Here is a 55,970-nt window from a genome sequence, read left to right as displayed (position 1 = left end):
CGCTTTCGATTGACCAACTCGCTTGAAGAACATGATTGGATTCCGCCCTTTCGGCGTTATTTCAATGCGTGTTGCATGCCGTGGTCCCAAACTTGATCCCCACTTTTGAGCGACATGCCCTAATCGACGGCAGCAGCCATAAACCATAACCGCCTTGCCCGGCAACGCTATCGCCGGCCAATCGCACATTTTTGTGGCAGCCGGACGCTGCTTGAAAATCAGTGCAATTTCACCAACAGGTGTTGCATTCGTGCAACACCTCTATCTGCCAGGATCCGAAAAAAGTTAAGTAAATCAGATCATCCAAGGCGCGTAGAGCGGCGCATTGACGGCATTCATCTCGGCGCTGCGGCCGCGCTCGCGCCGTGTCGTCTCGACGATCTCGAATGCCGTGCGATCCGACAGCAGGCGGCGCAGCGCGGCGGCGTTCATCCTGTGGCCGCCGCGATAGGAGCGGAAGCAGCCGATGAAACGGGCGCCGGCCAGCGCCAGGTCGCCCATGGCGTCAAGCGTCTTGTGGCGGACGAATTCGTTGGGATAGCGCAGGCCGCCCATGTTGATGACGCGATTGTCGTCACCGATCACCAGCGAATTCTCCAGCGAGGAGCCGAGCGCATAGCCGGCGGCCCACAGCCGCTCGACATCCTTCATGAAGCCGAAGGTGCGGGCGCGCGCGAGGTCGCGGCGGAAAATATCGGCGTTGAGGTCGGACGCGAACAACTGCCGGCCGATTGCCGGGCTTTCGAAGTCGATCTCGATCTCGAAACGGGTGCCGTCGTAAGGCTTGAACTCCGCCCACGAGGCGCCGTTCTCGATGCGAACCGGCTTGATGACCCTGATATAACGGCGCTTGACCGACAGCGTCTCGACGCCGGCCTGGTCGATGGCTTCGACGAACGCCATGGCGCTGCCGTCGAAGATGGGAACCTCGGACCCGTCGATCTCGATGGCGACATTGTCGATGCCGAGCCCGAACAGCGCCGCCATGATGTGCTCTACCGTGGCGATGTGCTCGCCAGCGGGATCACCAAGCATGGTGCACAGGTCTGTGGCGCCGACTTCGGAAACCAGGGCGCGAACCTCGCGGCCCTGCACTGCGCCGTTGAAAAGCTGGAACACGATGCCGGTATCGGCATCTGCCGGCACGAAGCTGATGGAAACTTCCTTGCCGCTGTGGACGCCGGTGCCGGTAAGCGACGCGCGCGTCTTCACTGTCGTCTGATAGTCGTGCAAGACAATCCCCATAAGCCCGTAATGCCTAAGGTCCGCTTCTCCAGCCCGAGGGCGCGGCTCTTGTTGAAATCGGCAGGCAGGGCGACTTCCCCCGAAATCCTGACAAACCGACTATGGTGGCCGGAAGATAATGTCGCGGGTGGGAGACTCCAAATCACGGTTTCTTACTCTTTGTAACCGCGAGCCGGATCCAGTTGAGCTTGATAAGCCATTGAAATCTCATGATTTTAAACGTTAACAGGCAAGCAATTTCTTGCTTGCCTGTTAACAATTCTTAAAGCCCGTTTACCGATCAGTTGGCCTGGCGGCGCAGGAACGCCGGAATCTCCAGCTGATCATCGTCCTGAGTCGCCCTCACCTGCGGCGTCAGGCGGCCCTGCTCGTCGAGCTGACCGCGGCGCGGTGCGTAGAGCTGCGCATCCTGGCTGGCAAGACGGCGCACCTCAGGCGCTGCCTGGCGCAGCTTGGGTTCGCGCGGCTGCGCCGGCTGCAGCCGTGCAGGCTCTTCCTCGCGACGGGTCAGGCCGTTGGTCAGGCGCTTCAGCAGGCCCATCGGTCCGCTGCTGTTCTCGTGGTCGGCCGGGCGGTTCTTGGCATCCACCTCGGCCTTGACGACCGGCGGAAAGTCCTCGACGCGCGGCATCCGCTGCGGCGCCATCGCAACCGGTTGAGGCGCTTCACGCAGCATTTCGCGCGGCTGCGGGGCCGGCTGTGCCACGGGCTGCGGCATCGGCTGTGCTGGCGGTGCCTGGAAGATCTTGCTCTGCGGGCGGAAATCCTCCGCATGGGCAACGGGAGCCGGACGAGCCTGCGCCATCGCGGCTGCATTTGCTTCCGCCAACTGGATGGCTTCGGCGACCGGGTCGACGGCGCGCGGTTCGTAAGCTGCCTGCTGGACCGGCGCGGGGCGGCTTTCCACAGCGGCAACGGCCGGGCGGCTGACCGGCTTCTGCGGAGCGGTGCGGATCGAGATCGGCGCTGCGGCGATTTCCGCCGCCGACTTGTCGATGCCGGTGGCAACCACCGAGACACGGATGACGCCTTCGAGTTCTTCGTCGAAGGTGGCGCCGAGGATGATGTTGGCATCCTGGTCGACTTCCTCGCGGATGCGGGTCGCCGCTTCGTCGACCTCGAACAGGGTCAGGTCGCGGCCGCCGGTGATCGAGATCAGCAGGCCCTTGGCGCCCTTCATCGAGGTCTCGTCGAGCAGCGGGTTGGCAATGGCAGCCTCAGCGGCGGCCATCGCGCGGCCCTCGCCCGAAGCCTCGCCGGTGCCCATCATCGCCTTGCCCATCTCGCGCATGACCGAGCGCACGTCGGCGAAGTCGAGGTTGATCAGGCCTTCCTTGACCATCAGGTCGGTGATGCAGGCAACACCGGAATAGAGAACCTGGTCGGCCATGGCGAAGGCGTCGGCGAAGGTCGTCTTGTCATTGGCCAGCCGGAACAAGTTCTGGTTGGGGATGACGATCAGCGTATCGACGCATTTCTGCAGCTCTTCGATGCCAAAATCCGCGGTCTTCATGCGGCGCTGGCCTTCGAAATGGAACGGCTTGGTGACGACGCCGACGGTGAGGATGCCCTTTTCGCGTGCGGCACGCGCCACGACTGGAGCCGCACCCGTGCCGGTGCCGCCGCCCATGCCGGCGGTGACGAAGCACATATGGGTGTTGGACAGATGATCGATGATCTCGTCGATGCATTCCTCCGCCGCCGCGCGGCCGACTTCCGGCTGCGATCCGGCGCCAAGGCCTTCGGTGACATGCGCGCCGAGCTGGATCAGTCGATCGGCCTTCGACATGGTCAGCGCCTGAGCGTCGGTATTGGCCACCACGAACTCGACACCGCGCAGACCGGCGGTGATCATGTTGTTGACGGCATTGCCGCCGCCGCCGCCAACACCGAACACGGTGATCCGCGGCTTAAGCTCGGTGATGTCCGGCTTCTGCAGATTGATCGTCATTGTCTCCGTCCTTTGCCTTTCACGCCGCTTCGCCGCCGCGGCCGCCTATGGGGCTGTCCCCGTCAATTAGAAACTGTCTCTCAACCACTGACTCATGCGATGCAGTTTTCCACCCGTTCCGGTCATTCTGAGACCGGAAATTCCTTTCGCCGGATGGCTCTCGAAGCTCGCCATCTGCGGATAGATCAGAAGCCCCACCGCAGCCGAGAAGGCCGGTCCCTTTGCCGCTTCCGGCAGGCCGGCCACGCCAAGCGGGCGGCCGATGCGCACATTGCGTCCGAGGATCCGGCGCGCCGCCTCCGGCAGGCCGGCAAGCTGGCTGGCGCCGCCGGTCAAGACGACCCGCTTGCCCACCGCATTGCCGTAGCCGGACTTGTTCAGCCGGTCGCGCAGCAGTTCGAGCGTCTCGTCGATGCGGGCGCGCACGATGCGCGTCATCACCGAGCGCGGGATCTGCAACGGCACGTCGCCGTCGTCGCCGATCGGTTGGATCGAGACCAGGTCCCGGTCGTCGGCGCTGCCCGGCAATGCCGAGCCATGCATCACCTTCAGTCGCTCGGCGGCGTCGAGTGAGGTCGACAGGCCCTTGGCCATGTCCAGCGTGACATGGTTGCCGCCGATTGCGATGGCGTCGCCATGGACGAACTTGCCGTCCGAAAACACCGAGATCGTCGTCGTGCCGCCGCCCATGTCGATGCAGGCGGCGCCCATTTCCAGCTCGTCGTCGACCAGGGCGGCCAGCCCGCTGGCATAGGGCGTCGCCACCATGCGCTCGACCGACAGGTGCGACCGGTTGATGGAAAGCTCCAGGTTGCGCATCGGCGCGGCGTCGCCCGTCAGCACATGCATGTCGACGCCAAGTGCGTCGCCGACCATGCCGCGCGGATCGCGCACGCCGCGCTCGGCATCGAGCGAAAAGCCGACCGGGAGCGAATGGATCACCTCGCGCTCGGCCTTCAGTGCTTGCTTGGCGCCGGCGCCGAGAACGCGCTTGATATCGGCCTCGTCGGCCTCGTGGCCGCCAAGGTTGATGGTGGCCGAGAAGGCTTCGCTCTTCAGCCGGCCGGCGGTCATGTTGACGATCAGCGAATCGACCGTCAGCCCAGCCATGCGCTCGGCCGCATCGACGGAAAGACGAATGGCATGCTCGGCGCGATCGAGATCGACGACGACACCCGACTTCACGCCCTGCGACTTCTGATGGCCGATGCCGATCACCTGGATCCGGTGCGAGCGGCCGCGCAACAGCTTGCCGTCATCGCTCGGCTTCAGCTTGGCCACCATGCAGCAGACCTTGCTCGAACCGACATCCAGCACCGTCAAGGTGCCGGACCGGCGCGACGCGGCGTCGCCATGACCGCCAAGCCAGCTCATATTTTCGTCTCCGGCTTGCGCTTCAGGCTTTTGGGTTTTTCGTTGAGGGCGGCTTCGCGCTGCGTCGCCGCCTCGGGTGTCAACTGCACGACCAGCCTGTCCGTCAGGCGCATGTCGACGGCGGCGATATCGCGCGACAACAGCCCCTTGTCCTGGTCCATCTTGACGAGCTCGGCGATCGCCTGATCCTCGCCATCCTCGGGAAGCTTGACGGTGATGCCGTTGTCCAGCTTCAGGTCCCAGCGCCGCTCGCCAACGCGGACATAGCCTTTGATCCGGCTCGCCAGTTCGGGGTATTTATCGACCTTGACCAGGAAGTCCGGCGCCTTGGCCGGCGCACCGACGCCGATCAGCAAAGGCAGAAGCACCTGCTTGCCGCCAGAGAACGGCGCGATCACGGCGCCATTCTTCTCGATAACCGAGAGCTCATCGCCCTGCTGCCAGAGCGCGAAGGGCTCGCGCTCTTCGACGCGCACTTCCAGCGTGTGCGGATAGACCTTGCGCACCGCGGCGACCTCGATCCAGGGCAAGGTAGCAATGCGCTCGCGCGCGGCCTCGGCATCGAAACCGATCAGCGAGGTCCAGCCGTCGAGCTCGAGCCTGTCGAGAATGTCGATCTCGGAGGTCTGGCGATTGCCGACCACCCTGACCTGATCGACAGCAAAGCCGGTGCGGGCAGTGACGCTTTGGACGATGCCGTCGACATGGCCGCCGAGATAGGCGCCATAGGCACTGCTCGAGACAAGCAGCACGGCAGACATCATGGCCGCGGAGAAGCGCGGCGCCTGGAATTCACCCACGCCCAGGCGCGCAAGAACACGCACCGGGCGGCGAAGCACACGCGGCAGCACGAAATGGCCTGATGACAACGGCAAGCCGAACAGCGCCGGCCCGGCCGCGCCCTTCCCCTTGCCTTGTCCCCATTTCAACGCAGACACGAAGCGTCCTCCACCATCCAACTCAACAAATCGCCAAACGAGTGCCCGGCCTGGGCGGCGATTTCAGGCACCAAGGACGTCGGCGTCATACCCGGCTGGGTGTTGACCTCGAGCCAGACAACCTCGCCGTTTTCGGAATGCCGATCGTCATAACGGAAGTCCGATCGGGAAACGCCCCGACAGCCGATCGCTTGATGAGCCTTGAGCGCCAGTGTTTGTATTTTTTGGTAAATATTCGGTGAAACTTTTGCGGGGCATTCGTGCTTTGATCCCCCTGCGACATATTTTGAATCATAGTCGTAGAAGGAATGGCCGGTCGGGATGATCTCGCAGACCCCCAGAGCGACATCGCCCATTACGGCGCAGGTCAGCTCGCGGCCATGGATGTAGCGTTCGACCATGACGGTATCGCCATACTTCCATTCGGACGAGCCGATGACCTGCGGCGGATGCGACTGCCCCTCATGCACGATAACGACGCCGAAGCTCGACCCCTCATTGACGGGCTTGACCACGTAGGGCGGCTTCATCGGGTGCTTGTTCTGGATGGCGAAGCGGCTGGCGACCTTCGATTCGGCGACAGGGACACCGACCGATTTGGCAACCCGCTTGGCCTGCTCCTTGTTCATGGCCAGCGCCGACGCGAGCACGCCGGAATGCGTATAGGGGACACCGAGATATTCGAGGATACCCTGGATGGTACCATCCTCGCCAAACGGACCATGCAGCGCATTGAAGGCGACATCCGGCCGGAGTTCGGCAAGCACCGAGCCGACATCGCGCCCGACATCGACGCGCGTGACCTGGTAGCCTTCCTTCTCGAGCTCATCGGCACAAGCCTTTCCCGAGGACAGGGACACGGGCCGCTCGGACGAGAAACCTCCCAGCAGGACGGCCACATGCTTGCTTTTCATTCCCCCGTCATCCCCTCTCACCGCGGACCAAAAACCAAGATTTCCGCAACATTGAGTCCGAGTCTCCCGGCAGGCTGCCCCCCCAGACGGAAAACGCTGAACGCGTCGAACGACTCAAATCAGGAAACGCTTTGGAGCAGAGAATCAGAGAGTTGATTCACTGGCAAGTACTTACGATTCCGAGAGATTCACTTTCTGAGAAAATGGATGCGAAAACCGCCCGGTTGAGTCTTTGCGGCAACGGTCGCGAGCCATTTTCGGCCCCATTGAAGTTCATGCATCACGTGAACTTCAACACCCACTATAGAAGTTGCCCGAGAAACTCCTGCACGGCATGCCCCGGCCGGAAATTGCCGATGCGCTTGATTTCCCATTGCAGCCGGATGCCCGAATTCTCCAGCACCCGCGTTCGCACCGTCTCGCCGAGATATTCGAGGTCGTAGCCGGTCGCGGTTCCCGTGTTGATCATGAAGTTGCAATGCAGCGGCGACATCTGCGCACCGCCGATCATCAGGCCGCGGCAGCCCGCCTTGTCGATCTCCTTCCAGGCTGACGTGCTTTCGGGATTTTTGAAGGTCGAGCCGCCGGTCTTTTCGCGGATCGGCTGCACGGTCTCGCGATGGTTCTGCACCGCGTCCATCGCCGCCTTGATCGCTGCCTTGTCCTCGGCAAACCCCTCGAACAAAGCCGAGGTGAAGATCAGCCCGGAAGGTGCAGCCGAATGGCGGTAGGCGTAGCCCATGTCGGCATTGCTCAGCGTTTGCACATTGCCCTTGCGGTCGAGCGCACGCACCTCAACGACGCGTTCGCGCGTCTCGACGCCGTTGGCGCCGGCGTTCATCCGCAGCGCGCCGCCGATGGCGCCCGGAATGCCGTGATAGAAATGAAAGCCACCAATACCACCTTCGAGCGCCACGGCGGCAACGCGCTTGTCGGGCGTGGCCGCGCCCGCCTTGATCGTGGTCGGCGAAACAATTTCTGCCTCACCAAACCCTTTGGCCGAAAGCCGGATGACAAAACCCGGAATGCCGCCGTCACGAACCAGAAGGTTCGAGCCGACGCCGACGACGGTCAGCGGTATTTCCTCGGGAACGGCTTTGAGGAACGCGGCCAGGTCGTCCTCGTCGGCCGGCTGGAACAGCACTTCGGCCAGCCCACCGGCGCGGAACCAGGTGATCTTGTCCATCTCGGCATTCGGCGTGAGGCGGCCACGCAGGCCGGCAAGCCGATCACCAAGTCTGTCGATCAGGGCCTGGCCATACATCATGAGACCGTCCCGCCAAGCTCCTTGGGCAACGCATAAGCCCATTGGGTGATGTTGCCGGCGCCGAGGAAGACGACGAAGTCCCCGGGCTTGGCCAGATCGCGGATGATCGGCGCGATTGCTGCCGGACCTTCGATGTAGCGTGCGTCGCGATGGCCGCCGGCGCGGATGCGCGACACCAGCGCATCCGAGGTCACGCCTTCGATCGGTTCTTCGCCGGCCGCGTAGACCGGCGCCACGATCACCGTGTCGGCGTCGTTGAAACAGGTGGAAAACTCGTTGAACAGGTCGTGCAGCCGGGTGAAGCGATGCGGCTGGGCAATGGCGATGACGCGGCCCTTGGTGGCGCTGCGCGCCGCCTTCAGCACAGCCGAGATCTCGACCGGATGATGGCCGTAATCGTCGAACACATCGACGCCGTTCCATGAACCGGTATGGGTGAAGCGGCGTTTGACGCCGGCGAAGGACGACAGGCCCTTCTTGATCGCCTCGGCGGACAGGCCAAGCTCATGCGCGACAGCGATCGCCGCCGTCGCGTTGGAGACGTTGTGGCGGCCGGGCATCGGCAGGCGCAGGCCGGCGATCGTCGCCTGGCCACCGCTCTTGCGGTTGCGGATCACCACGTCGAACTCCGAAATGGCACCCGCCATGCGGTGGTTGGTGAAGCGCACGTCGGCCTGCGCGTTCTCGCCATAGGTGATGACGCGGCGGTCCTCGATGCGGCCGACCAGGGCCTGCACTTCCGGGTGGTCGGTGCACATCACGCCGAAGCCGTAGAACGGCACGTTCTCGACGAACTGGCGGAACGCCTCGCGCACCTTGTCGAAGCTGCCATAGTGGTCGAGGTGCTCGGGATCGATGTTGGTGACGACGGCGATTTCGGCCGGCAGCTTGAGGAATGTGCCGTCGCTCTCGTCGGCCTCGACCACCATCCATTCGCCATCGCCCATGCGCGCATTGGTGCCATAGGCATTGATGATGCCGCCATTGATGACCGTCGGATCGAGCCCACCGGCTTCGAGCAACGTCGCCACCATCGAGGTCGTCGTCGTCTTGCCATGCGTGCCGCCAATCGCCACCGCCTGGCGAAAACGCATCAGCTCGGCCAGCATCTCGGCGCGGCGCACGATCGGCAGCAGCTTCTCGCGCGCGGCCTTCAGTTCGGGGTTTGTTTTCTTGATCGCCGTCGAGACGACGACAACCTCGGCATCGCCGAGATTTTCGGCCTGGTGGCCGACGAAGCATTCGATGCCCTTGTCGCGCAGCCGCTGCACATTGGCGCTGTCGGCCTGATCGGACCCCTGCACCTTGTAGCCGAGATTGTGCAGCACTTCGGCGATGCCGCTCATGCCGATGCCGCCAATACCGATGAAATGCACAAGGCCGATGGTCTGCGGCATCTTCATACGTGCGTCCCCTTCTTGAAGTCTGAAACGGTTTTTTGGGACGCAATAGCCTCTGTAAGATCGGCGAGCAACCGTGCCGCGTCGGGCCGGCCGGCCGATTTCGCTCCCGCCGCCATGGCCGCCAGCCGCTCGGGGCTGTCCATCAGCCCACCGATGAGGGCCGCGATGCGCTCGGGCGAAAGCGAGGATTGCGGGTGCACTTCGCCACCGCCAGCGGCGGCAAGGGCCGCCGCGTTCGCCGCCTGGTCGTGGTCGAGCGCATAGGGATATGGCACCAGCAGCGCCGGCCGGCCGATGACGGCGATCTCCGAAACGGTCGAGGCGCCGGAGCGCGACACCACCAGATGCGCCGCCGCTATGCGTTGCGCCATGTCGGTGAAGAAGGGCGAGACTTCGGCGGCGACGCCAAGTGCGGCATAGGCCGCCTTCACCCGCGCCACGTCATCGGCGCGCGCCTGCTGCGTGATCAGCAACCGCTTGCGTTGCGTATCGGAAAGCAGCGCGACGGCCGCCGGCACCGCGTCCGAAAAGAACTGCGCACCCTGGCTCCCGCCGAACACCAACAGCCTGAACGGCTGCTCCCCGGTCGATGCCGCATAAGGCGTCTTGGCCGCTTCCAGCACGGGAGGCCGGACCGGATTGCCTGTCGTCACCGTCTTGGCGCCGGTGGCACTGGCGTCCTGTGGCAGGAAGCCGCCGGCGATGGCGTCGACACGCCCGGCCAGCGCCCGGTTGGCGCGCCCCATCACTGCGTTCTGCTCATGGATCAGCGTCGGCACCTTGCGCCGTGTCGCCGCATAGAGCGGCGGCAAGGTCGGGTAGCCACCAAAGCCGACGACCGCATCCGGCTTGATCCTGGCGATGACCGCGGAGGCCTGGCGCACACCGCGCCAGATTTTCCAGAAGGCACCAAGCAGGGCGATGGGATTCTTCGAGCCCATTGTCGCCGACTGGATCGGATGGATGGCGGCCGCCGGGAAATGGGCGGCGAACCGCTCGGCGCGGTCGTCGGTGGCCAGATGCACCGTCCAGCCGCGCTCGTTCAGCTCATGCGCCAGCGCCTCGGCCGGAAACAGATGCCCGCCGGTTCCACCTGCCGCGAGAAGGATGACGCCTCTCGCCATATCACTCCGCCGGCAAGGCGCGTTGCGGCAAGGCAAAGCCCATCTGCTTGCGCTTTTCGGGCCGCTTGCGCGTCAGCGCCAGCACCATGCCCATCGAGATGGCGATGGCGATCTGCGAGGAGCCACCATAGGAGATGAATGGCAGCGTCATGCCCTTGGCCGGCACGAGCTGCAGGTTGACGCACATGTTGATGACGGCCTGCAGGCCGAACACCGTGACGAGGCCGCCGACCGCATAGCGGGTGAAGTCGTCATGTTCCTTCAGCGCCGTGTTGAGGCCGCGCAGCACGATGAAGGCGAAGATCGACATGATGAAGAAGCACATGATCAACCCGAATTCCTCGCCGGCGACCGAAAAGACGAAGTCGGCATGGCTGTCCGGGATGACCCGCTTGACGGTGCCCTCGCCCGGCCCGACGCCGAACCAGCCGCCATTGATCAGCGCCTCGCGGCCCATGTCGACTTGGAACGTGTCGCCTTCGCCGGTGAGGAACTTGTCGATGCGCAAGGCGACGTGCGGAAACACCGAATAGGCGGCAAATACGCCGCCGACGCCCGCGCCACCAAGCGCGATGATCCACAGCCATGGGAGCCCGGCCATGAAGAACATCACACCCCAGGTGCCGGTCACCAGCATCGTCTGGCCGAGGTCCGGTTGCGCCACCAGCAGTGAGACGACCAGCGCCAGCAGCAGCATGGCAAACAGATTGCCCGGAATGTCGGGCTGGCGCTTGTGCTCGGCAAACAGCCAGGCGCACATGATGACGAAGGCGGGCTTGAGGAATTCCGACGGCTGGATCGACAGGCCGGCCAGCGACACCCAACGGCGCGCGCCTTTCACTTCGACGCCGATGTAGAGCACCGCCACCATCAGCACCAGCATCAGGCACAGCATGATCAACGCCATGCGCCGGATCTGCCGGGATTCGAGGAAGGACACCGCCAGCATCACGCCGAGCGCCGGAACGGTAAAGATGATCTGCCTGGTGGCGAAATGGAAGCTGTCGAGGCCGATGCGTTCGGCCACCGCCGGGCTGGCGGCAAAGGACAGCACGATGCCGAGCCCCATCAGCGACAGGAACGCCGCCAGGAACCAGCGATCGATCGTCCACCACCAGGTCGCAACCGGACTTTTATCGAGACGGCTCTGCATTATCGTGCCCCTCCGATGGGTTTCACACCCTCGATAGCATTCGCAGCTTGCCTGAAGGCTTCGCCGCGGACTTCGAAATTCTTGAACTGGTCGAAACTGGCGCAGGCCGGCGACAACAGAACCACCACTTCGCTCGCATCGTCTTGAGCCGCATCATGCGCGGCATGTTCGACCGCAGCGGCCAGCGTGCCCGATATTTCGTAGGGCACGGCCTCGCCCAGTGTCGCCGAAAAGGCGGGCGCCGCCTCGCCGATCAGATAGGCCTTGGCGATGCGCGGGAAGAAGCCGCGCAGCGGCTCAATGCCGCCCTCCTTGGGCAGGCCGCCGGCGATCCAGTAGATGCGCGGAAAGCTCGACAAAGCCGGTGCCGCCGCGTCGGCATTGGTCGCCTTGGAATCGTTGACGAACAGCACATGATCCTTGCGGCCGACCTGCTCCATGCGGTGTGCAAGGCCGGGAAAACTTTCCAGTCCGGATTGGATTTCGCCGAGGTCCAGCCCGACCTTGAGGCAAGCAGCGACCGCCGCCAACGCGTTCTGCGCATTGTGCTGGCCGCGCAGCGAGCCGATGCCTTCGAGGAAAGCGACGCGGCTGTAGCGACCGTTCACCGCCTCCATCAGGTTGCCGCCGTCGGCGAAATAGCCGTCGGTCAGCGGCAGCCGCTTGGAAATACGGATGACATGCCGCCCCGCCCGCTCCAGCCGCTCGGCAATCTGAGCGCACCAGGAATCGTCGATGCCGATGATCGCAGTCTCGCTGCCGGCCACCAGCCGTTCCTTGATCGAGGCGTAGTGCTGCATGGTGCCGTGCCGATCGAGATGGTCCGGCGTCAAATTGAGCAGGATGCCGGCCGTCGGGTTGATCGAGGGCGCGAGATCGATCTGGTACGACGAGCATTCGACGACATAATGCCGATTGGGCTCGGGCGGATCGAGCGTCATCACCGCGCGGCCGATATTGCCGCCCATCTGCGTGTCGCGACCCGCCGCTTTGAGGATATGCGCGGTCAATGCGGTCGTCGTCGACTTGCCGTTGGTGCCGGTGATGGCGATGAACGGCGCTGCCGGCGCGGCGAGCATCCGTTCGCGGCAGAAAAGCTCGATGTCGCCAATGATCTCGACGCCGGCACCACGCGCCAGTTCCACCGTCCAATGCGGCTTGGGATGCGTCAGCGGCACGCCCGGCGACAGCACGAAAGCCGAGAACTTCGCCCAGTCGGCGCCGCGCAAATCGCTGGTTGCGATGCCGTCCGCCGCCGCCTTGGCAACGCTGTCGGGGTTGTCGTCCCAGGCCAGCACGTCCGCCCCGCCGGCGATCAGCGCGCGCGCCGTCGCGATCCCCGAGCCACCGAGCCCGAAGAGCGAAACGCGCTTGCCTGCGAAGGATGCGGCGGGGATCAAGCGGCCTCCTATCTCAGCTTCAGGGTGGACAGGCCGACCAGCGCCAGGATGACGGCGATGATCCAGAATCGGATCACCACCTGGCTTTCGGTCCAGCCGAGCTTTTCGAAATGATGGTGGATCGGCGCCATCAGGAACACCCGCTTGCCGGTCATCTTGAAGTAGCCGACCTGGATGATGACCGACAGGATTTCGACGACGAACAATCCGCCGACGATGACCAGCACGATTTCGTGCTTGGTGGCGACGGCAACCGTGCCGATCAGGCCACCCATGGCCAGCGAGCCGGTGTCGCCCATGAAGATCGCCGCCGGCGGCGCGTTGAACCAGAGGAAGCCGAGGCCGGCGCCGATGACCGCGCCGAGCACGACCGCCAGTTCGCCGGTGCCGGGCACGAAATGGATCTGCAGATATTCTGCGAACACGGCGTTGCCGGACAGATAGGCGATGACGCCGAAGGACGCCGCCGCGATCATGATCGGCACGATCGCCAGCCCGTCGAGGCCGTCGGTCAGGTTCACCGCATTGCCGGCGCCGACGATGACGAAGCAGGAGAACGGGATGAAGAACCAGCCGAGATTGATGATGAATTCCTTGGCGAAGGGGAATGTCAGCGACGACGAGAACGGCGCCTGGCCGTTATGCATGATCACCCAGGCGGCGATGCCGGCAATGACGAATTCGAGCGCCAGCCGTGCCTTGCCGGAAAAGCCGAGATGCGACTGTTTGGTCACCTTCAGATAGTCGTCGTAGAAGCCGATCGAGCCGAAGCCCAGCGTCACCAGCAGCACCACCCAGACATAGATGCTCGACAGGTTTGCCCACAGCAGCGACGACCCGATGATGCCCGACAGGATCATCAGCCCGCCCATGGTCGGGGTGCCGGCCTTCTTGAAATGCGTCTGGGGGCCGTCGGCGCGGATCGGCTGGCCCTTGCCTTGCCGCAACCGCAGCGAATTGATGATGGTCGGTCCGAAGATGAAGACGATGAGTGCCGACGTGATCAGCGCCCCGCCGGTGCGGAAGGTGATGTAGCGGAAGACATTGAAGACCGAGATCTTGTCCGCAAAATCGACGAGCAGTGTGAACATGCGCTTATCGTCCCCCGACCTAGGTCTGTTTGCTTGTCGTTTGAGCCGGGAACTTGCCCAGCAGCGCATCGACCAGTTTTGCAAAACCGATGCCCTTCGACGATTTGATCATCACCACGTCGCCCGGTTTCAGCGCGGCAAGCAGCACCGGCTTCAGTTCCTCGACGCCGGCGCGGTATTCCGTCTCGATTTCGCCTGGCAGCCTCTCGGCCAGCGCCCGCATTTCCGGCCCGCCGAGAAAGACCGTCTGCGTCCCGGTGCCGACGATGAGATCGGCAAGGGCGGCATGCAGCTTGGCCGAATGGTCGCCGAGTTCCAGCATGTCGCCTAGCACGGCGATGCGGCGGCCCTCGCCTGTCACCGGCGTCGCATTGAGCAGCGCCATGGCGGCGCCCATCGACGCCGGGTTGGCGTTGTAACTCTCGTCGATCAGCGTGATCGGCCCGCCGGGGTGGCGCAGCACATGGCGCTTGCCACGGCCGCGCTCGGCCGAAAGATCGGCCAGCGCCAGCGCCGCTCTGTCGAGATCGGCGCCGACCAGATGCGCCGCACCCAGCACCGCCAGCACGTTCTGCACCATGTGGCGGCCGGGCGCACCGACCCGGGCCGTCACCTCGTGGCCGCCGATCCTGGCGGTGATGTCGGAATGGTCGGCATGGAGATCGCATTTGATCAGCCTGAAGGTCGAGCGCGCATTCTCGCCGAAGCCGTACACGTGCTCGACTCCGGCGGCATGCGCCATCTTGTCCAGAAGCTTCCAGCGCCCATCGTCGCGATTGAGGACGGCTGCGCCGTCAGGCTCCAGGCCTTCGAATATCTCGGCCTTGGCCCTGGCGATCTCATCGAGATTGCGGAAGAAGCCAAGATGCGCCGCCGCGATCATGGTGACGATGGCGACATGCGGCCTCACCATCTTGACCAGTGGCCGGATTTCGTCGGGATGGTTCATGCCGATTTCGAACACGGCATAGTCGCAATCGACCGGCATCCGCGCCAGCGTCAGCGGCACCCCCCAGTGATTGTTGAAGGACTGCGCCGAGGCATGCACCTTGCCGACCGCCGACAGCACGTGGCGCAGCGCTTCCTTTGTGGTGGTCTTGCCGGCCGAACCGGTCACAGCGATGATCTTGGCCTCGGAACGAGCGCGCGCAGCGACACCAAGCTTCTCAAGTGCCACCAGCACGTCTTCGACGACGATGATCGGTGCCGTCAGCCGACCGAGCGACGGCAGCTTGCCTTCCGCCACCACCAGCACGCCGGCGCCGGCCTTGATGGCGGCAGTGGCGAAGTCATGACCATCCATCACCTCGCCCTTGATGGCGAAGAAGGCGTCGCCCGGTTGCAGGCTGCGGCTGTCGATCGAAATACCGGATATGCCTTCCGGCATCGGCCCGAGCGGCCGCCCGTCCATGCCGGCAACCAGTGCCTCGGAGGTCCACAGCAAGCTCATGCGGCACGCTCCCGCAGCGCCGCGCGGACTTCCTCATGATCTGAGAAATGCAGCGTTTCAGTGCCGATCGTCTGGCCTTCCTCGTGGCCCTTGCCGGCCACGATCAGCGTGTCGCCGGCATGCAGCATAGCGACCGCCTCGTGTATCGCCTGGCGCCGGTCACCGATTTCGATGGCGTCTGGCGCGGCGGCAAGAATAGCGGCGCGGATCGTTTCCGGCACTTCCGAGCGCGGATTGTCGTCGGTGACGATGACCACATCGGCGAGCCGCGTCGCGATCTCGCCCATGATCGGCCGCTTGCCGCGATCGCGGTCGCCGCCACAGCCGAACACGACGATGACGCGACCGGTGGTGAACGGGCGCACCGAGGCCAGCACGTTTTCCAGCGCATCGGGCTTGTGAGCGTAGTCGACATAGACCGGCGCGCCGTTGGTGGTGGTGCCAACAAGGTCGAGCCGGCCCGGCGCGCCCTTCAGTTTCTCCAATGCCAGCAAGGCTTTGGCGACAGGTGTTCCAGTGGAAATGGCAAGCCCCGCGGAAACCAGCGCGTTCGATATCTGGAAATCGCCGGCGAGCGGCAGGTCGACCTCGTAGAGCACGCCGCCAGCCTCGACCTCGGCGCGCTGGCGATGGCGCTCGTGCTCGACTCGCTTCAGCTTGAGGAAATCGCCATGGCGGCCAACCGTCAGCACGTCGAGCCCGGCAGCCTGCGCCGCCTGGATCGTCGGCGCCGACCACGGATCGTCGGCGAAAATGACGGCCGGCGCGCCTTTCGGCAGCAACGTGTCGAACAGGCGCAATTTGGCGCGGTGGTAGTCCTCGACGGTCGGATGATAGTCCATATGGTCGCGGCCGAGATTGGTGAAGCCGCCTGCCGCCAGCTTGACGCCGTCGAGGCGGCGCTGGTCGAGCCCATGGCTGGAGGCTTCCATCGATGCGTGGGTGACGCCGGCATCCGCCAATTCCTTGAGCAGCTGGTGCAAGGCGACCGGATCGGGTGTCGTCAACGAGCCATACTCGTTGCGACCCGGCGCCACCACGCCGGTGGTGCCGATCGAAGCGGCGGCATAGCCGGCCTGCTCCCAGATCTGCCTGGTGAAGGCGGCGACCGATGTCTTGCCGCTGGTGCCGGTCACCGCGACCATGGTCTCAGGCTGCTTGCCGAAATAGCGGGCCGCGCTTAGCGCCAGCGCCAGGCGCGGATCATCGACCGCCAGCACTGGAACCGGCAACCCGGCGATGGCGCTGCCTGCTACGATTGCGGCGGCGCCACGCCGGGCAGCGTCGGCGGCATAGGTGGCGCCATCCGCCTTGGTACCGGCGAGCGCGAAGAAGACGACGCCCGGCTTTACCTGGCGGGAATCCGACGAAATCCCGGTAACCTCCAGATCGGCGGAAGCTGTTCCTTCGACTGGCAGGATACCGGCTAGATCTCTGAGCTTCATCGAGTCCCGTTCACCACAACAAAATAGCGCGCAGTTGCCGGCGCGCCCAAGAATCACTGATAGGAAACCAGCGTTGCACCATTTTCATGGCTGAAATCTGGCTTCACGCCAAGCATGGCCGCTGAACGCTTGATGATATTACCGGCGATAACCCCCGCATTCGCGGCCGCGACGTCGGTCATGCCGGGCTTTTCCGGGTGCGGGGCGTCGGCGATCGTAAACACGAGGTATTGCGGATCGTCCATCGGGAAAGCGGCGACGAAGGTATTGAAGTTCAATTCCTTCGAGTAGCGGCCATTGATGACCTTCTCGGCTGTTCCGGTCTTGCCACCAACGCGGTAGCCGGGGACCCTGGCGTTTCTGGCCGAGCCCTTCTCGGCGTTGAGCGTATAGAGGTAGCGCATGCCATCGACCGTCTTTTCGCTGACCACCTTCTTGGCCACCGCCATCGCTTCTTCCTGAGTGCGGACCAGGAAGGTAGGATTCATTAGGAAGCCACCATTCATCAGCGCCGCGCAGCCGACAGCCGCTTGCAGCGGCGTCGTCGACACGCCATGGCCGAACGCGATGGTGAACGAATTGACCTGTTTCCAGACCTTCGGTTCAGTCGGACGGGCGACTTCCGGCAGTTCGGTCTGCATCTTGTCCAAGATTCCAAGGCGATGCAGGAATTCGCGGTGCCCCTCGATGCCGACCATCTCGGCCTCCCTGGCCGACCCGATGTTGGACGAATAGAGGAACACCTCCGGCAATGACAGCACACGGTTCTTGCCGTGGAAATCGTGAATGGCCTGATGGCCGACCCGGATCGGATGCGAAGCGTCGAAGCGGCTCGCCATCGTCGCCTTGCCGGAATCGAGCGCCATGGCCGAGGTGAAGCTCTTGAAGGTCGAGCCCATCTCATAGAGCCCCGCCGACATCCGATTCAGCCGGTCCTTTTCCTGTGCATTGTAAGGATTGTTCGGATCGAAATCCGGCACCGAGGCCATCGCCACCACTTCGCCGGTCTTGACGTTGAGCACAACGGCGCCAGCGCCCATGGCGCGATAGCGCTCCAGGCCGGCGGCGATCTCGTCGCGCACCACATGCTGGACGCGCAGATCGATCGAAAGCCTCACCGGCTTCAGATCCTTGGCCACCGCCAGGCCCGATGCCTGCAAGTCGCTCAAGCCCTGCTCATCGACATATTTCTCCATGCCGGAGATGCCCTGGTTGTCGATGTTGGTGAGCCCGACAACGTAGGACGAGGTCTCGCCGCTCGGATAGAAGCGGCGCTTTTCGGTGCGGAAGCCGAAACCGGGAATACCGAGCTGCATGATGTCGGACTGCTGCTTGGGCGTCAGCTGCCGCTGCAGCCAGACGAAGCCGGCGCCGCTTTTGAGCTTGTGGTAGGTCTGCTCGTAGTCGATCTCGGGCAGCACCGTCGACAACTTCTCGATCGCCTCGTCGGCATCGACGATGCGCCGCGGTTCGGCAAACAGCGAGGCCGTCTTGATGTCCGTCGCCAGCACTTCGCCGTTGCGATCGACAATGTCGGGCCGCGATGCCGTCACCCGGCTCTGCGGGCCGCCCGACATGTCGGGGGTCTGGAAGCCGAGATAGACCAGCCGCCCGGAAATGGTCGCGAAGATGCCGAAGAACACCGCCATCGTCATCACGATACGCGTCCTGCCCTTGCCGCCGGTCGCCTTGCGGGCGCCCTCGACCACGATCGATCCGCCTTCACCGGCCTTGGTGCTGCGCTTCAGCAGTTTGCCGATCATTGGGCGATGCCTCCGGTCACAACGGGATCCTTGCCGTCCGGGGACGCCATGTCGGAATTGTCGGCCATGCCGCCCTCGCGTCCTTTGAGGATGTCCTGAATGTCCAGGGCTTTGGCCGGCAGGTCGCCGATACCGACGATCTGGCGGGCGCTGACCGGCTGGAGTTCGAGCTGCGACTTGTAGAGGTCGGCCAGCTTCTGCAGCCGCGACGGCTGGGTGAGCAGGCTCCAGTCGGCCTTGAGCAGGTCGATCGTGTCCTCCTCATAGCGGATCTGCTCATGGATCTTCTGCACCGCTGCCAATTGTTCCTCGGCCTCGCGCTTGGTCTTGTAGGTTAGGGCCGCCGCCGAAACCATGACGGCGATCAGGACGATGTCGCTGGTACGAAACACGTGCTTACCTCTCTCCCGGCCGGTCGATGCCGGGAAGTTTTGGAAGGCCGAAAATCGAAAAGTCGCTGTTGCGGGCCGGTGCCTCGGTGCGGATGGCCGCGCGAAGCCGGGCCGAACGGGCGCGCGGATTGACCGCGACCTCGGCATCGCCGGCAGTCACGCCGCCGCCCGCCTTGCGGAAGGTCGCGGTGCGCGCCTGCGCCTCTGGCATATGGCGCGAGCCGGTCACGGCGTCGGCGCGATCGGCGATGAAGCGCTTGACGATGCGGTCTTCCAGCGAATGGAACGTCACCACGGCGAGCCTCCCGCCCGGCTTCAGCGCGCGTTCGGCGGCCAACAAGGCCTTCGCCAGTTCGCCAAGCTCGTCATTGACGAAGATGCGCAACGCCTGGAAGACGCGCGTGGCCGGATGGATCTTGTCCTTTGGTGCGCGGCCGACATGTGTCTCGATGGCGTCGGCCAGTTCCAGCGTGCGCTCGAATGGCCGCTTTTCGCGGCGAGCCTCGATCATGCGGGCAATACGGCCGGCGTGACGCTCCTCGCCGAGGAAGCCGAAGATGCGCGCGAGATCGCCCGGCTTGAAGGAATTGACGACATCGGCGGCGCTCAGGCCCGCTTGCGCCATGCGCATGTCGAGCGGCCCGTCGGCACGGAACGAGAACCCGCGTTCGGCCTGGTCGAGCTGCATCGAGGACACTCCGATGTCGAGCACGACACCGTCGGCGCTCTCGACATGCTCGTCCAGCGTCGAGAACGGCGCCTGCACCAACCTCAATCGGCCGCCGGATTGCGCCTCGAGATCGCGCCCGGCGGCGATGGCATCCGGATCGCGGTCGATCGCCACGACGGAAGCGCCCGTCGCCAGAATGGCCTTGGTGTAGCCGCCGGCGCCGAACGTGCCGTCGATGATGATGTCGCCCTCCGCTGGCGCCAGCGCTTCGAGCACTTCGCCAAGGAGGACCGGAATGTGGCGGGCCGATCCGCCAACGGCGTGAAGGTCATCGCCGTGGCCCACCGTCATTCCAGTCGCTCCCCAGGCTTCGTCCCCTGCCGAAGCTGCAAAAGCCGGGCACGCGCCTGCGCCCCATAGGCAGCTAGCCGTCCCGGCTCCCAGATCTGAAAGAAATTGCCGCGCCCGACAAAGGCCACCTCCGCCGAAATGCCGGTATGCTCGCGAATGAAATCGCTCATCGTGATGCGGCCGTCCTGGTCGAGCTTCAGGAAGGTACCATCGCCATGGCAGAAGAACGACATGTCGTCCGCTGTCTGCAGGAAGGGATCTTCGAGTGCGATGCGCTCTTCGTAGCGGTCGAGCAGGTCGAGCCCGCCGACATCCATCGCCGGCTGGTCGAGGCAGCGCAACCCATAGAGTTCCGAATAGCCGCGCTTCTGCACGACGGCACGGAAATGCGCCGGAACGGAAACTCGCCCCTTCGCATCGATCCTGCTCACCGTGTTTGACAGAAACCGGTCCATTGAACGTCACAGCCGCTTGCGCCGCCGCACCCCTCTCCATCTTGCCGCACGCGCCGCCGCAGCGCGCTCCCTGCCCCGTGTCAGCCTCGTCCATAAGGGCAAAAACCGGCAAACGCACAGCCGCCGCGGCTGCCCGATTGGCGTACGCTTTACCCTGACGCGGAACGAAGGCTTGAGTATCGAAATGGGATATCATGGGGCACTATGGGCGTCAACGGGAATGGCTTCACAAACACGCGCGCCGCGACCAATGAGAGCAGCCTTGACGGCACGTCTCGTCTTTATGGTCCATTAAGCCTAACGAAGCGTTTAGACCCGCCTGGCCCAACCGGACGCGCCTTGCCGCGAGCCACCGCCCGGCATAGCGTCTCGCCGCATCTCGTCGGTCACCAAGAGGGTCTGAGAATCGATGTCTGAAACAGCGAACGCACGCGCTGCGGCACTTCCCCATCTTCGCGACAGGGGGTTCGCCAAGGGTGATCCGATCCCGCTGCCGCTGACCATGGCCGCGATCTATCACACGCCCGGCGACGCCAACGGTTTCGATGAGTATGGCCGCTTCAGCAACCCGACCTGGGATGCGGTCGAGCACATGCTGGCGCATCTGGAAGGTGCGCCCTGCGTCGCCTTTCCGTCCGGGATGGCTGCAATCTGTTCGTTGTTTTTCGGCCTGCTTAAAGCCGGCGACCGTATCCTGCTGCCTGCGGACGGCTACCACACGACAAGGGCCCTGGCCGACCGCTTCCTGAAGCCGTTTGGCGTCACCTACGATATGAGGCCGACATCGACCTTCCTCGACGGTGGCTTCGAAGGTTACCGCCTTGCCTTCGTCGAAACGCCAGCCAACCCGGGACTGGACATCTGCGATATCGCGGCCGTCGCAAAAGCCGCTCAAATGGCCGGCGCGCTCCTTGCCGTCGACAACACGACGATGACGCCCTTCGGACAGCGCCCGCTCGACCATGGCGCAGATATCGTCGTTGCCGCCGACACCAAGGCACCCAATGGCCATTCCGACGTTCTGTTCGGCCATGTCGCCAGCCGCAATGCCGATATCATCGCCGCCGTGACCGGCTGGCGAGAAATCTCCGGCAGCATTCCCGGACCGTTCGAGGCATGGCTGGTGCATCGCGGCCTCGAAACGCTGGATGTGCGCTTCGACCGCATGTGCTCTTCGGCGGAAGTGATCGCACGGCGGCTGAAGGGCCACCCGGCAATCAGCGGCCTGCGTTTTCCCGGACTGGAGAGCGACCCGTCGCACAACCTTGCCCGAGCCCAGATGGAGCGCTTCGGCTTTCTCATCTCCTTCGAGCTTGCCTCTGAAGACAAGGCCGAGGATTTCATCAACAACTGCGATCTGATGCAGGCCGCAACATCCTTTGGCGGCGTCCATAGCTCCGCCGAACGCCGATCTAAGAGAGGCGATGCGGTTGCCGCCGGTTTCGTTCGCCTCTCGGTCGGTTGTGAGCCGGTGGAAGAGCTCTGGAAGGCGATCGAGGCGTCGCTGGACAAGATCAGCGGCTGACCGGGGCGATCACGAACCGAGGTCATCGGCTTCGATCCTGCGTTTGCCGTGCAGCACCCGGATGATTTCGATCGCCCCCGCCACCGACCCGGTACAGAGTGAGGTAGTCGCCGACCACCAAATGACGGATGCTGGGCGAGATATCGTCGCGCGGCGCGCCTGAGAAGGGATAGGTAGCCAGTTGCTGCCACCGTGCCTCGATGCGATCGAGTAACCGGTCGGCCGCAACCTCGCTATCGCGTGCAATATGAAGCCAGATTGCGATCAGGTCGTCTTCCGTGCGTGCGTTCCGAACGATGGGCAGCAAATTCATGCTGCGTCGTCAGATCGCAAGCGTCTCCGCGCCTCAGCCTTGATTTCATCCATCGATGCAAATCGTCCCGGCCCGCTGTCGATCCCCTCCTGGACCAGCTTGCGCAACTCCTCGACCGTGTAGCCATGCAGATCGCGCCGGTCCTTCCATTGCCTGAGCGCATCGCGGATCACCTCGCTCGCCGAAGCGTATTCGCCGGCTGCGACCACATCGTCCACCGCCTGCGCCAGTTCCGGCGAAAGCGTAATGCTGCGTTTATCGACCTGTCCCATGATAGGCTCCTGATGCCATTCTGGCCTGTGGTACGATTTAATCGCACCAACTTCAAGCAACTGGTAGGCTCCCGCTGCGACGGCAAGTAGCTGAATAGCTTGAATCGGCAGGCGCGCCCGAGGGCGCAACCTGCTGATCTCAAAGACTTCTTTTCGATGTCGTGGAGAGAATTGCCAGCTGGCCTGTAAGCCGGGTTCTGTATGGCCCTCGCCCCTTGCGAGGCGAGAACGTGGCGGCCATTCATCTTGGGCGCATGTTGCCATGCGCCTCACGCAACCTACCCGGACGGTGAGCCGGAAACAGCCCTCGAGGGTTTCCCCTCGCACCGCCCCTATTCGGTCTTGCTCCCGGTGGGGTTTACCGTGCCGCTCCTGTTGCCAGTCGCGCGGTGGGCTCTTACCCCACCCTTTCACCCTTGCCACGATTAGATCGTGGCGGTTTGCTTTCTGTGGCACTTTCCCTGGGGTCGCCCCCGCCGGCCATTAACCGGCACCGTGTCTCCATGGAGCCCGGACTTTCCTCACCCGCGGCCTTTCGGCTGTTGCGGGTGCGGCCGCCCGGCCAGCTGGCAAGGCGTATAAAGGGGTTCACGCTCGAAAACGCAAACGAAAAAGCCGGCCGCTCCGGCCGGCTCCACGCAACCAGTCGGCTAAAGCGCCGCCATCTGCACCTTGACCTTGCTGCAATAGGCGGCCGACACCGGGTTCATCCGCGTCGCGGCGTGGCCGGCGTTATATTTCAGGATCGTGCCGCAGGTGGTGCCGCCGCCGAGGTCCTGCGCCATGGCGAGGTACTTCATGCCGTATTTGATGTTGGTGTCGGGGTCGAAGAGGCCCTTTGCCGAACCGTTGTAGCCCATCATCCGCGCCGTAGCCGGCTTGATCTGCATCAGGCCGATCTCGCCGGCGCTGCCGACCATGTTCGGCCGGTAGTTGCTCTCGATGCTGATGACTGCATGAGCGAGCGAAACCGGTACGCCGTAGCTCGCAGCATAGCGCGCGACGATCGCCGAATACTGACCGCCGCCGGCTACTGCTGCCGTCGACTCAGCCGCGTTCCTGAGGCCGATCGACGCCGTTGTCGCCATGTCCAAGGTCTTGCGGCCGCGCTTCGTCTGCCTCTTGGCGGATTTCTTCGGCTTGGCAAAACTTGCCTTTTCCATTTTCACGGGAGACCGCTTCGTGGCCTTGGCGTCTTGGCCTGCCTTGCTGGGTTTTGCGGATACCGCGACGAGCCCTTGATCAGCCCGAGGGCTGGCATTCGCGGCACCGAAGGCAAAAGTCATTACGCCGGCAGCAACAGCTGCCGTTAAAACGGTCAATTTCTGCATGTGATCCTGTTCTGTCTGAACCGCGTGAAGGTGTTCACGCAGCAACGCTTAATCAATATCGGAACATCCGGGGGGCTGGGGATCCGACAACTTGCACGCCAGCCGTTTGAAGCTCGAATTGGTGCCAAACAAGGCCAGGCAAGTCACTTTGAGTGACAGCTTGTAACTTAAGGACTGGAATGAGTACCTTGGGAACAGCTTCCCCCGAGATCAAGACCTTACGGAAGCAAGCAGCCTTTCTAGCGTCCGCTGTGTCGAGCCATCGGCAACACCATCCACTTTGCGCGGCCGGAAATGTCGCTGAAACGCTTCGACGACAATCTCCGTCTGCCGGTCGAAAATGCCTGATATCTCGACGCCATAGCCATAGAGCGCCAGCATCGACTGCAACGCCTCGACATCGGCGCCGGTGTCTCCGGTCTTGAGCACGGCCCCTCGCCTGACGGGTGCAGCCGCCACGAGATGGCCGACGCCGGCCGCAAACAGTGTCCGCCATGGGAACTTCTCGCCCGGATCGATCTTGCGCCCCGGCGCCACGTCGGAATGCGCCAGCACTCGCTCGGCGGCAATCGAGTGCCGACCTGCGATCCCGGCGCACAAGCCGATCACCGCATCGATCTGCCCTCTGGGAAAGTCGAGATAGCCCAGCGAATGTCCCGGATTGACGATCTCGATGCCTATCGAACAGGAATTGATGTCGGCGCGTCCGAACCACGAGCTCTTGCCGGCGTGCCAGGCGCGATCGCTTTCCCTGACCATCTGCACGATGTGGCCATTCTCATGCACAAGATAGTGCGACGAGACCTCGCTGGCCGGATCGCACAGCCATGCTTCGGCGCCGGTGCCGGTCGCCATTCCAGTGTAATGCAGCACGATCATGTCGGGCCGGAGCGTGTCGCGCCGCGGACCGAAATTCGGCGATACCCTGACCTCGGCGCTAGGCTCGTCGGGCAGGAAGCCGCTCATGCGTGCCGCAGGCCCCGCTCGATCATCTCATAGGCGGCGTTGATCGCCGCCACCCTGGTCGTTGCGATCTTGATGAACTCCTGCGGCAGGCCGCGCGCGATCAGCCGGTCCGGATGATTGTCGGAGACCAGCTTGCGATAACGCTTCCTGACCTCTTCGAACGGCTTGCCGCGTTCGATGCCGAGCACGACATAGGGATCACCTGCGCCGAGATTGACGTGCCGCGCCATGATGCTCTCGTAATGGGCCTCGTCGATGCGGAAAATCTCGGCGATACGATGCAGGAAGTGGCCTTCGCGCTCATGCACCAGCCCATCGGCCTTGGCGATGTGAAACAGACCGTCGAGTATGTCTTCCAGCATCACGCAGTTGGAATGGCCCGAGCCGCACAGTTGCGCCATCCGCTCAGCATAGGTTTCGAAACCGGCGACGTCGCGCTGGGCGAGATCGAACAGCCGCGCCACATTGCGCGTCTCCTTCGGCGGCACTTCGAATATTTCCTGGAACGCGCGCACCTCGTCCTGGGTCACGATGCCATCGGCCTTGGCCATCTTGGCCGACAGCGCGATCATCGCCACCGAGAAAGCGACACGCCGGCGCAGATCAGCGTCGCCGGAGAAAATCGTGCGCACGGCCTCCACGACGTCGGCGACGCCGGACGAGGTTGAGGATGAAACGCGCGTGATGAATTCGCCAAGGCGATCCCAAATCGACATGGCCTGCTTCTTAGGGCCACGGCCTCTTGCTATCAAGCCGGGACAGCGCCGCAGCCTTGGCGCAACCGGTCGCTGTGGCGCCGGAGGGGGATGTAGCCACGGGGCGCGGACAATATGAGAAAGGCCGGCGCACAAGCCGGCCTTCCTCAATCATCACACGAGTACTGCTTTGCTGACTACTGCGCGGGCGCAGGAGCTGGTGTTGCCGGAGCCGGCTCGGCAGGCTTCTCAGGTGTGATGCTCTTGGTGGTCGAGTTATCGGTTGCCGGAGGCGTTGCGGCCGGCGGCGTGGCTTCCGGCGTCGCCGGCTTCATCGGCTGTTCGGCGGCCGGCGGATTGGTGCTCTGGGTGGTGGTGTTGTCCGTGCCGCTGTCGCTACAGGCAGCAACGCCGAGCAACGCCAAAGCGGAAACGGACGCAAGAATGAGCTTTTTCATAACATCTCTCCTTCACTACACGTTCACGTTGCGGTGAACGGTCGAAGGGGAAATGCATCAGACGGCCATGAGTTTCGTAACGTTGCGTTTCCATATGTAACATCATCTGGCCCGTTTGCGATTGCCGGCCAGACAACGGCGAACTAACAGGATGTGTTGAGCAAATCGAACTGAAACTGCCGGGAGCTGCCATGACCGCGACGTGGGATTTCTGGATCGATCGCGGCGGCACCTTCACCGACGTCATCGGCCGCGACCCGCAAGGCGGGCTGCATCCGCGCAAACTTCTCTCCGAAAATCCCGAAGCCTATGCCGATGCCGCCATCCAGGGCATTCGCGACCTTCTCGGCCTGTCCTCCGGCGGCGCAATCCCGCCGGGCCTGATCGGCGACATCAAGATGGGCACCACCGTCGCCACCAACGCCCTTCTGGAGCGCAAGGGAGACCGGGTTCTGCTGCTCATCACCAAGGGGTTTCGCGACGCGCTGAAGATCGCCTATCAGGCGCGGCCGGACATCTTCGCCAAGGAGATCATCCTTCCAGAACAGCTCTATGAGCGCGTCATCGAGATCGACGAGCGCGTGCGCGCCGACGGCAGCATCGAACGGCTGCTCGACATCGCGGCTTGCCGGCCGGCGATCGAGCAGGCGAAAGCCGATGGCATCGACGCCGTCGCCATCGTCTTCATGCATGCCTGGAAATACCCCGACCACGAGAAGGCAGTGGCAAAAGTCTGCCGAAAACTGGGCTTCGGCCAGGTTTCCGTCAGCCATGAAGTGTCGCCGCTGATCAAGCTGGTCGGCCGCGGCGACACCGCCGTGGTCGACGCCTATCTGTCGCCGATCCTGTCGAGATATGTGCAGAAGGTGGCTGGGGAATTGGGCGCCGCGCCCGGCCAATCTCCCCACCTCATGTTCATGATGTCCTCTGGCGGGCTGACCGCCGCCGACATGTTCCAGGGCAAGGACGCGCTGCTATCCGGGCCAGCGGGCGGCGTTGTCGGCATGGTCGAGACGGCGAAGCTTGCCGGCTTCGGCAAGGTCATCGGTTTCGACATGGGCGGCACCTCCACTGATGTCGCCCACTATGACGGCGAGTATGAGCGTGCCTTCGACACCGAGGTCGCCGGCGTGCGGATCCGCGCGCCGATGATGCGCATCCACACCGTCGCCGCCGGCGGCGGCTCGGTCCTCCACTACGAGGCCGGCCGTTTCCGCGCCGGACCTGATTCCGCCGGCGCCAATCCCGGCCCGGCCGCCTATCGCCGCGGCGGGCCGCTGGCCGTTACCGACGCCAATGTCATGCTGGGCAAGCTGCAGCCCGATTTCTTTCCGAGGATCTTTGGTCCCGCCCAGGACCAGCCGCTCGACGTCGAAACGGTGCGCGAAAAATTCACCGCACTGGCCGCCGAAATCGGCGACGGCCGCACGCCCGAGGCTGTCGCCGAAGGGTTCGTCACCATCGCCGTGGAAAACATGGCCAATGCCATCAAGAAGATTTCCGTCCAGCGCGGCTACGACGTCACCGAATATCTGCTCAATTGCTTCGGCGGCGCCGGCGGCCAGCATGCTTGCCTGGTTGCCGACGCGCTCGGCATGGAAGCTGTGCTGATCCATCCCTTTTCCGGCCTGCTGTCGGCCTATGGCATTGGCCTGTCCTCGGTTTTTGCCTCGCGCCAACAGGCGCTGCTGAAGCCGCTGGCGGAAGAGTCCAGAACCGAGATCGGCAACCTGATCGCCACCTTGAAAAAGGCCGTCATCGCCGAATTCGCAGTGCAAGGCATCGCCGAGGACATGGTTGCCGCAAAGCCGGTACTGCACATTCGATATGACGGCACCGACACGACACTGCCGGTGAATTTCGAGGAAGACTCGATTTTCAAGGCCAAGCGCGATTTCGAAATTGCCCACAAGGCGCAGTTCGGTTTCGTCTATGACAACAAGCCGATGATCGTCGAGACCGTCGGCGTCGAGGGGACCGATACCGGTGGCACGGGACGCGACGAAAGCGATTCCGCGGTCGAAGACATCGCCGCAAGTCCTTTGGAAGTACGAAGAATCTTTTCCGACGGCATCTGGCGCGACGCCGGCATCATTCGCCGCGAAGGGTTCAAGCCCGGGCATAGAATTGCCGGCCCTGCGCTTATCATCGAGCCGAACCAGACCATCGTCGTCGAGCCGGGCTGGCAGGCCGAGATCACCGCCAAGAACCATGTGCTGCTGCGCCGTATCGAGGAGAAGCAGCGGCAGGCGGCGCTCGGCACCGAGGCCGATCCGGTGATGCTGGAAGTCTTCAACAATCTGTTCATGTCGATCGCCGAGCAGATGGGCGTGACGCTGCAGAACACCGCCTATTCCGTCAACATCAAGGAGCGGCTGGATTTCTCCTGCGCCGTCTTCGACCACAACGGCGCGCTGGTCGCCAATGCGCCGCACATGCCGGTGCATCTGGGCTCCATGGATCGTTCGGTCGAAACCATCATCCGGCTGAATTCCGGCGACATCCACCCCGGCGACGTCTTTGCCCTCAACGCCCCCTACAATGGCGGCACCCATTTGCCCGATATCACCGTGGTGACGCCGGTTTTCGACGACGCTCAGCAGAAAATCCTCTTTTGGGCCGCCTCGCGTGGCCACCACGCCGATATCGGCGGCACGGCGCCCGGCTCGATGACGCCGCTCGCCACGACGGTCGACGAGGAAGGCGTCCTGTTCGACAATTTCCGCATCGTCGACCGCGGCCGCTTCCGCGAGAAGGAACTGGAAACGCTGCTCACCGACCACCGGTGGCCGGCCCGCAACCCGCACCAGAACATCGCCGACCTGAAGGCGCAGATCGCCGCCAACGAGAAAGGCGTCGCGGAACTGCGCAAGATGGTCGCGCATTTCGGCCTCGATGTCGTCGAAGCCTATATGGGCCATGTCCAGGACAACGCCGCCGAGAGCGTGCGCCGCGTGCTGGAGCGGCTGCCGGACGCTTCCGAATATGAATATCCGACCGATACCGGCCAGCTCATCAAGGTGAAGATCACGGTGGATCGGCAAAGGCGCGAGGCGACTGTCGACTTCACCGGCACGTCGCCGGTCATGAAGAACAATTTCAATGCGCCCGAGCCGGTTGCCCGCGCGGCGGTCCTCTATGCCTTCCGCGTCATGGTCGAAGACATGATCCCGATGAATGCCGGCTGCCTGCGGCCAATCAACATCATCATTCCCGACGGCTGCATGCTCAAACCCGCCTACCCCGCCGCCGTCGTCGCCGGCAATGTCGAGACCTCGCAGCACGTCACCAATGCGCTGTTCGGCGCCATGGGCGCCATGGCCAATGCGCAAGGCACCATGAACAACCTGACCTTCGGCAACAAGCAGTATCAGTATTACGAGACGATCTGTTCCGGCTCGCCCGCCGGCCGAATGAACTCCGGCCGCGGCTTCGCCGGCACTTCCGGCGTCCATACCCACATGACCAATTCGCGCCTCACCGATCCGGAAGTGCTGGAACTGCGCTTTCCCGTGCTGCTCGAGGATTTCCACATTCGGGAAGGTTCCGGCGGCAAGGGCAGATGGAGCGCCGGCGACGGCACCAAGCGCACCATCCGTTTCCTCGAGAAGATGGAATGCGCGATCCTGTCCTCGCATCGCAACCGCCCGCCGCAAGGCTTGGACGGTGGCGGCGACGGCGAAGTCGGCTCGACCAAGGTCCGCCGCAAGGACGGCGCGATCGACCTGTTGAAAGCCTGCGACCAGACCGTGCTTCAGGCCGGCGACGCCGTCATCCTGACGACGCCGACGCCGGGCGGGTTTGGCAAGGCCTGAAGCTACGTCAACAGGCTGTCACTGGCCTGTCATGACCCTGCGCTACCCGCTTGCGCCAAAGCAAATGGGGAATCACCTTGCCATGACGGACGTTTCCGCAGATCTGGTTTTTCGCCGCGGCAAGGAAGTTGGAAAGGCCGTCTACCAGAACCGCCCGCTGTCGAAAGCCGGCATCTCGGAGCGGCTGTTCGCCTTCCTGTTTTCCGGACTCGTCTACCCGCAGATCTGGGAGGACCCCGATGTCGACATGGAAGCGATGCAGCTTGGCCATGGCCATCGCGTCGTCACCATCGCCTCGGGCGGCTGCAACATCCTTGCCTACCTGACCCGTTCGCCGGCGCAAATTGACGCCGTCGACCTCAACGCCGCGCATATCGCGTTGAACCGCATGAAGCTGGAGGCCATGCGCCACCTGCCTTCGCAGGGCGACCTGTTTCGCTTCTTCGGCGCCGCCGACACCAGCCACAATTCGCAAGCCTACGACCGTTTCATCGCGCCGCATCTCGACCCGGTCAGCCGTCACTACTGGGAGCGCCGCAACTGGCGCGGCCGCCGGCGCATCGCCGTCTTCGACCGCAATTTCTACCAGACCGGCCTGCTCGGCCTGTTCATCGCCATGGGCCACCGCACGGCAAAGTTCTTCGGCGTCGATCCTGCCGGCATCATGCAGGCCCGTAACATCGGCGAGCAGCGCCGCTTCTTCAACGAGAAACTGGCGCCGGTCTTCGACAAGCCGCTGCTGAAATGGGCGACGTCGCGCAAAGCCTCGCTGTTCGGCCTCGGCATTCCGCCGGCGCAGTACGATTCGCTGATCACGTCAGGTGACGGCACCATGGCCAGTGTGCTCAAGGCCCGGCTGGAAAAGCTCGCTTGCGATTTTCCGCTGGTGAACAACTACTTCGCCTGGCAGGCCTTCGCCCGCCGCTATCCGAATCCCGGCGAGGCCGCCCTGCCCGCCTATCTCGAAAAGCAGAATTACGAAGCCATCCGCGGCAATGTCGACCGCGTCGCCATCCACCATGCCAATCTGATCGAGTTCCTTGCCGGCAAGGATGCAGGCGCGGTCGACCGCTTCATCCTGCTCGATGCGCAGGACTGGATGACCGACGACCAGCTCAATGCGCTATGGTCGGAAATCACCCGCACCGCGTCGGCCGGCGCCCGCGTCATCTTCCGCACCGCCGCCGAGCCCAGCCTGTTGCCCGGCCGGGTTTCCAGCTCGCTGCTCGACCAGTGGACTTATCAGGACGAGGCATCGCGCGAATTCTCGGCCCGCGACCGTTCGGCCATCTATGGCGGCTTCCATCTCTATGTGAAGCGCGCGGCATGAGCACCACCGAGCTGCGGGCCAGCCATGCCGAGCTGATGGACGGCGTCTATCGCTGGCAGCGCCACATCTACGACCTGACCCGCAAATACTATTTGCTTGGCCGCGACCTGATGATCTCGGGACTCGACGTGCCGGCCAGCGGCACCGTGCTTGAACTCGGCTGCGGCACCGGCCGCAACATCATCCTGGCCGCCCGTCGCTATCCCGACGCCCGCTTCTTCGGCCTCGATATTTCGGCCGAGATGCTGGAGACGGCCGGCACTGCCATTGCTCGCGAAGGCTTGTCGGGCCGCGTCACGCTGGCGAGGGGCGACGCCACCGATTTCGATGCGGGCGCGCTTTACGGTGTCGAACGGTTCGACCGCATCTTCGTATCCTATTCGCTGTCGATGATCCCTGGCTGGGAAAAGACGGTGTCGGCGGCACTTGCTGCGCTGTCATCGAATGGTTCGCTGCACATCGTCGATTTCGGCCAGCAGGAAGGCCTGCCGGGTTGGTTCCGGGCATTGCTGCGCGGCTGGCTCAAGAAGTTCCATGTCGCGCCGCGCTCGACCCTGCGCGAGGTCCTGGAATCGGAATCTCGTCGAACCGGCGCAAGCTTCCGTTTCCGCACGCTTTATCGCGGCTATGCCTGGCTCGCCGTTATCGGGCCGCGTCCATGAAATACTAGTGTAGCGCCGTCACCACCGCCCCGACCATCGTCTGCGGACGGTAGCCGAGCTTGGCCGGCGTCAGCCCGAGCCGCACCACCACCAGTTGCTCCGAGGGAATGATGGTCACCGTCTGCCCGTCATGGCCCTCCATCCAATAGGTGTCCTTGGGCAGGCCCGCCGCCACGCCAGCGCCGGGCTTTTTCTCGTCGCCCGGTGCCTCGATCCACAACTGGCCCTTGCCGTAGACTTTCGAGGCCGGCGCCGGCTCCCGCATCCAGTCGACGAAGCCGGCCGGCAGCACCTGGTTCCCGTTCCACACGCCGCCCTGCAGCAGGAACTGGCCGAAGCGCGCCCAGTCATGCGCAGTCGCATAGAGATAGGACGAGCCGACGAAGGTGCCCTGTTCATCGGTCTCGAGCACCGCGCTGTGCATGCCGAGCGGCTCGAACAGCGCCGTTCGTGGCCACGTCAGCGCCTTTCCCTTGTCGCCGATCGCGTCCTGCCAGAGGCGCGACAGCATCACCGCAGTGCCGCTCGAATAGGTAAACACTTTGCCGACCTCGGCCACCAGTGGCTTGGCTTCGGCGAAGCCTGCCATGTCGGGTTCGAGGTAGAGCATGCGCGTGACGTCGGCAACGTCGCCATAGTCCTCGTTGAACTCCAGTCCACTCGACATCGCCATCATGTCGGCAAGGCTGATCGCCGCGCGGCCATCCGCCTTCCATGGCGCGAACAGGCCTTTGTTGTCGACTGCCATCTTGCCGTCCTTGACCAGCGTGCCGACGATAGCGGCGTTCACCGTCTTGGTCATCGACCAGCCGAGCATCGGCGTCTTTGCCGAGAATCCCGCGCCATAGCGCTCGGCAACGACGCGGCCATTCTTGACCACCACCACCGCACGCATGCCGGTGCCGGTCAGCGCCGCATCGTCGAGCAGCTTGGCAATCACCGGGTCCTGTGACGGCTCGACCCGCTCGCCCTCCGGCCACAGCGCGTCCTGGCTGACCGCCGACGGTTCGGCATAGACCGCCGTCCGTCGCGCCTTGCCGACATCGCCATCGGGAACCGAGGCGCAGCCCAGCCCATCACGGGCGACAGCGAGGCTCTTGCCAAGGAAGCCGAGCAGGCCCGCCGAGACCGTTCCCCTGTTCTTGTCCACCGAGACCCGCATCAGCCGCAGCAGCGGGTGCCCAGGCGCCTGCACGTCGACCGCGAGCACCTCATTGGCGTCGCGACCGGCGATGAAGACGTTCGAGCAGACAATCTTGGCCGAATAGCCCGAACCGACACGGATCAATTCCGGCGGTGCGATGTAGAGCCAGGCGAAGAGCGCGGCGATCGCCAGCACGACCAGGCCAAGCAGCCATCTGACGATCTTGGCGACGGTCCGCATTTGTTTCCTCCCAGGCCCCTGCCTGACGCTTATGTCATCGATTTGCCGCCATTGCTTCCGCAAATCGCAGTGCTTGTCGAGCGCCGTCAACCTGATATCAACCATGTTCGGCGATCAATGCATGTCGCCCAAAACTGCATAGCGGTTTTGGGACAACGACATGCACGAGAACGAGGATACCGGGCGATGCTGTGGGGCGATCGCTCGTCGGGGGCCAGACCAAGCGCCGGCCATCAATGCACAGACCCATCAGCGACCGGCTGATTCCGGCTCGGGAGTTGCGATGCGCCGTCTTGCGGGCCTCATCATGCTGACGCTGCTTAGCGCCTGCTCGACGGTGGACGATCTCTCGCCGCTGTCGCCGTCTGCGTCCAGCAGCCCGACGACGGTTGCCGTGCGCGCGCCGCGCTTCGCCGATTCCAAGCCGCATGAATGGGACAGCGGCGCGCCGTGGAACTATGCCGTCCACGGCACCGATGTGTCCAAATATCAGACGTCGGTCGACTGGCCGGCTGCCAAGGCCAGCGGCATCTCCTTCGCCTTCATCAAGGCGACCGAGGGCGGTGACCGCTTCGATGAATATTTCAACGAACACTGGGCCCGCACGAAAGCCGCCGGCGTTCCGCGCGCGGCCTACCACTTCTTCTACTTCTGCACGCCCGCCGCTCAGCAGGCGCGCTGGTTCATCCAGAACGTCCCGGTCGATCGCTCGGCGATGCCGCCAGTCCTCGACATGGAGTGGAACCCGAAGTCGCCAACCTGCAGGTTGCGTCCCGATGCCGCCACGGTGCGCGCGGAGATGACCACCTTCCTCGAAATCGTCGAACGACACTATGGCAAGAAGCCGATCATCTACACCTCGGTCGACTTCTTCGACGACAACCAGCTATCGACTTTCCGCGGCTATCCCTACTGGCTGCGATCCGTCGCCGGCCATCCGCGCGAAAAATACGGCAGTCACCCCTTCACCTTCTGGCAATACACCGGAACCGGCATCGTTCCGGGCATGACCGGCAAGTCCGACATCAACGTCTTCAACGGCAGCGAAGCTGCGTGGAACAAGTGGTTGCGGCAGAACACCCGTTGAGCCCGGTTCAACGGCAACGAAGTCGCCTGGAAAAAGGGGGCTGTGGCAGCACACCCGTCGACCTAGGTTTAACCGCAGCGAAGCAGAGCGGAATAAGGGGCTTCGGCAGAACACCGTTGACACCGGGCCTGCCGCTTGCTTTTCGACACAGCCGGCGGCAAAGAGTGCAACCGGCGGTAATCAAGGGCGTTGGGGCTTCCGAGGGGGGCACGACAAATGCCCTCATTCGTTCGAAAGGAAGCTGATGCGACTGCATTCCCAAGCCCTCGCGGCGCTCTTCTTGTGCGCCACGGCCTTGCCGGCGATGGCGCAGGAATGTGGCGGCGACTTCGAAGCCTGGAAGCAGGGCGTAGTGGCGGAAGCCAAGGCGGCTGGTGTCGGTGCAGTGGGTCTGGACGCGCTGGAGGATGCCACCATCGACGACAAAGTCCTGGCGCGCGACCGCGCCCAGGGCGTCTTCACCCAGACCTTCACCGAATTTTCCAATCGCATGATTTCGGCCTACCGGCTGAAGCAGGGCGCGGCGAACATGAAGAAATACGCCGATGTCTTCGCCCGTGCCGACCAGCAATTCGGCGTCCAGGCACCAATCATCGCCGCCTTCTGGGCGCTGGAGACCGATTTCGGCGCCGTGCAGGGCGATTTCCACACGCTGAGCGCCCTGGTGACGCTTTCCCATGATTGCCGCCGCCCACAACTGTTTCGGCCTCAGCTTGTGCCACTTCTGGAATTGATCGATCGCGGCGTCGTGCCGGCCGATGTCAGGGGTGCCTGGGCCGGTGAGATCGGCCAGACGCAGATCCTGCCTTCCGACTATCTCGCGCGCGGCGTCGACGGCGATGGCGACGGAAAGGTCGACCTGCGCGGCAGCGTGCCGGATGTGATCATGACCACTGCCAACAAGGTGCTGTCGCGTGGCTGGAAACGCGACGAGCCCTGGATCCAGGAAGTCCGCGTGCCCGACGACATGCCGTGGGACCAGACCGGGCGCACCAACAAGCTGCCGCTGACGCAATGGGCGCAATGGGGTGTCACCTACCCCAGCGGCGCCCCGTTGGTCGACAATGGCCTGAAAGCGGGCCTCGCGCTGCCGATGGGCCGTAAGGGGCCAGCCTTCCTCACCTACGACAATTTCGACGTCTATCTCGAATGGAACCAGTCCTTCACCTACGCGCTGACCGCTGCCAACCTCGCCGCCAGGCTGGCGGGCGCGCCACAGTTCGATCCGCGCAATCCCGAGACCGGCCTCAACAACGAGCAACTGAAGGCGCTGCAGACCAGGCTGGAAGCCAGGGGCTACGATGTCGGCACGGTCGACGGCATCCTCGGCACCAACACCCGCGAAGCCATCCGCAAGGAGCAGATGCGCCTTGGCCTGCCTGTGGACGGCTGGCCGACGCCGGAGCTTTTGGCGAGGCTCTAGTGAGTGCGAATTGTAAGTAGTGAATAGAAGGGCTGCTTCTACTCACCACCTCACTAATTCGCCATCGTCTCCAAACTCGCAAACCCTTGCGGCGCGTCGCCTTCGTCGAACGGCGTCGTCACCTCGACGAAGGTGTCGGGGTAAAAGCCGTTGAAGCGGGTCCTGAGCGACAGCGAATAGGCGCCGATATGGCCGATCTCGATCCAGTCGCCGGTGTCGACCGTTTCAGGCAACCAGAACGGCCGCGACAGGATGTCGACGGAATCGCATGTCGCGCCGCAGACCTTGAACGGCACGATGTTCTTTTCCTCCCCATTGCGCGAGCGGATCGCCGGATCGGGGATGAAACGCGCCGGCAGCGTGATCTTGCCGGTCCAGGAGTCCGACAGCGACGCCCAGATGCCGTCATTGATGTAGAGCCGCTTGCCCTTGCGCAAGAGCACCCGCACGATCAGCGACAGGCAGCGCGCCACGATCACCCTGCCCGGCTCGGCCACCAGCGGTATCTGGTCGAATTGGTATTCCTTGAGGTCGCCGGAAAGCCGCGACATGATCTGGCCGAGCGACGGCATCTCGATGTGCTTGCGGTTGGGATCATGCCCATACTCGGCCGGAAAGCCGCCGCCGACATCGAGCCCGGCAATGTCGAAGGTCAGGCGGTTGCGCACCCAGTCGGCCGAGGCCAGCGCCCGCTCATAGGTATCGGGATCCTCGATCTGGCTGCCGACATGGAAACACAGGCCGACCTTGTAGCCAGTGCGGTTCAGCCGCTCCGCCAGCTCGACCGCATAGGCCGGCCCGGCGCCGAACTTCTTCGACAGTTCGTAGGCGGCAAGCCCCTTGGTCTGCACCCGCACGAAAACGGCTATCGCGCCCGGATCGATGTCAAGCGCCCGCACCACCCGTGTCAGCTTTGTGATCTCGTCCTCATGGTCGAGCGAAATGACACGGATGGCGTACTTCTCCAGCGCCAGCTTGATGTCCGACTGCGCCTTGACCGGGTGCATGTAGAGCATCTCGGCATCGGGTGAGACCGCGCGCACGGCGGCGAACTCGCCTGGCGAGGCAACATCGAAAGCAGTGACGCCGGCCTCAACCAGCGCCTTGAGTACGATCGGCTCGCCATTGGTCTTGACCGCATAGGCGGTCTTGCCGGGGAACATGCCCATGAACTGCCTGGCATCCGCCATCAGCACCTGCGGGCGGAAGCAATAGACCGGATCGTCCGGGCGAAGCGCCAGTGCCGCCTCGCGGGCATTCTCGAATCGCTGCATGGACGAATCCTCATGTCGGCTGCGCACAATTAATCCAAGCTAGCGGCTAATGAAAACAATTCTGTGTCTCGTGGCACTGACGCAGCTGCGCTAGGTCCAAGTGGCAGAGTTTGCCATCAGTCAGGTTTCGGGTGGCCCTTGTCGCCAGACCCGATATGCGTTCTGGCTGACCGGCTGGCATTCAGGCCGTCTGGGGAGGACGATTGACATGGCAATGGCCGCGACATCAGCGCCACGCGGGCCGATGGTGCTCAAGGACTGGGGACAACTCCTGCTGCTCGGTGCGATCTGGGGCGGCTCGTTCTTCTTTGCCCGCATCGCGGTGGCGGAACTTCATCCGCTGGTGCTGGTGCTGTTTCGCGTCGCCATCGCGGCGATCGCGCTGCAGCTCTATCTCGCCATTCGCGGCCCGTCCTTCCGCCTCGCGCTTCCCCATGCCGGCCTGTTCTTCCTGCTGGCGTTCACCAACAATGTCATCCCCTTCTCGCTGATCTTCGCCGGCCAGACCCAGCTTGGCGCCGGCGTCGCCTCGGTGCTCAACGCAACGACGCCGTTCTGGACATTGATCCTCGCCAACGCGCTGACATCAGACGAAAAGCTCTCCTGGAACAAGCTGGCCGGCATTGCGCTCGGCGTCGCCGGCACGGCGGTGATGATTGGCCCCGGCCTGCTTGCCGGGCTCGGCGGCCCGGTCTGGGCCAAGTTCGCGCTGATCGGCGCTTCGCTGTCCTATGGCGTGGCGCTGATGGTCGCCCGCCGCTTCAAGGGCGTCCCCTCGCCGGTCATCGCTACCGGACAATTGACCGCCTCGACCATCATCATGATCCCGATCGTGCTCTTCACTTATGGCCCGGCCGGTCTGTTCTCCGCCTCGCCTCCGGTCTGGGCGGCGGTGCTGGCGCTGGCGCTTTTGTCCACCGCCTTCGCCTACATCCTTTATTTCAACCTCGTCGCCTCGGCCGGCGCCACCAATGCCTCGCTGGTCACGCTCATCGTGCCGGCAAGCGCCATGCTGCTCGGCTTCCTGTTCCTCGGCGAACGGCTCGAACTGTTCGAAATCGGCGGCGTGGTGCTGATCGCACTTGGCCTCGTCACCATCGACGGGCGGCTGTTCGGAAGGCGTTAGAGCGCCGCGGTAGCGCTGCCATGACACGATAGTGACACATCGCCGCCACATTTTGTTCACAGGTCTGAAGCGGGTTTTTGCCGAAGAGTTTCAATGCCTAACGGCAAAAGGCGGGTCGCAAATCTGGCAATCACGTCGCAATGCAGCACATTTTTCGCTTGCCTGTGGCACAAATGAACCTAGACTCTCGGACATAGCTCTTTAAGAGGAGGCTATGTCATGGGACTTACGAGGCCTATCAACGCATTGATGATCTGTGCTGCGTTCGCCTTCATCGGAGCCCTCATTATGGGCTTTCTTCCCTGACCCGCCAAGACGGGGAAGACCAGCACCACATAGTCAAAACCATCGAAAAAGGCCGGGTCTTTACCCGGCCTTTTTGCACTTCGGAAGCTCAGAACAGGAAACGCTCTAAGCCGCAGCCGAACCCGTCGCCTCGGCTTCGTGTGAGCGGATGCCGATCATGTGGCAGATGGCAAATACCAGATCGGCTCGGTTCATCGTGTAGAAATGGAAATCCCCGACCCCGCGCTCGACCAGGTCCATGACCTGTTCGGCCGCCACCGCCGACGCCACCAGCGCGTGCGTCTGCGGGTCCCTGTCAAGGCCCTCGAACCGCTCCGCAAGCCAGCCGGGCACATGCGCGCCCGCCCTCGCGGAAAAGTTTGCGACCTGCTTGAAACTGTGAACCGGCTGGATGCCCGGCACGATGGGGATGTAGATGCCGGCGCGGCGGACGCGCTCGACATAGCGCTCGTAGAGATCATTGTCGAAGAAGAACTGGGTGATGGCGCGCGTCGCACCATTGTCGACCTTGCGTTTCAGCATCTCGATGTCGGTGGCGAAATCGGGGCTTTGCGGATGCTTTTCCGGATAGGCCGCGACCGAGATGTCGAAATCCGCGATCTTCTTGAGTCCGGCGACCAGTTCCGCACCATTCTCGTAGCCTCCGGGATGCGGGCGATAGGGTTCGCCGACACCCGAGGCCGGATCGCCGCGCAGCGCCACGAACCGGTTGATGCCGATCGACTTGTAGTCCTGGATGACCGCGTCGACCTCGTCGCGCGTTGCACCGACGCAGGTCAGATGCGCCGCGGCCGGAATACCGGTTTCCGTCAGGATGCGCTTTACCGTGCGGGCGGTGCGCTCACGCGTCGAGCCGCCGGCGCCATAGGTAACCGAGACGAATTTCGGCTTCAGCGGCTCCAGCCGGGTGACCGTGTCCCACAGCCTCGCCTCCATCTCGTCGGTCTTGGGCGGGAAGAACTCGAAGGAAACCCTGACCTTGTCGCCAATGTCGGGGCGGCGGGAAAAGCGGAACTGGTTCATCAGGCAATTTCCCTTATCTGCCTTGTGTCGTTGGAAGGATCGGCGATCAGCAGGCGCCGGTCGCGGCCAAGCCAGAGTTTTACAGTGAGCCTGGCTTCGTTGCCGCCGCGTGGCTCGAACTCCTGGCTGTCTTCGAGATCGAGCCCGGCTTCCGCAAACCAGTCGGCGATCTGCCGGTCGGAAAAGCCGAGCCGCATATGCGCGTGTTCGTCGCGCAGGAATTCCAGCGTGTGCGGCGCGAAGTCGACGATGACCAGCCGCCCGGCGGGCCGCAAAAGCCGCGCCGCCTCGTGGATGGCGCGCGCGGGATCGTCGAGATAGTGCAGCACCTGGTGGATGGTGACGAGATCGAAGGCATCGCGCTCGACCGGCGGCGCGAAGATGTCACCCTGCCGCACCTGAGCATTCGAAACGCCTGCCTTGTCGAGATTGGCACGCGCCACGGTCAGCATCTCGCGCGACATGTCGATGCCGACGCCGCGCCGGTATAGCGGCGAAAAGATTTCGAGCAGGCGCCCGGTGCCGGTGCCGAGGTCCAGCATCGACTGGAACGGCCGCTTGCCGACCAGCTTCAGCATCGCGGCTTCGACGGCGCGGTCCGGCACATGTAGCGATCGGATATGGTCCCAGCTTGCCGCATTCACCGAAAAATACTCGGCTGCCCGGTCCTGCCGCTTGCGTTTGACCGAGCCCAGCCGCTCGAGATCGCGCTCGACCTGCGGGTCGGCGCCGCGAATGCTGGAAACCAGCCCCATGACGAAGCCGCGCGCGGAATCCGCATCAGACAGGCGAAAGAAGGCCCACGACCCTTCCTGGTAGCGGCCGATTAGCCCGGCCTCCAGCAGCAGCTTGAGGTGCCGCGAAACGCGCGGCTGCGATTGACCGAGAATTTCGGTAAGATCGGAAACGGTGAGGTCGCCGCGCGACAACAGTGCCAGTATGCGCAGGCGGCTGGATTCGGCCGCCGCCTTCAATGTGTCCACCATGGTGTCGAGCGAGACATGCATCAGAGTATTCTCTTTGAAAAAGATATAAACATATGTTTATGTCGATTTTCGCATCCTTGCAAGCACTATGTCGCTTCCGGACAAGAAAATGCCGCTTGCGTGATCCCTTGGTGCATGTCGCCCAAAAGTGTGTAGCGGTTTTGGGGCAACGACATGCACGTCCAAAGATGCGAGGGCGCAATGACCGGACCACGTGAGATGTTCGAGGCGCGCGACGGCGAGCAGAAGCTGGAAAACGATCCGGCACTGATGCCGGCCGACGGCGGCATCGTCTTCATCGGCCGCATCACCTCGCCATGGACGACACGGGAGACCTGCCCCAAGAACATGCGCGCCGCGCGCCAGACCGGGCAGCCGGCCGTGGTGACCATCGACGCGCCCTATCGCAGCGGCCTGCAGGGGCTGGAGCGCGCCAGCCACATCATCATCCTGTCCTGGATGCATCATGCGCCGCGGACTCTGATTGTGCAGAAACCTCGCCATGCGGCTGAAGCAAAAGGCGTATTCGGCCTGCGCTCCCCTGCCCGACCGAACCCGGTCGGCCTGCATGTGGCAAAACTCGTCGGGCTCGACATCGGCACCGGCCGCCTCGATCTCGACGCCATCGACGTGCTCGATGGCACGCCGGTCATCGACATAAAACCCTACTTCGCCTCGACCGATGCCTTCGCCGAGGCGACCATTGAAGGGCGCGACGAGCCCAATCGGATTCGGCGATGAAAGCAGCGCCGACCGGCCGTCGCCGCGCCATCGCCAAGGCGCTGACAGCACTGCTGCCGCTGGCGCCCTATGCCGACATGGAGAAGATCCGTGCGGATGCCGGTTCGGTTCACATGAAGACGTTGCCGCCGACCATCGCCGTGTGGTTGGCGACCATTGCCCACATCCGCCACGTGCACACCGACTACGAAAAACTGCTGGGCGAAGGCTATGGCCGCGACTCGGCGCGTTTCTTCGTCATCGAGCAAACCAACATGATGCTTACCCGCTGGCGCGCGACACGGCTGCTTGACGCCGACGACGAGGAGGAATGAGGCAGAGGCCTGTTATTGCCGCGTCAGCACGGCGACCGCATTGTACGGCTGGCCGTCCGCCTGGCCGGTCCATGTCCAGGACAGATTTCCCTTGAAAAACCTGACGGTGATGTTGCCGCCGTCGATGCACTTGTCCCGACCGTAGGTGATGCTCTCATGGTATTCCGCTGATGTCTCGTCCCTGGACGTCTGGGACAGGGATCCGCCGCAGCCAAGTGACGGATAGTCGATCGATGCACCGCCATCGTTGATCGTCATGGCGATCGACCAGTCGGCGCCGGTGGCCCCGGCCGGGCTCTGGTGACCGCTGCCGACCCAGATGCCGCTCAGCGTCGGCGCATTCACCGCGCAAGGCACGTTCTGGAAGATCGGCGTCAATTCGCTGCCGGTTTTCTCGCAGCGATAGATCTGGCCGCTCTGGCAGAGTTCCTCGCCTTCGCGTGCGCATTGGGCACTGGCTTGGCCCGTGGCGGCGAAAATCATCATGGCTGCGATGACGGTCCCGAACCTGCCCATGTCCCCTCCCGGTCACAGCCCGCAACATAGGGCAATTCCAGTCCAATGTATCGGCCGGATCGCCATCGAGGACGAACAGCGCCTGTCGGCTGGCTCTATGCCTTCCGCGTGGCGCCGATAGCCTGCCGATCCCGCCTTGCGCGAGAGGACGCCCCGATGAGCCAGACGATCGCAAGACCGGATGAGAAGCCACTGCCGACGGTCAGCGACCGCCACGTAGACCCGCATTCCTATCCCGACGGCATCGCCTTCCTCGACGGCCAGTACCTGCCGATGTCGCAAGCCAAGGTCTCGGTGTTGGACTGGGGTTTTCTGCATTCCGACGCTACCTACGACACCGTGCATGTCTGGAACGGCCGCTTCTTCCGCCTCGACCTGCATCTCGACCGTTTCTTCAGCGGGCTGGGAAAGCTGCGCATGACGATCCCCTTCGACCGTGAACGCGTGACCGAAATCCTGCACAATTGCGTGGCGTTGTCGGGACATCGCAGCGCCTATGTCGAAATGCTGTGCACGCGCGGCGCCTCGCCGACCTTCAGCCGCGACCCGCGCCAGGCGGTCAACCGCTTCATGGCGTTCGCGGTGCCGTTCGGCTCTGTCGCCAATGCCGAGCAGTTGCAACGCGGCCTGCGTCTCGCCATCAGCGACAAGGTACGTATCCCGCCGGGCTCGATCGATCCGACGATCAAGAACTACCACTGGCTCGATCTGGTGCGCGGCCTCTATGATGCCTATGACCGCGGCGCCGAGACCGCGCTGATTCTCGATTTTAACGGCAATGTCGCCGAGGGCCCGGGCTTCAACGTCTTCTGCGTCAAGAACGGCAAACTGTCGACGCCGGCCATTGGCGTGCTGCCCGGCATCACCCGGCGCACCGTCTTCGATCTCTGCGCCGAACAAGGTCTCGACGCCGTCGCCACCGATGTCAGTGTCGCCGCTTTGCGCGAAGCTGACGAGGTCTTCATCACCTCGACCGCCGGGGGTATCATGCCGGTGACGGAGATCAACGGCGACCGGATCGCGAACGGCAACGTCGGCCCGATCACCAACCGCCTGATGACGCTCTATTGGCAAAAGCACGACGACCCGGCATGGTCGAGCCCGGTGCAATACCCCTGATCAACAAGGCGGTCTGTTCAAAAAGATTTCCTTCGCCTCTGGAAAAGCGCCGGATTGTCCGTATATGCCCAAAAGCGGAGAAGCCTCCGCTTTCACCCGAAATCACGCCCGCAGGGGCAAGGACTCCACATCATGACAAACAAGGTTTGGTTCATCACCGGATCGTCGAAGGGCTTTGGCCGCGTCTGGGCCGAGGCCGCACTCGCCCGTGGCGATCGCGTCGCGGCGACCGCCCGCGATGCCGGCACGCTCGCCGATCTCGTCGAGAAGTACGGCGACAATATCGCCGCGATAAAGCTTGACGTCACCGACAAGAAAGCCGTCGACGCCGCGATAGCCGAGGCGCACAAGCGCTTTGGCCGGCTCGATATCGTCATCAACAATGCCGGCTATGGCCATTTCGGCGCCATCGAGGAAGTCAGCGAACAGGAAGCCCGCGACCAGATCGAAACCAATGTCTTCGGCGCCCTGTGGGTCACCCAGGCCGCACTGCCTATCATGCGGGCGCAGCGTTCCGGCCACATCATCCAGATCTCGTCGATCGGGGGCGTCAATGCCTTTGCCTCGCTCGGCCTCTATCATGCCTCGAAATGGGCGCTGGAGGCCTTCAGCCAGTCGCTCGGCATCGAGGTCGCGGAATTCGGCATCCACGTGACGCTGGTCGAACCGGGCGGCTTCTCCACCGACTGGGCCGGACCGTCGGCCAAGGTCTCCAAGCCGATCGAGGCCTATGCGCCCGCCCGCGCCAAGATGGCCGAGCGCCGCGCCAATTCGGTCGCCGGCGATCCCGAGGCCACCGGACCGGCGATGCTGGCCATTGTCGATGCCGCCGAACCGCCACTGCGCGTGTTCTTCGGCGATGGCGGCCTGCCGATGATCAAGCAGGAATACGCCAACCGCATCGCCACCTGGGAAAAGTGGGACGACGTTTCCATCATGGCGCAGGGCGCGAAGAAGAACCGCAAAGCCTGAGGCCAGTTCGGAGATATCGCTACGCTACGCCGCCTCGGCGGCGTGGCCCCTACCCTATGCGGCCTTTCAATACGGGCGAGAGTCTAGCTCAGATAGATCCACTGCTCGGGCACCCGCACCGATATCTCCTCGCCGGCATTGATCGTTCCCGGCTTCTCGACCCAGGCGACGAGGCCGCGCAGCCGCTTCGCCGATTTCGGGAACAGCAGCGCGCCGGCCTCGATGTCGGCCATCCCGGCATGTTGGGCGATCGATCGGCCGGCGATACGGCAAGGTCCGTTCTGCGCGTCGACCTTGATGGTGACGCCGTCCTTGAAGAACAGCAGCGTGCCGGCCGGCAGCATAGACAGATGCGGCACACCTTCGATCAAAAGATTGGCGCCGATCCACTCCGGCTTGATCTCGGCCAAGCCCATCCGGTCGGCAACGATGGCCAGCTCGTCCGCCGCCACGACGGACAATTGCCGCTCGTTGCGCATTTCGGTGCCGCGCGGATACCAGGGCTCGCGCCCGCCGGAGCGCCGCGTCGCGCCGGCGTGGAAATCACCTGATATGCCATCGAAGCCCTGCCGCAACGCATCGACCGGGCGCGTCTCGAAATGATCAGACGGCGCCAGATAAAGCGCCGCCACCTTGGCGACCAGCTTACGCGCCGGGACGATTTCGACAGGCTTTTCAGCCTCGGGGAAGAGATCCAGCATCGGCTTCATTCCTTGGATGATGCGCCTGTTTTTGCCCTTCGATTGCGAACGCCGCAAGAGCGGTTTGGGCCAAAGTGCGCAACTCTTCGACCGAAGCGCCGTCGCGCGCCTGGATCGACATGCCGTTCATGACGCCGGACAGGTATTTGGCGAAGCCCTCGACGGCGAGGCCTTCCGGCAGGTCACCGATTGCCCGGCCCTTGGCCAGCCGCTCGGCGATCGCCGCTTCACTTGCCTTGCGATAAGCCTTGAGTTCATCCGCAATAGCTTGCGCCTGCGGCGAGGCGGCGAGCGCACCGCTGACGAACAGACAGCCACCCGGCTTGCCGGGTCTGGAATAGGCCTCCGCCGCGCCGAGCAGCAACCGCCGGATCGCCTCCCCCGTCGGCACCGGCGCGCTCAGCGCCTCCAGCGCAAAGCCGATCTCGGTCTGGTGGTAGCGCTTCAGCGCCTTGCGGAACAAAGTCTCCTTGTCGGTGAAGGCGTTGTAGATCTGCGGCGGCGTCAGCCCCATCGCCTCGCGCAGCATGGCCAGCGACGTCGCCTCATAGCCATGCTCCCAAAACAGATGCATCGCCGCATCCAGCGCCCGATCAAGGTCGAAGGCGCGTGGCCGGCCACCCCGATGCTTTTCCAAATTATCCATAGTGATCGATACGAAACCTTTTGACTCGCCTTGTCTGCATAACGTAACAATTGATACGAAACATGGCAAGCCGGAAGAAATGTCCCCCGGCAAGACCATGGAAACCAGCGAAAAAGGAGAGCCAAATGCCAATCACCGTGACCGCGCCCGAAGGCGTACTGACCCCGGCGGGAGAGCGCGAGATCCTGCCGCGCCTCAGCGCCGCCCTCATCGAAGCCTCCGGCGCCACAGGCAATTCGTTCTTCACCGCGATCGTCGGAGGCACAGTCAATATCCTGCCCCTGCATCGCATTTATGCCGGTGGCGCCAATCGGCCGGTCGTCATGGTCGAGCTGAAGTTGCCGAACATCGGCCTCGGTTCGATCGAAGCCCGAAATGCCTTCATCACCGAGGCCGCCGGGATTGTCGCCGCGCTCTGCGTGCCCGGCCACCGGCCTGAAAACACCTGGATCAACATCGTCAATGCGCCCGACGGCGGTTGGGGTATCGGCAGCCGGCAATATTCAGGCGAAGCACTTGTCGCTGCCGCAACCGCCGCCGCGCAGTGATTTCGGCCGCGACGAACAGGAGCGAACCGATGCGGCTCTCCCCTTCGCTGTTCTTCACCACCAATTGCGAGCCGGCACTGGCCTTCTACGAACAGTGCGGTCTTGGCCGGGCGACGATCCTGCTGCGCTGGGGCGACAACACCATGCCGGTGCGGACCGAAGCTATGCGCGGAAAGGTGTTGCATGCGCGATTCGAAGGTCCGGGCGTGCTGTTTCATGCCTCGGACAATGACGATGCCGAGCCGATGAAAGGCTCCGCCCTTTGCTTGGAATTCGACAGCCTGTCGGCGATGCGGGAGCTTTTCGCCCGCATGGCCGCGGGCGGCCGGATCACCGTCCCCCTGGCGCGGCAATATTGGGGAACCAGCTTCGGCATGCTGGTCGACGCCTTTGGCGTGCAATGGATGTTCAGCTGTCCCAATGAATGAGGTCCGGCGCGGATCACGACCTGAAAGTGGAACCAGTCCACGCAACGCCGCATTGCTGCCGCGCCGCGCCGGCTTCATGGTGACGCCAGACCAAGTCTGCGGAGGTTCTCATGCGTCCCGGGACAGCAATCGCGCTGCTTTGGCTGATCTGGGTGGTCACCTGGGCCGCCGCCGCGCTCTGGGCCGACCCTGCCCAGAAACGCGCCGGGTTCAGGGTGGAGGTTCGCTATCGGGTTCTCTGGCTGGTCGGCGCGGCGTTGCTGTTCATTCCAGCGCATGGCTATGAAGGCCGCCTCAGGTTGTGGATGCCTACCATCGCCGAGGCATGGATCTGTGTCGTTCTGATCGCCATCGGCATCGCCTTTGCCTGGTGGGCGCGCCTGCATCTCGGCAGGCTATGGTCAGGCACCATTACCGCCAAGGCCGGGCACCACGTCGTCGACACCGGCCCCTATAGGCTGGTCCGGCATCCGATCTACACCGGACTGCTGGTGGCGATCCTGGCCACAATGGCGGCAAAAGGTACGGTTTGGGGCATTGTCGGAACCGCTTTGCTCATCATCGGCATCGTGACGAAGGCAAAACTCGAGGAACACTTCATGCGCGGCGAACTGGGCAGCGCCTATGACAACTATGCCAGGCAGGTGCCGATGCTGGTGCCGTTCGCGCCAGCCCGATACGGCAGGTAAGCGCCGTTTCAGCCTGATTTTCTTGCCGCACTGCTTTGCTGGAAGTGTTCGACAGCGCCATCGGCGCGCAGCGACTGGAATGGTGGATTCCGGGAACCGCAACGGGGCGCGCTTTGGGGTGCGGGAGCACCGAATGCGCAGGCCGGGTGAATATCGAATGCCCGAGTCTAGAGCATTCTGAGAAGCGCACCACCTATTGAATACCCCGCGCCAAACGCGCAGATCAGGCCGAAATCGCCGGGCTTCATGTCGGCATGGTTCTCCGACAGCGCCACGATGGCGCCGGCGCCCGCCGTGTTGCCCAGCCGCTCCAGCACCATCGGCGCGCGATCGTGGTCGACCTCATGGCCGAACGACAGTTTCAGGATCATGGCGTTCATGCGCGCATTGGCCTGATGCAGCCAGAAGCGCCGGACTGCCTGCGGCGTCAGCCCATGCTCGGCGAGGAATTCGACGATGAACTTGTGCCCGGCGACGGTGACTTCCTTGAACACCTTGTTGCCGACCTGCTTGATCAGGTTTCCCTCCAGATTGATCATGTAGGGGTCATCCTGAGCGGTGCGCGTGTGATAGCCCAGATTGGTGCGGATGTTGTTCGACATCTGCGTCCAGGTACGCGTTTCCAGCACCTCGAAGCGGCCCGGCCGCTTTTCGCCCTGCGCCAGCCCTTCGACCACCATCGACACCGAGGCGTCACCGAAGATGAAATGCGTCTGCCGGTCGCGAAAATTGAGATGGCCGGTGATGATCTCGGGCGTCGTCACCAGAATGCGCTTGTGCGCACCAGACCGCACCAGGTTGACGGCGATGTGCAAGGCAGCAGCAGCCGAAGAGCAACCAAGCCCCATGTCGAATCCGGCGCCCTTGGTGCCAAGCGCCGCCTGCATTTCGATGGCGATCGCCGGATAGGGCCGCTGGTGATGCGAGGCCGAGCAGATCACCAGGTCGATATCGGACGGCTTCAGCCCGGCATGGTCGAGAGCCTTTCGCGCCGAGGCAATGCCGAACTCGGCCTGAAGCGACAGCGCGTCATCGGCCCGTGCCGGAATGCGCGGCGCCATGCGGGTCGGGTCGAGAATGCCTTCGCGCTCGATCACGTGGCGTGTGCGTACGCCCGAGGCGTGGACGATGAAGTCGCTGTCCGATTTCGCCAGCGGCGCCTCGTCGGTGCCCTGGCGGCGCGCGTTCTCCATGTCGACCCAGGCATTGAAGCTGGCGACCAGTTCTTCATTGGTGATCTTGGGTTCGGGGATTTCAACGCCAATGCCGCTGATGATGACGCGATGCATGTGTCCAGTCCGTCCCATCCGCAGGCGTTGCGGGCTTCATGTGGGCGCCGAAACGCTCGGGCGCAACACTTTTCTCACCGAGGCGGTTTACGCCGGCTTAAATCTAACTTCACCAGGCGCACAGCTTGGTGTTGGTCTGCGGGTTGTTCCAGCAGGCGCCGTCGTCGCGACTGCGCACGAACTGTCCCGGCAGCGGCACATTGCGGCGGCCGAGATTGACATAGCCATAGGCAAAGCCCGGCCCGTCGATCTCCAGGACATAGGTCGGGTAGCCCGGCGCCGAGATGCGGAAGCTGCCCGCGTCGTCGATCGCCCTGTATCTGCATGAGAAATAGCCGTCATCGCTGGTATAGCAACGCGCCCGCTTGGCCTCCGCCGAGATCGAGAACGCCAGAAGCACTGCCGCGCACACGCCGCCGCCGAAAAGCATCTTTTTCAGTGTCATCACCCACCCCTGCCACGGGCCATCGTGACCCAACGCGATGAAATGCGCACGGTGAAGAAACCGGGTCAAGCGGCCGCAATTGGCTCGTCGCAACGTGGATAATCAAGCCCGTTTGGCGACGATGAAGATGCGTGGAAAACGCAAAAGCACCTTGCCGTTAGCCGTCTTCGGATAGGCCCTGGCGATCTTGGCCGTGTAGCTGTCGAGGAACATTTTGCGCTCGTCCGCCTCGAGCGGATCGAGGAACGGTTTCAACCCGGTCGATTTCACCCATTCGACGATCGCCTCTGCGTCGGCAAGCGGATGGTTGTAGATGCTGTGCCAGATGTCCAGCCGATCGCTGAGCGGCGACAACAGATCATAATAGAACGAAACCGACGGCAGCGGAGCGCGCGCCGCACCCTTGATCTTGTCGGCAAACGGCATTTCGGCCGCGGTCTCCCGCATCAAGCGGTGCGAGTCCTCGCCCATATTGTCGGGCATCTGAATGGCCAGCGCGCCGCCCGGGGCCAAAAAACCCATCAGCCGCTGGAAGACCGCCGGATGTTGCGGCAGCCACTGGAAGACCGCATTGGCGAAGATCACATCGACCGGCACCCCCGGCTGCCAGTTGGAGGCATCTGCCAGGTCAAAGGTGACGTCAGGCAGGCGCGCCCTCGCCTTCTCGATCATGTCGGGCGACGTGTCGAAGCCGCTCACCTGCGCATCCGGCCAGCGCTCGACAAGCAACTCGGTCGAGTTGCCAGGACCGCATCCGATGTCGACGACCCGGCGCGGGAAATCCACCGGTACCTGCGCCGCGAGATCACGCGCGGGTCGCGTGCGCTCGTCCTCGAATTTCAGATATTGGGCGGCGGACCAATCAGCCATGTGAGCTCCTCATGTCGCTTGAGAATTCGCCGCCCAAAAAACCTTATCGCGTCAGCCTCTTGTAGGTCATGCGGTGCGGGTTGACGGCATCCGGCCCGAGGCGGCGGATCTTGTCCTGCTCGTAATCCTCGAAATTGCCCTCGAACCATTCGACGTGGCTGTCGCCCTCGAAGGCGAGGATGTGCGTCGCCAAGCGGTCGAGGAACATACGATCGTGCGAGATGATGACCGCGCAGCCACCAAAATTTTCCAGCGCGTCTTCGAGTGCCGCCAGCGTTTCCGTATCGAGGTCGTTGGTCGGTTCGTCGAGCAGCAGCACGTTGCCGCCGGTCTTCAGCATCTTTGCCAGGTGCACGCGGTTGCGCTGGCCGCCGGAGAGGTTGCCGACCTTCTGCTGCTGGTCGCCGCCACGGAAGTTGAACGACGCGCAATAGGCGCGCGTGTTGGCTTCGAACTTGCCGAGCTTGACCACTTCGGCGCCGCCGGAAATCTCTTCCCAAACCGTCTTTGACGGATCGAGTGCATCGCGGCTTTGGTCGACATAGCCGAGCTTGACCGTCTCGCCGACGCGGACTGTGCCGGCATCCGGCTTTTCCTGGCCGGTGATCATGCGGAACAGCGTCGTCTTGCCGGCGCCGTTCGGACCGATGACGCCGACGATGCCGCCGGGCGGCAGCTTGAATTCCAGGCCGTCGATCAGCAGCGTGTCGCCAAAACCTTTCGACAGGCTGTCGACCTCGATCACCACGTTGCCGAGCCGCTCGCCATGCGGGATGACGATCTGCGTGTCCGTCGGCCGCCGCTTGTCGGCTGCATCCAGGAGATCCTGGAAGGCCTGGATACGCGCCTTGGACTTGGTCTGGCGGGCCTTGGGGCTCGACTGGATCCACTCGCGCTCGCGGCCGATGGCGCGCTGGCGGGCGTCGTCCTCGCGGCCTTCCTGCTTGAGCCGCTTGGCCTTGGCTTCGAGATACTTGGTGTAGTTGCCCTCATAGGGAATGCCGCGGCCACGGTCGAGTTCCAGGATCCAGCCGGTGACATTGTCGAGGAAGTAGCGATCGTGGGTAATGATCATCACCGCGCCCGGGTAAGCGCGCAGATGCTTTTCCAGCCACGCCGTGGTCTCGGCGTCGAGATGGTTGGTCGGCTCGTCGAGCAGCAGCAGGTCGGGCTGGCGCAGCAAGAGCTGACAGAGCGCGACACGGCGGCGCTCGCCCCCCGACAGCTTGGTGACGTCGGCGTCCTTGGGCGGGCAGCCCAGCGCTTCCATCGCCATCTCGACCTGCTGTTCGAGGTCCCACAGGTTCAGCCGGTCCATCTCGTCCTGGAGCTTGGCCGACTCATCGGCCGTCTCGTCGGAATAGTTCATCATCAGTTCATTGTAGCGTTCGATGATGGCGGTCTTGGCTGCGACGCCTTCCATGATGTTCTCGAACACGGTCTTCTTCGCATCGAGCGCCGGCTCCTGCGCCAAATAGCCGACGGTGGCGCCTTCGGCGAGCCACGCCTCGCCGTTCCACTCCTTGTCGAGCCCGGCCATGATCTTGAGGATCGTCGACTTGCCGGCGCCGTTGGGGCCGAGAATGCCGATCTTGGCATCTGGATAGAAGGACAGATGGATGTTCTCGAGCACCTTCTTGGTGCCATAGGCCTTGTTGAGGCCGGCCATGTGATAGATGAACTGGCGTGCCACGCGCGCTTTCCCTGAAAAACTGACTGGCCCAGAGAAACTGACTGGATTTGTCAAATTGAATGGAGGTTGGCCGCTATGTAGGCGATGCGGCGGCGAACGGCAATCGCTTTTGCCGCTTCTGGCCGGTCACACGCGGAAGTGTCCGCCAGGCCTGAAGTTTTCCGCCGGCCGCCGGGCGCGATGAAAGCTCCGGTTAACCCTTCGCGGTCAAAACAGGATCGAGTGGAATCGCCGGCTTGTCGCGATTCAGGAGAAAGATCGGATCGACGGCATTGCTGAACAGTTTCCTGCTCCTTGCCGAAGCGGTCGTCTACTTCAGCGTCATGGTGACGCTTTTCCACTTCAGGAAGCGCATCGGCCTCGGCGTCTTCGTCTGCGCGCTTGGCGTCATGCACTTCCTCGAGACCTACCTCGCCAGCGTCTTTTACGTCGCCTTGCCGTTCGGCATGGTCTCGCCGGGCTCGGCGGTGCTGTTTTCCGGCAAGCTGGTCATGCTTTTGCTGCTCTACATGAAGGAGGACGCCGCCACCGTCCGTCAGCCGATCTATGGTCTGCTGCTTGGCAATGCGCTGATGATCGGGCTGGTGCTGCTGTTGCGCCTGCACGCCATCGCCCCGCTGTCCGATGGCAGGCTCCCCGACATCGGTTTCATCGACGAGATGGGCTGGCTGATGGTGTGGGGCACGACGCTGCTGTTCGTCGACGCCATCCTGATCATCCTGCTTTATGAAAAGCTCGGGCGATACCTGCGCAAGGCACAGTTCGCGCGCATCCTGATTTCGGTCGCCTGCGTGCTCACCTTCGACCAGGCGGGGTTCTTCGCCGCGCTGCATTTCGTCGCCGGCGCGCCGATCGCGGTGTTTTTCGGCGGCTGGTTTGCCAAGATGGTCGCCGCGCTGACCTACAGCACCATGCTCGTCGCCTATCTCAGATGGTTCGAAGAACGCCAGATCGCGCTACCGCGCGGCCTGACCGACATCTTCGACACGCTGACCTATCGTGAGCGCTACGAAGCGCTGGTCGAACATGTCGGCCGTGACGGCCTGACCGGCCTGCTGCACAGGGGGCGCTTCGACAGCGATGGTGAAGCCGCCGTTCAGGTCAGCCTGCGAACGGCGAAGCCGCTCAGCCTGCTGATCATCGACGTCGACCATTTCAAGTCGATCAACGACCGTTTCGGCCATGCCGAAGGCGACAAGGTGCTGAAAGCCGTTGCGGCCCTGCTTGGCGAGGCAGCAAGTGCGGAAGACCAGGTGTTCCGGATCGGCGGCGAGGAATTCGCCATCCTCAGTTCGCGTCCGCACTCGGTCGCCAGGCTGTTCGGCGAGAGCATTCGCTATGCGGTCAAGGCCTCCGCCAACACCAGCCGCTTCGACCTGACCGTCAGCGCCGGCGTCTCCAGCGTCGGCGAAACCACGCGCTGCCTTGCCGATCTGTTCGCGCTCGCCGACCAGCGTCTCTACAAGGCCAAGTCGACCGGACGCGATCGCGTCGTTGGCGAGCCGGACGGCTACGAGGCCGATGCCGCCGTTGCATGGACCAAATCCGCTCAGATCTAGAGCACGGTCCCGTGAAGCTTACGACGACTTTTTCTGCCACCGAATGCCGGCCAAAGTAGAGACCGCCATCAGTGCGATCGCCAGCCATTTCAGTGCGGTGATGATCGGTCCGGCTTCGATGTCATAGGCTATGAACAGCAGGATGCCTGGCACCAGCAGGCCGCACATGATCAGCATGATGCGGTTGATCTGCCAGGACACTTTTGAGGCCAGCGCCTCGTCGCCGGGCGCGGCTACAAGCGCCGCACGCACCGCGTTGCTGGCCACCAGCACTGCCGAGAGGCGCATCGAGATCGGCAGGCCAAGCCCGATGATGAGGAAGGCGCAGGCCGCCAGCAGCAGCGAAAACTTCAGTGCGCTGGTCTCGGCCGGAACGGGAAACAGCACTGTCGCCAGCGGCAGGAAGACGCCGAAAATGCCGAGCGAAGCAATAGTGATGAAGATCACCGCATTGACGATCGTGAACAGCTGGTAGGTGCCGGCGCCGATCGGTTCGGAGAGCGTCCGCATGCGCGCCCATTCGGAGTCTGTATAGGAAAAACCCGGCCATTCCATGCGCCCGTCGCTGATCGCGACCATGCCCTTGGCCCAGAAGGCCAGCCGCGCCAGCGCGCTGCTCGTCATGCCAACCATTGAGACCCCCGCCCGAATGATGCTCGGCGCAGCATAGCACCACGACGAGGCAAGGCGACAGTCAGGCGTCGGCGTTCAGCCAGTGCTTACTGGAACCCGATCGCGTCAACAGTGCCGGTCGGGCACCCGGCCTTGTTGGTCGGCACCGAAGCCAGCAAGAGGTCCTTGAGCGAGCTGTCGGGCCCGATCGGGCCGGCAAGGCCGAGCGTCAGTTCGCCGATCAGCCGCCTCCCGCTCGAAGGATCGATGACGCAGGAGACCCGCACCCGGTCCCCTGCCCCAGCGCCAAAGGCGCTATCGAAGGCGCCACGGATCTGGTCCGCCGTCAGCTTGCCGCCGATGTTCTTGGCAAAGAGATCGCGCACCGGCGAGCTGTTCACCGCGCGCATCAAATTGAGCGCGTCGGAGAAATAGTCCTGCTGGCTCTTGCCGTAGCAAGTGCCGTGCTTGATCCATTCATGCCGCTCGAGATGGGAGGCGGTACCCGGCATCACCTGGTCGAGTTCCGTGCGGGTGCTGGCATCCAGATTGACCGGTGGCAGGTCCTTCCAGTGGGCCGGATTGTCATTGGCCTTGTCGCTCGCTGTCGCCTGGCAATAGAAATTGCCGTTCGGCTGCGGCCACAGCCCGTGCAAGGTGAAATGCGTAGCGTCGAAATCGCCGGCGCTCTGCGCCTTGCATTCGGTCTTGCTCGACTTGGTCTCGCAGAAGGCCGGCTGCCAGCTCAGCGCGAAGACATATTCAGGCTTTCCCGACGCCGCCGGCTTGCCTTGCCCACCAGGTGCTGCCGGCACTGTCGCGGCGCTGCTGCCGGAGACATGGCCGCAGCTGACCTTCACCCAGCGGCGCTCCGGATCGGCGCCCGGCACCAGGATGAGATAATGCGTAGGCGCATCCTTGTTGCCGGCAAGCAGCTGGTAGCTCTGTCCAGCATCGGTCGAGACGTTGCCCGGATTCTTGCCATTCTTGATGGCTTGCGTTGCCGGACAGGCCGCATCGGCGACGAAGGTGCCCCTCATCTTGACGTCGGCACGCGCCACACCGGCCAGCGAGGCCGCCAGCATGGCCAATCCGAAAACAACACCAATGCGCATAGGAATCCCCGGCTGAAGAAAGTGGGCGACAGACTGAAGCTGTCTCCATGTCAGAATTGCGATATTTTGCTGGCCAAACGCAAGAAACATCGTCGCGGAAAGTCAGGCAGGGTGGATTGACGCAAAACCGGTGCCGGCGCAAACAAAGCCGGCGCCACGATGGCGGCAGAGCCTGGAGACCGAGCGGCATGTCATTCAGCCAGCAGCGCGTGGTTCGCTCGCCGACCGGCGCCAGCCTCAATCTCTTCGTCAGGCAGGCCGATGGCAGGCCACGTGCCGTCGTGCAGATCAATCACGGGCTGGCAGAGCACGCCGCGCGCTATGGCCGCTTCGCCGATTTTCTTGGCCCGCGCGGCTACCACGTCTATGTCCACGACCATCGCGGCCATGGCGCCACCAAGGCGCCCGATGCGCCACTCGGCAAATTCGCCGACCAGGATGGCTCAGCCAAGGTGATCGCCGATGTCGGCGCCGTCCATGATCTCATCGCCCGCGAACAGCCGAACTTGCCGGTCATCCTTTTTGGCCATTCGATGGGTGCGTCCGTGGCGCTGAACTTCCTGTTGCACCACTCGCCACGCGTTCATGCGGCCGCGATCTGGAACGGCAACTTCTCGCAAGGCCTGCTCGGCCAGCTGGCCCTGGGCATTCTTGGCTGGGAACGGATGCGGCTGGGCTCGGATGTCCCATCGCGCCTGCTGCCGAAACTCACCTTCCGGGCCTGGGGCAAGGCCGTGCCCAATCACCGCACGCTGTTCGACTGGCTGTCGCGCGACGAGGCTGAGGTGGCGAAGTACATTGCCGATCCGCTCTGCGGCTGGGATGCCTCGGTATCGATGTGGCGCGACGTCGTCGGCATGGCGCTGAATGGTGGCAGGGACGCCGGCTTTGCCGGCATCAGGCGCGATCTCCCAGTCAGCGTCGTCGGTGGCGAGAAGGATCCCGCCTCGGACTACGGCAAAGGGATCACCCATCTTGCCAATCGCATGCGCATGATGGGGTTTTCGAATCTGGTTTCAAAGGTTTACGCCGACACCCGCCACGAAAGCCTGAACGAGGTCAACCGCGACATCATCATGGACGATTTCGCGGCCTGGGCCGACGGAGTGCTAAAATAAGGCCAAAGCGGTGCGAATCCGCATCGAACTGGCACCTTGGCCCATTGCAAGGGCCGTGACAGCCACCGCCGGGCTTGATAGAGCCTCTGCTTTCGCAGCAATCAAAGTGATTGCAGCAACCACGGTGATTTATGGCCAAACCCCCACTGAAAGGCGTCCGCGTCGTCGAACTCGCTCGCATCCTTGCCGGACCTTGGGCCGGGCAATTGCTTGCCGATCTCGGCGCCGATGTC

General features: G+C 63.5%; 54 protein-coding genes and 1 other RNA gene (2 of these 55 only partly in view). 17 read left to right on the top strand and 38 right to left on the bottom strand.

The genetic code is table 11. The features are described 5' to 3' along the window. From AC1DYW_RS17045 to mraZ, 18 genes are all read right to left on the bottom strand, one after another. Positions 1–33: the beginning of an outer membrane protein assembly factor BamD gene (locus AC1DYW_RS17045; RefSeq protein ID WP_095086961.1), read on the bottom strand. Its footprint begins 840 nt before the window's first position; the window shows 33 of its 873 coding nt (coding positions 1–33); its start codon is at positions 31–33; its stop codon lies beyond the left edge, outside the window. 261 nt (positions 34–294) lie between these two features. Continuing rightward, on the bottom strand, positions 295–1,245 hold the full coding sequence (lpxC, locus tag AC1DYW_RS17040; protein WP_477226994.1) for a UDP-3-O-acyl-N-acetylglucosamine deacetylase: 951 nt from the start codon (positions 1,243–1,245) through the stop codon (positions 295–297). Between the two features lie 280 nt (positions 1,246–1,525). Next, positions 1,526–3,196 (bottom strand): cell division protein FtsZ, encoded by a 1,671-nt coding sequence (gene ftsZ / locus AC1DYW_RS17035; RefSeq protein ID WP_457153750.1) that lies wholly within the window; start codon positions 3,194–3,196, stop codon positions 1,526–1,528. Positions 3,197–3,262: 66 nt separating this feature from the next. Continuing rightward, positions 3,263–4,570: a cell division protein FtsA gene (gene ftsA / locus AC1DYW_RS17030; RefSeq protein WP_095086953.1), complete on the bottom strand. Its 1,308-nt coding sequence runs from the start codon at positions 4,568–4,570 to the stop codon at positions 3,263–3,265. Further along, complete coding sequence (locus AC1DYW_RS17025) at positions 4,567–5,508, bottom strand: cell division protein FtsQ/DivIB (RefSeq protein ID WP_477226993.1); 942 nt, start codon at positions 5,506–5,508, stop codon at positions 4,567–4,569. The genes ftsA and AC1DYW_RS17025 overlap by 4 nt, the downstream gene beginning before the upstream one ends. Then, on the bottom strand, positions 5,496–6,422 hold the full coding sequence (locus AC1DYW_RS17020; RefSeq protein WP_477226992.1) for a D-alanine--D-alanine ligase: 927 nt from the start codon (positions 6,420–6,422) through the stop codon (positions 5,496–5,498). Before AC1DYW_RS17020 ends, AC1DYW_RS17025 begins: the two co-directional genes overlap by 13 nt. A gap of 301 nt (positions 6,423–6,723) precedes the next feature. Beyond that, entirely contained in the window at positions 6,724–7,689 is a 966-nt protein-coding gene (gene murB, locus AC1DYW_RS17015; RefSeq protein ID WP_477226991.1) for a UDP-N-acetylmuramate dehydrogenase, read from the bottom strand. After that, positions 7,686–9,092: a UDP-N-acetylmuramate--L-alanine ligase gene (murC, locus tag AC1DYW_RS17010; RefSeq protein WP_477226990.1), complete on the bottom strand. Its 1,407-nt coding sequence runs from the start codon at positions 9,090–9,092 to the stop codon at positions 7,686–7,688. The genes murB and murC overlap by 4 nt, the downstream gene beginning before the upstream one ends. Next, positions 9,089–10,216: an undecaprenyldiphospho-muramoylpentapeptide beta-N-acetylglucosaminyltransferase gene (murG, locus tag AC1DYW_RS17005; RefSeq protein ID WP_477226989.1), complete on the bottom strand. Its 1,128-nt coding sequence runs from the start codon at positions 10,214–10,216 to the stop codon at positions 9,089–9,091. Before murG ends, murC begins: the two co-directional genes overlap by 4 nt. 1 nt (position 10,217) lies before the next feature. Continuing rightward, positions 10,218–11,369: a putative lipid II flippase FtsW gene (gene ftsW, locus AC1DYW_RS17000; protein ID WP_095086935.1), complete on the bottom strand. Its 1,152-nt coding sequence runs from the start codon at positions 11,367–11,369 to the stop codon at positions 10,218–10,220. Further along, a complete protein-coding gene (gene murD, locus AC1DYW_RS16995; protein ID WP_477226988.1) occupies positions 11,369–12,769 on the bottom strand; it encodes a UDP-N-acetylmuramoyl-L-alanine--D-glutamate ligase in 1,401 nt (466 codons plus the stop codon). The genes ftsW and murD overlap by 1 nt, the downstream gene beginning before the upstream one ends. Before the next feature lie 8 nt (positions 12,770–12,777). Then, positions 12,778–13,860, bottom strand: coding sequence for a phospho-N-acetylmuramoyl-pentapeptide-transferase (gene mraY / locus AC1DYW_RS16990; RefSeq protein WP_023765130.1), 1,083 nt, complete (start codon positions 13,858–13,860; stop codon positions 12,778–12,780). A gap of 19 nt (positions 13,861–13,879) precedes the next feature. Then, positions 13,880–15,310 carry a UDP-N-acetylmuramoylalanyl-D-glutamyl-2,6-diaminopimelate--D-alanyl-D-alanine ligase gene (locus AC1DYW_RS16985; RefSeq protein WP_457150341.1) on the bottom strand — a complete coding sequence of 477 codons (1,431 nt, stop codon included), beginning with the start codon at positions 15,308–15,310 and terminating at the stop codon, positions 13,880–13,882. Then, complete coding sequence (locus tag AC1DYW_RS16980) at positions 15,307–16,755, bottom strand: UDP-N-acetylmuramoyl-L-alanyl-D-glutamate--2,6-diaminopimelate ligase (RefSeq protein WP_457150342.1); 1,449 nt, start codon at positions 16,753–16,755, stop codon at positions 15,307–15,309. The genes AC1DYW_RS16985 and AC1DYW_RS16980 overlap by 4 nt, the downstream gene beginning before the upstream one ends. Before the next feature lie 53 nt (positions 16,756–16,808). Continuing rightward, complete coding sequence (locus AC1DYW_RS16975) at positions 16,809–18,518, bottom strand: peptidoglycan D,D-transpeptidase FtsI family protein (protein ID WP_477226987.1); 1,710 nt, start codon at positions 18,516–18,518, stop codon at positions 16,809–16,811. Next, positions 18,515–18,910, bottom strand: coding sequence for a cell division protein FtsL (gene ftsL / locus AC1DYW_RS16970; protein ID WP_477226986.1), 396 nt, complete (start codon positions 18,908–18,910; stop codon positions 18,515–18,517). Before ftsL ends, AC1DYW_RS16975 begins: the two co-directional genes overlap by 4 nt. Positions 18,911–18,914: 4 nt before the next feature. Continuing rightward, positions 18,915–19,931, bottom strand: coding sequence for a 16S rRNA (cytosine(1402)-N(4))-methyltransferase RsmH (rsmH, locus tag AC1DYW_RS16965; RefSeq protein WP_477226985.1), 1,017 nt, complete (start codon positions 19,929–19,931; stop codon positions 18,915–18,917). Then, the gene (mraZ, locus tag AC1DYW_RS16960; RefSeq protein WP_477226984.1) at positions 19,928–20,386 is read right to left on the bottom strand and encodes a division/cell wall cluster transcriptional repressor MraZ; all 459 of its coding nucleotides are present in this window, start codon (positions 20,384–20,386) and stop codon (positions 19,928–19,930) included. The genes rsmH and mraZ overlap by 4 nt, the downstream gene beginning before the upstream one ends. A gap of 409 nt (positions 20,387–20,795) precedes the next feature. Here mraZ and AC1DYW_RS16955 point away from each other — a divergent pair, with 409 nt between their 5' ends. After that, positions 20,796–21,911 (top strand): cystathionine gamma-lyase, encoded by a 1,116-nt coding sequence (locus AC1DYW_RS16955; RefSeq protein WP_477226983.1) that lies wholly within the window; start codon positions 20,796–20,798, stop codon positions 21,909–21,911. Positions 21,912–21,933: 22 nt separating this feature from the next. Here AC1DYW_RS16955 and AC1DYW_RS16950 read toward each other — a convergent pair whose 3' ends face one another. The 7 genes from AC1DYW_RS16950 to AC1DYW_RS16920 all read right to left on the bottom strand — a co-directional run bounded on the left by AC1DYW_RS16950 (position 21,934) and on the right by AC1DYW_RS16920 (position 25,946). Continuing rightward, positions 21,934–22,224 (bottom strand): type II toxin-antitoxin system RelE/ParE family toxin, encoded by a 291-nt coding sequence (locus tag AC1DYW_RS16950; RefSeq protein ID WP_477226982.1) that lies wholly within the window; start codon positions 22,222–22,224, stop codon positions 21,934–21,936. Beyond that, positions 22,221–22,496: a type II toxin-antitoxin system ParD family antitoxin gene (locus tag AC1DYW_RS16945; protein ID WP_136618205.1), complete on the bottom strand. Its 276-nt coding sequence runs from the start codon at positions 22,494–22,496 to the stop codon at positions 22,221–22,223. The genes AC1DYW_RS16950 and AC1DYW_RS16945 overlap by 4 nt, the downstream gene beginning before the upstream one ends. A gap of 170 nt (positions 22,497–22,666) precedes the next feature. Next, positions 22,667–23,066, bottom strand: an RNA gene (gene rnpB, locus AC1DYW_RS16940) — RNase P RNA component class A. An 80-nt stretch (positions 23,067–23,146) separates the two neighbouring features. Continuing rightward, positions 23,147–23,827 carry a lytic transglycosylase domain-containing protein gene (locus AC1DYW_RS16935; protein ID WP_477226981.1) on the bottom strand — a complete coding sequence of 227 codons (681 nt, stop codon included), beginning with the start codon at positions 23,825–23,827 and terminating at the stop codon, positions 23,147–23,149. A gap of 210 nt (positions 23,828–24,037) precedes the next feature. Beyond that, positions 24,038–24,793, bottom strand: a complete 756-nt coding sequence (locus tag AC1DYW_RS16930; protein ID WP_477226980.1) for a peptidoglycan recognition protein family protein — start codon at positions 24,791–24,793, stop codon at positions 24,038–24,040. After that, complete coding sequence (locus AC1DYW_RS16925; protein ID WP_095086896.1) at positions 24,790–25,509, bottom strand: J domain-containing protein; 720 nt, start codon at positions 25,507–25,509, stop codon at positions 24,790–24,792. Before AC1DYW_RS16925 ends, AC1DYW_RS16930 begins: the two co-directional genes overlap by 4 nt. Before the next feature lie 176 nt (positions 25,510–25,685). Further along, positions 25,686–25,946, bottom strand: coding sequence for a hypothetical protein (locus AC1DYW_RS16920; protein WP_109668284.1), 261 nt, complete (start codon positions 25,944–25,946; stop codon positions 25,686–25,688). Positions 25,947–26,137: 191 nt separating this feature from the next. Between AC1DYW_RS16920 and AC1DYW_RS16915 the strand changes: the two genes are divergently transcribed. From AC1DYW_RS16915 to AC1DYW_RS16905, 3 genes are read left to right on the top strand one after another with little or no spacing between them, the layout of a single operon-like run. Continuing rightward, on the top strand, positions 26,138–29,761 hold the full coding sequence (locus AC1DYW_RS16915) for a hydantoinase B/oxoprolinase family protein (protein WP_477226979.1): 3,624 nt from the start codon (positions 26,138–26,140) through the stop codon (positions 29,759–29,761). A gap of 31 nt (positions 29,762–29,792) precedes the next feature. Continuing rightward, the gene (locus AC1DYW_RS16910) at positions 29,793–31,091 is read left to right on the top strand and encodes a BtaA family protein (protein WP_477226978.1); all 1,299 of its coding nucleotides are present in this window, start codon (positions 29,793–29,795) and stop codon (positions 31,089–31,091) included. Next, positions 31,088–31,753, top strand: a complete 666-nt coding sequence (locus tag AC1DYW_RS16905) for a class I SAM-dependent methyltransferase (RefSeq protein WP_477226977.1) — start codon at positions 31,088–31,090, stop codon at positions 31,751–31,753. Before AC1DYW_RS16910 ends, AC1DYW_RS16905 begins: the two co-directional genes overlap by 4 nt. A gap of 4 nt (positions 31,754–31,757) precedes the next feature. Here AC1DYW_RS16905 and AC1DYW_RS16900 read toward each other — a convergent pair whose 3' ends face one another. Then, positions 31,758–33,137, bottom strand: a complete 1,380-nt coding sequence (locus AC1DYW_RS16900; protein ID WP_477226976.1) for a serine hydrolase domain-containing protein — start codon at positions 33,135–33,137, stop codon at positions 31,758–31,760. A gap of 283 nt (positions 33,138–33,420) precedes the next feature. On the opposite strand from AC1DYW_RS16900, the gene AC1DYW_RS16895 reads away from it, so the two are divergent. Further along, on the top strand, positions 33,421–34,224 hold the full coding sequence (locus AC1DYW_RS16895) for a glycoside hydrolase family 25 protein (RefSeq protein ID WP_457150356.1): 804 nt from the start codon (positions 33,421–33,423) through the stop codon (positions 34,222–34,224). 244 nt (positions 34,225–34,468) lie between these two features. Then, positions 34,469–35,647 (top strand): lytic murein transglycosylase, encoded by a 1,179-nt coding sequence (locus AC1DYW_RS16890; protein ID WP_477226975.1) that lies wholly within the window; start codon positions 34,469–34,471, stop codon positions 35,645–35,647. Positions 35,648–35,700: 53 nt separating this feature from the next. Here AC1DYW_RS16890 and AC1DYW_RS16885 read toward each other — a convergent pair whose 3' ends face one another. Next, complete coding sequence (locus AC1DYW_RS16885; protein WP_095086875.1) at positions 35,701–36,921, bottom strand: alanine racemase; 1,221 nt, start codon at positions 36,919–36,921, stop codon at positions 35,701–35,703. A 208-nt stretch (positions 36,922–37,129) separates the two neighbouring features. Between AC1DYW_RS16885 and AC1DYW_RS16880 the strand changes: the two genes are divergently transcribed. Next, positions 37,130–38,047, top strand: a complete 918-nt coding sequence (locus AC1DYW_RS16880; RefSeq protein WP_477226974.1) for a DMT family transporter — start codon at positions 37,130–37,132, stop codon at positions 38,045–38,047. Between the two features lie 411 nt (positions 38,048–38,458). On the opposite strand, the gene metF is transcribed toward AC1DYW_RS16880, so the two are convergent. Then, positions 38,459–39,376: a methylenetetrahydrofolate reductase [NAD(P)H] gene (metF, locus tag AC1DYW_RS16875; protein ID WP_095086870.1), complete on the bottom strand. Its 918-nt coding sequence runs from the start codon at positions 39,374–39,376 to the stop codon at positions 38,459–38,461. After that, on the bottom strand, positions 39,376–40,383 hold the full coding sequence (locus AC1DYW_RS16870; RefSeq protein WP_095086868.1) for an ArsR/SmtB family transcription factor: 1,008 nt from the start codon (positions 40,381–40,383) through the stop codon (positions 39,376–39,378). Before AC1DYW_RS16870 ends, metF begins: the two co-directional genes overlap by 1 nt. Before the next feature lie 180 nt (positions 40,384–40,563). Here AC1DYW_RS16870 and tsaA point away from each other — a divergent pair, with 180 nt between their 5' ends. Together tsaA and AC1DYW_RS16860 are read left to right on the top strand one after the other, a co-directional pair. Further along, positions 40,564–41,103: a tRNA (N6-threonylcarbamoyladenosine(37)-N6)-methyltransferase TrmO gene (gene tsaA, locus AC1DYW_RS16865; protein WP_477226973.1), complete on the top strand. Its 540-nt coding sequence runs from the start codon at positions 40,564–40,566 to the stop codon at positions 41,101–41,103. Beyond that, positions 41,100–41,417, top strand: coding sequence for a DUF2293 domain-containing protein (locus AC1DYW_RS16860; protein ID WP_477226972.1), 318 nt, complete (start codon positions 41,100–41,102; stop codon positions 41,415–41,417). Before tsaA ends, AC1DYW_RS16860 begins: the two co-directional genes overlap by 4 nt. 12 nt (positions 41,418–41,429) lie before the next feature. Here the strand turns inward: AC1DYW_RS16860 and AC1DYW_RS16855 are convergent, their stop codons facing one another. Beyond that, positions 41,430–41,933 (bottom strand): hypothetical protein, encoded by a 504-nt coding sequence (locus AC1DYW_RS16855; protein WP_477226971.1) that lies wholly within the window; start codon positions 41,931–41,933, stop codon positions 41,430–41,432. A 156-nt stretch (positions 41,934–42,089) separates the two neighbouring features. Between AC1DYW_RS16855 and AC1DYW_RS16850 the strand changes: the two genes are divergently transcribed. Further along, on the top strand, positions 42,090–43,052 hold the full coding sequence (locus tag AC1DYW_RS16850) for a D-amino acid aminotransferase (RefSeq protein WP_477226970.1): 963 nt from the start codon (positions 42,090–42,092) through the stop codon (positions 43,050–43,052). A gap of 132 nt (positions 43,053–43,184) precedes the next feature. Next, entirely contained in the window at positions 43,185–44,024 is an 840-nt protein-coding gene (locus AC1DYW_RS16845) for an SDR family oxidoreductase (RefSeq protein ID WP_095086855.1), read from the top strand. Between the two features lie 83 nt (positions 44,025–44,107). Here AC1DYW_RS16845 and AC1DYW_RS16840 read toward each other — a convergent pair whose 3' ends face one another. Then, positions 44,108–44,725, bottom strand: coding sequence for an MOSC domain-containing protein (locus AC1DYW_RS16840; protein ID WP_477226969.1), 618 nt, complete (start codon positions 44,723–44,725; stop codon positions 44,108–44,110). Beyond that, complete coding sequence (locus AC1DYW_RS16835) at positions 44,700–45,299, bottom strand: TetR/AcrR family transcriptional regulator (RefSeq protein WP_477226968.1); 600 nt, start codon at positions 45,297–45,299, stop codon at positions 44,700–44,702. Before AC1DYW_RS16835 ends, AC1DYW_RS16840 begins: the two co-directional genes overlap by 26 nt. Positions 45,300–45,496: 197 nt before the next feature. Between AC1DYW_RS16835 and AC1DYW_RS16830 the strand changes: the two genes are divergently transcribed. From AC1DYW_RS16830 to AC1DYW_RS16820, 3 genes are all read left to right on the top strand, one after another. Then, positions 45,497–45,919, top strand: a complete 423-nt coding sequence (locus AC1DYW_RS16830) for a tautomerase family protein (protein ID WP_457151695.1) — start codon at positions 45,497–45,499, stop codon at positions 45,917–45,919. A gap of 29 nt (positions 45,920–45,948) precedes the next feature. Further along, positions 45,949–46,347, top strand: coding sequence for a VOC family protein (locus tag AC1DYW_RS16825; RefSeq protein ID WP_457151696.1), 399 nt, complete (start codon positions 45,949–45,951; stop codon positions 46,345–46,347). Positions 46,348–46,457: 110 nt separating this feature from the next. Continuing rightward, entirely contained in the window at positions 46,458–47,036 is a 579-nt protein-coding gene (locus AC1DYW_RS16820) for a methyltransferase family protein (protein ID WP_477226967.1), read from the top strand. A 167-nt stretch (positions 47,037–47,203) separates the two neighbouring features. Here AC1DYW_RS16820 and AC1DYW_RS16815 read toward each other — a convergent pair whose 3' ends face one another. The 4 genes from AC1DYW_RS16815 to ettA all read right to left on the bottom strand — a co-directional run bounded on the left by AC1DYW_RS16815 (position 47,204) and on the right by ettA (position 51,333). Then, positions 47,204–48,325 carry a beta-ketoacyl-ACP synthase III gene (locus AC1DYW_RS16815; RefSeq protein WP_095086841.1) on the bottom strand — a complete coding sequence of 374 codons (1,122 nt, stop codon included), beginning with the start codon at positions 48,323–48,325 and terminating at the stop codon, positions 47,204–47,206. Positions 48,326–48,434: 109 nt separating this feature from the next. Beyond that, entirely contained in the window at positions 48,435–48,770 is a 336-nt protein-coding gene (locus AC1DYW_RS16810; RefSeq protein WP_457151698.1) for a hypothetical protein, read from the bottom strand. 102 nt (positions 48,771–48,872) lie between these two features. Further along, a complete protein-coding gene (tam, locus tag AC1DYW_RS16805; RefSeq protein ID WP_457151699.1) occupies positions 48,873–49,640 on the bottom strand; it encodes a trans-aconitate 2-methyltransferase in 768 nt (255 codons plus the stop codon). A 43-nt stretch (positions 49,641–49,683) separates the two neighbouring features. Next, entirely contained in the window at positions 49,684–51,333 is a 1,650-nt protein-coding gene (ettA, locus tag AC1DYW_RS16800) for an energy-dependent translational throttle protein EttA (protein WP_457151700.1), read from the bottom strand. Positions 51,334–51,605: 272 nt separating this feature from the next. Between ettA and AC1DYW_RS16795 the strand changes: the two genes are divergently transcribed. Further along, positions 51,606–52,892, top strand: a complete 1,287-nt coding sequence (locus tag AC1DYW_RS16795; RefSeq protein ID WP_457151701.1) for a GGDEF domain-containing protein — start codon at positions 51,606–51,608, stop codon at positions 52,890–52,892. A gap of 18 nt (positions 52,893–52,910) precedes the next feature. Here the strand turns inward: AC1DYW_RS16795 and AC1DYW_RS16790 are convergent, their stop codons facing one another. Together AC1DYW_RS16790 and AC1DYW_RS16785 are read right to left on the bottom strand one after the other, a co-directional pair. Beyond that, positions 52,911–53,525, bottom strand: a complete 615-nt coding sequence (locus tag AC1DYW_RS16790; protein WP_477226966.1) for a hypothetical protein — start codon at positions 53,523–53,525, stop codon at positions 52,911–52,913. Between the two features lie 86 nt (positions 53,526–53,611). Further along, positions 53,612–54,619: a ribonuclease T2 family protein gene (locus tag AC1DYW_RS16785; protein ID WP_477226965.1), complete on the bottom strand. Its 1,008-nt coding sequence runs from the start codon at positions 54,617–54,619 to the stop codon at positions 53,612–53,614. A gap of 188 nt (positions 54,620–54,807) precedes the next feature. Between AC1DYW_RS16785 and AC1DYW_RS16780 the strand changes: the two genes are divergently transcribed. Together AC1DYW_RS16780 and AC1DYW_RS16775 are read left to right on the top strand one after the other, a co-directional pair. Further along, a complete protein-coding gene (locus AC1DYW_RS16780) occupies positions 54,808–55,737 on the top strand; it encodes an alpha/beta fold hydrolase (protein WP_457151704.1) in 930 nt (309 codons plus the stop codon). 131 nt (positions 55,738–55,868) lie between these two features. Continuing rightward, positions 55,869–55,970, top strand: the start of a protein-coding gene (locus tag AC1DYW_RS16775; protein WP_457151705.1) for a CaiB/BaiF CoA transferase family protein. Its footprint extends 1,074 nt past the window's final position; only the first 102 of its 1,176 coding nucleotides appear in the window; it begins with the start codon at positions 55,869–55,871; the stop codon falls past the right edge of the window.

The sequence above is a fragment of the Mesorhizobium sp. P2_D5 genome, assembly GCF_056404355.1.
Note: the sequence above shows the minus strand (reverse complement) of the source record. Positions and strands in the feature narration are given on the sequence as shown.

Excerpts from the sequence above, each read along its gene's own strand:
- lpxC (WP_477226994.1), bottom strand. The coding sequence starts at position 1,245 with ATGGGGATTGTCTTGCACGACTATCAGACGACAGTGAAGACGCGCGCG.
- ftsZ (WP_457153750.1), bottom strand. The coding sequence starts at position 3,196 with ATGACGATCAATCTGCAGAAGCCGGACATCACCGAGCTTAAGCCGCGG.
- ftsA (WP_095086953.1), bottom strand. The coding sequence starts at position 4,570 with ATGAGCTGGCTTGGCGGTCATGGCGACGCCGCGTCGCGCCGGTCCGGC.
- AC1DYW_RS17020 (WP_477226992.1), bottom strand. The coding sequence starts at position 6,422 with ATGAAAAGCAAGCATGTGGCCGTCCTGCTGGGAGGTTTCTCGTCCGAG.
- murB (WP_477226991.1), bottom strand. The coding sequence starts at position 7,689 with ATGATGTATGGCCAGGCCCTGATCGACAGACTTGGTGATCGGCTTGCC.
- murC (WP_477226990.1), bottom strand. The coding sequence starts at position 9,092 with ATGAAGATGCCGCAGACCATCGGCCTTGTGCATTTCATCGGTATTGGC.
- murG (WP_477226989.1), bottom strand. The coding sequence starts at position 10,216 with ATGGCGAGAGGCGTCATCCTTCTCGCGGCAGGTGGAACCGGCGGGCAT.
- ftsW (WP_095086935.1), bottom strand. The coding sequence starts at position 11,369 with ATGCAGAGCCGTCTCGATAAAAGTCCGGTTGCGACCTGGTGGTGGACG.
- mraY (WP_023765130.1), bottom strand. The coding sequence starts at position 13,860 with ATGTTCACACTGCTCGTCGATTTTGCGGACAAGATCTCGGTCTTCAAT.
- AC1DYW_RS16985 (WP_457150341.1), bottom strand. The coding sequence starts at position 15,310 with ATGAGCTTGCTGTGGACCTCCGAGGCACTGGTTGCCGGCATGGACGGG.
- AC1DYW_RS16980 (WP_457150342.1), bottom strand. The coding sequence starts at position 16,755 with ATGAAGCTCAGAGATCTAGCCGGTATCCTGCCAGTCGAAGGAACAGCT.
- AC1DYW_RS16975 (WP_477226987.1), bottom strand. The coding sequence starts at position 18,518 with ATGATCGGCAAACTGCTGAAGCGCAGCACCAAGGCCGGTGAAGGCGGA.
- rsmH (WP_477226985.1), bottom strand. The coding sequence starts at position 19,931 with ATGACGGTGGGCCACGGCGATGACCTTCACGCCGTTGGCGGATCGGCC.
- mraZ (WP_477226984.1), bottom strand. The coding sequence starts at position 20,386 with ATGGACCGGTTTCTGTCAAACACGGTGAGCAGGATCGATGCGAAGGGG.
- AC1DYW_RS16955 (WP_477226983.1), top strand. The coding sequence starts at position 20,796 with ATGTCTGAAACAGCGAACGCACGCGCTGCGGCACTTCCCCATCTTCGC.
- AC1DYW_RS16950 (WP_477226982.1), bottom strand. The coding sequence starts at position 22,224 with ATGAATTTGCTGCCCATCGTTCGGAACGCACGCACGGAAGACGACCTG.
- AC1DYW_RS16945 (WP_136618205.1), bottom strand. The coding sequence starts at position 22,496 with ATGGGACAGGTCGATAAACGCAGCATTACGCTTTCGCCGGAACTGGCG.
- AC1DYW_RS16935 (WP_477226981.1), bottom strand. The coding sequence starts at position 23,827 with ATGCAGAAATTGACCGTTTTAACGGCAGCTGTTGCTGCCGGCGTAATG.
- AC1DYW_RS16930 (WP_477226980.1), bottom strand. The coding sequence starts at position 24,793 with ATGAGCGGCTTCCTGCCCGACGAGCCTAGCGCCGAGGTCAGGGTATCG.
- AC1DYW_RS16925 (WP_095086896.1), bottom strand. The coding sequence starts at position 25,509 with ATGTCGATTTGGGATCGCCTTGGCGAATTCATCACGCGCGTTTCATCC.
- AC1DYW_RS16920 (WP_109668284.1), bottom strand. The coding sequence starts at position 25,946 with ATGAAAAAGCTCATTCTTGCGTCCGTTTCCGCTTTGGCGTTGCTCGGC.
- AC1DYW_RS16915 (WP_477226979.1), top strand. The coding sequence starts at position 26,138 with ATGACCGCGACGTGGGATTTCTGGATCGATCGCGGCGGCACCTTCACC.
- AC1DYW_RS16910 (WP_477226978.1), top strand. The coding sequence starts at position 29,793 with ATGACCCTGCGCTACCCGCTTGCGCCAAAGCAAATGGGGAATCACCTT.
- AC1DYW_RS16905 (WP_477226977.1), top strand. The coding sequence starts at position 31,088 with ATGAGCACCACCGAGCTGCGGGCCAGCCATGCCGAGCTGATGGACGGC.
- AC1DYW_RS16900 (WP_477226976.1), bottom strand. The coding sequence starts at position 33,137 with ATGCGGACCGTCGCCAAGATCGTCAGATGGCTGCTTGGCCTGGTCGTG.
- AC1DYW_RS16895 (WP_457150356.1), top strand. The coding sequence starts at position 33,421 with ATGCGCCGTCTTGCGGGCCTCATCATGCTGACGCTGCTTAGCGCCTGC.
- AC1DYW_RS16890 (WP_477226975.1), top strand. The coding sequence starts at position 34,469 with ATGCGACTGCATTCCCAAGCCCTCGCGGCGCTCTTCTTGTGCGCCACG.
- AC1DYW_RS16885 (WP_095086875.1), bottom strand. The coding sequence starts at position 36,921 with ATGCAGCGATTCGAGAATGCCCGCGAGGCGGCACTGGCGCTTCGCCCG.
- AC1DYW_RS16880 (WP_477226974.1), top strand. The coding sequence starts at position 37,130 with ATGGCAATGGCCGCGACATCAGCGCCACGCGGGCCGATGGTGCTCAAG.
- metF (WP_095086870.1), bottom strand. The coding sequence starts at position 39,376 with ATGAACCAGTTCCGCTTTTCCCGCCGCCCCGACATTGGCGACAAGGTC.
- AC1DYW_RS16870 (WP_095086868.1), bottom strand. The coding sequence starts at position 40,383 with ATGCATGTCTCGCTCGACACCATGGTGGACACATTGAAGGCGGCGGCC.
- tsaA (WP_477226973.1), top strand. The coding sequence starts at position 40,564 with ATGACCGGACCACGTGAGATGTTCGAGGCGCGCGACGGCGAGCAGAAG.
- AC1DYW_RS16860 (WP_477226972.1), top strand. The coding sequence starts at position 41,100 with ATGAAAGCAGCGCCGACCGGCCGTCGCCGCGCCATCGCCAAGGCGCTG.
- AC1DYW_RS16855 (WP_477226971.1), bottom strand. The coding sequence starts at position 41,933 with ATGGGCAGGTTCGGGACCGTCATCGCAGCCATGATGATTTTCGCCGCC.
- AC1DYW_RS16850 (WP_477226970.1), top strand. The coding sequence starts at position 42,090 with ATGAGCCAGACGATCGCAAGACCGGATGAGAAGCCACTGCCGACGGTC.
- AC1DYW_RS16845 (WP_095086855.1), top strand. The coding sequence starts at position 43,185 with ATGACAAACAAGGTTTGGTTCATCACCGGATCGTCGAAGGGCTTTGGC.
- AC1DYW_RS16840 (WP_477226969.1), bottom strand. The coding sequence starts at position 44,725 with ATGCTGGATCTCTTCCCCGAGGCTGAAAAGCCTGTCGAAATCGTCCCG.
- AC1DYW_RS16835 (WP_477226968.1), bottom strand. The coding sequence starts at position 45,299 with ATGCATCTGTTTTGGGAGCATGGCTATGAGGCGACGTCGCTGGCCATG.
- AC1DYW_RS16830 (WP_457151695.1), top strand. The coding sequence starts at position 45,497 with ATGCCAATCACCGTGACCGCGCCCGAAGGCGTACTGACCCCGGCGGGA.
- AC1DYW_RS16825 (WP_457151696.1), top strand. The coding sequence starts at position 45,949 with ATGCGGCTCTCCCCTTCGCTGTTCTTCACCACCAATTGCGAGCCGGCA.
- AC1DYW_RS16820 (WP_477226967.1), top strand. The coding sequence starts at position 46,458 with ATGCGTCCCGGGACAGCAATCGCGCTGCTTTGGCTGATCTGGGTGGTC.
- AC1DYW_RS16815 (WP_095086841.1), bottom strand. The coding sequence starts at position 48,325 with ATGCATCGCGTCATCATCAGCGGCATTGGCGTTGAAATCCCCGAACCC.
- AC1DYW_RS16810 (WP_457151698.1), bottom strand. The coding sequence starts at position 48,770 with ATGACACTGAAAAAGATGCTTTTCGGCGGCGGCGTGTGCGCGGCAGTG.
- tam (WP_457151699.1), bottom strand. The coding sequence starts at position 49,640 with ATGGCTGATTGGTCCGCCGCCCAATATCTGAAATTCGAGGACGAGCGC.
- AC1DYW_RS16790 (WP_477226966.1), bottom strand. The coding sequence starts at position 53,525 with ATGGTTGGCATGACGAGCAGCGCGCTGGCGCGGCTGGCCTTCTGGGCC.
- AC1DYW_RS16785 (WP_477226965.1), bottom strand. The coding sequence starts at position 54,619 with ATGCGCATTGGTGTTGTTTTCGGATTGGCCATGCTGGCGGCCTCGCTG.
- AC1DYW_RS16780 (WP_457151704.1), top strand. The coding sequence starts at position 54,808 with ATGTCATTCAGCCAGCAGCGCGTGGTTCGCTCGCCGACCGGCGCCAGC.